The 56965-nt window shown below is 36.9% G+C and carries 51 protein-coding genes and 1 other RNA gene; 46 read left to right on the forward strand and 6 right to left on the reverse strand.

Annotated elements, in window-relative coordinates; genetic code table 11:
* Positions 1–365 precede the first annotated feature (365 nt).
* The 6 genes from BUB56_RS11005 to BUB56_RS11030 all read left to right on the forward strand — a co-directional run bounded on the left by BUB56_RS11005 (position 366) and on the right by BUB56_RS11030 (position 7189).
* On the forward strand, positions 366–809 hold the full coding sequence (locus BUB56_RS11005) for a hypothetical protein (protein WP_110941372.1): 444 nt from the start codon (positions 366–368) through the stop codon (positions 807–809).
* 174 nt (positions 810–983) lie between these two features.
* A complete protein-coding gene (ftsH, locus tag BUB56_RS11010; protein ID WP_110941373.1) occupies positions 984–2759 on the forward strand; it encodes an ATP-dependent zinc metalloprotease FtsH in 1776 nt (591 codons plus the stop codon).
* A gap of 36 nt (positions 2760–2795) precedes the next feature.
* Positions 2796–3572, forward strand: a complete 777-nt coding sequence (locus BUB56_RS11015) for an N-acetylmuramoyl-L-alanine amidase family protein (protein WP_110941374.1) — start codon at positions 2796–2798, stop codon at positions 3570–3572.
* Between the two features lie 165 nt (positions 3573–3737).
* Entirely contained in the window at positions 3738–5297 is a 1560-nt protein-coding gene (locus BUB56_RS11020; RefSeq protein WP_110941375.1) for a phosphoenolpyruvate carboxykinase (ATP), read from the forward strand.
* A gap of 165 nt (positions 5298–5462) precedes the next feature.
* Positions 5463–5640, forward strand: a non-coding RNA gene (gene ssrS, locus BUB56_RS11025) — 6S RNA.
* 328 nt (positions 5641–5968) lie between these two features.
* On the forward strand, positions 5969–7189 hold the full coding sequence (locus tag BUB56_RS11030) for an EAL domain-containing protein (RefSeq protein WP_190014422.1): 1221 nt from the start codon (positions 5969–5971) through the stop codon (positions 7187–7189).
* 15 nt (positions 7190–7204) lie between these two features.
* Here BUB56_RS11030 and BUB56_RS11035 read toward each other — a convergent pair whose 3' ends face one another.
* Positions 7205–8752, reverse strand: coding sequence for a putative polysaccharide biosynthesis protein (locus BUB56_RS11035; RefSeq protein ID WP_110941377.1), 1548 nt, complete (start codon positions 8750–8752; stop codon positions 7205–7207).
* 181 nt (positions 8753–8933) lie between these two features.
* Here BUB56_RS11035 and BUB56_RS11040 point away from each other — a divergent pair, with 181 nt between their 5' ends.
* From BUB56_RS11040 to BUB56_RS11150, 23 genes are all read left to right on the forward strand, one after another.
* Positions 8934–9509: a YkuS family protein gene (locus tag BUB56_RS11040; RefSeq protein WP_190014424.1), complete on the forward strand. Its 576-nt coding sequence runs from the start codon at positions 8934–8936 to the stop codon at positions 9507–9509.
* 73 nt (positions 9510–9582) lie between these two features.
* Complete coding sequence (locus BUB56_RS11045) at positions 9583–10161, forward strand: 2'-5' RNA ligase family protein (protein WP_110941379.1); 579 nt, start codon at positions 9583–9585, stop codon at positions 10159–10161.
* Positions 10162–10227: 66 nt separating this feature from the next.
* Positions 10228–10470 (forward strand): hypothetical protein, encoded by a 243-nt coding sequence (locus BUB56_RS11050; protein ID WP_110941380.1) that lies wholly within the window; start codon positions 10228–10230, stop codon positions 10468–10470.
* 151 nt (positions 10471–10621) lie between these two features.
* Entirely contained in the window at positions 10622–11914 is a 1293-nt protein-coding gene (hisZ, locus tag BUB56_RS11055; protein WP_110941381.1) for an ATP phosphoribosyltransferase regulatory subunit, read from the forward strand.
* Between the two features lie 12 nt (positions 11915–11926).
* Positions 11927–12553, forward strand: coding sequence for an ATP phosphoribosyltransferase (gene hisG / locus BUB56_RS11060; protein WP_110941382.1), 627 nt, complete (start codon positions 11927–11929; stop codon positions 12551–12553).
* 16 nt (positions 12554–12569) lie between these two features.
* Entirely contained in the window at positions 12570–13856 is a 1287-nt protein-coding gene (gene hisD, locus BUB56_RS11065; protein WP_330392624.1) for a histidinol dehydrogenase, read from the forward strand.
* Positions 13853–14911, forward strand: a complete 1059-nt coding sequence (hisC, locus tag BUB56_RS11070; protein ID WP_110941383.1) for a histidinol-phosphate transaminase — start codon at positions 13853–13855, stop codon at positions 14909–14911. Before hisD ends, hisC begins: the two co-directional genes overlap by 4 nt.
* Positions 14908–15495: an imidazoleglycerol-phosphate dehydratase HisB gene (gene hisB, locus BUB56_RS11075; RefSeq protein ID WP_110941384.1), complete on the forward strand. Its 588-nt coding sequence runs from the start codon at positions 14908–14910 to the stop codon at positions 15493–15495. The genes hisC and hisB overlap by 4 nt, the downstream gene beginning before the upstream one ends.
* A 34-nt stretch (positions 15496–15529) precedes the next feature.
* A complete protein-coding gene (gene hisH / locus BUB56_RS11080; RefSeq protein WP_110941385.1) occupies positions 15530–16135 on the forward strand; it encodes an imidazole glycerol phosphate synthase subunit HisH in 606 nt (201 codons plus the stop codon).
* On the forward strand, positions 16132–16830 hold the full coding sequence (gene hisA, locus BUB56_RS11085; protein WP_110941386.1) for a 1-(5-phosphoribosyl)-5-[(5-phosphoribosylamino)methylideneamino]imidazole-4-carboxamide isomerase: 699 nt from the start codon (positions 16132–16134) through the stop codon (positions 16828–16830). Before hisH ends, hisA begins: the two co-directional genes overlap by 4 nt.
* A gap of 11 nt (positions 16831–16841) precedes the next feature.
* Positions 16842–17606 carry an imidazole glycerol phosphate synthase subunit HisF gene (hisF, locus tag BUB56_RS11090; protein ID WP_110941387.1) on the forward strand — a complete coding sequence of 255 codons (765 nt, stop codon included), beginning with the start codon at positions 16842–16844 and terminating at the stop codon, positions 17604–17606.
* Positions 17607–18233, forward strand: coding sequence for a bifunctional phosphoribosyl-AMP cyclohydrolase/phosphoribosyl-ATP diphosphatase HisIE (gene hisIE / locus BUB56_RS11095; RefSeq protein ID WP_110941388.1), 627 nt, complete (start codon positions 17607–17609; stop codon positions 18231–18233). It abuts the gene before it with no gap.
* A gap of 67 nt (positions 18234–18300) precedes the next feature.
* Positions 18301–18396 carry a DUF1858 domain-containing protein gene (locus tag BUB56_RS11100; protein WP_110941389.1) on the forward strand — a complete coding sequence of 32 codons (96 nt, stop codon included), beginning with the start codon at positions 18301–18303 and terminating at the stop codon, positions 18394–18396.
* A gap of 243 nt (positions 18397–18639) precedes the next feature.
* Positions 18640–20361, forward strand: coding sequence for a sensor histidine kinase (locus BUB56_RS11105; protein WP_110941390.1), 1722 nt, complete (start codon positions 18640–18642; stop codon positions 20359–20361).
* Positions 20343–21104, forward strand: a complete 762-nt coding sequence (locus BUB56_RS11110) for a LytR/AlgR family response regulator transcription factor (protein WP_110941391.1) — start codon at positions 20343–20345, stop codon at positions 21102–21104. Before BUB56_RS11105 ends, BUB56_RS11110 begins: the two co-directional genes overlap by 19 nt.
* Positions 21105–21143: 39 nt before the next feature.
* The gene (locus BUB56_RS11115) at positions 21144–23342 is read left to right on the forward strand and encodes an ATP-binding protein (protein ID WP_110941392.1); all 2199 of its coding nucleotides are present in this window, start codon (positions 21144–21146) and stop codon (positions 23340–23342) included.
* Positions 23320–24654, forward strand: coding sequence for a sigma-54-dependent transcriptional regulator (locus tag BUB56_RS11120; RefSeq protein ID WP_110941393.1), 1335 nt, complete (start codon positions 23320–23322; stop codon positions 24652–24654). Before BUB56_RS11115 ends, BUB56_RS11120 begins: the two co-directional genes overlap by 23 nt.
* Positions 24655–24879: 225 nt before the next feature.
* Positions 24880–26166: an ArsB/NhaD family transporter gene (locus tag BUB56_RS11125; protein ID WP_110941394.1), complete on the forward strand. Its 1287-nt coding sequence runs from the start codon at positions 24880–24882 to the stop codon at positions 26164–26166.
* Between the two features lie 123 nt (positions 26167–26289).
* On the forward strand, positions 26290–26718 hold the full coding sequence (locus tag BUB56_RS11130; RefSeq protein WP_110941395.1) for a 4Fe-4S binding protein: 429 nt from the start codon (positions 26290–26292) through the stop codon (positions 26716–26718).
* The gene (locus BUB56_RS11135; protein WP_110941396.1) at positions 26712–28499 is read left to right on the forward strand and encodes an aldehyde ferredoxin oxidoreductase N-terminal domain-containing protein; all 1788 of its coding nucleotides are present in this window, start codon (positions 26712–26714) and stop codon (positions 28497–28499) included. Before BUB56_RS11130 ends, BUB56_RS11135 begins: the two co-directional genes overlap by 7 nt.
* 78 nt (positions 28500–28577) lie before the next feature.
* Entirely contained in the window at positions 28578–28769 is a 192-nt protein-coding gene (locus tag BUB56_RS11140) for a ferritin family protein (protein WP_110941397.1), read from the forward strand.
* Positions 28770–28913: 144 nt separating this feature from the next.
* Positions 28914–30407, forward strand: a complete 1494-nt coding sequence (gene pdxR, locus BUB56_RS11145) for a MocR-like pyridoxine biosynthesis transcription factor PdxR (RefSeq protein ID WP_110941398.1) — start codon at positions 28914–28916, stop codon at positions 30405–30407.
* Positions 30408–30493: 86 nt separating this feature from the next.
* Positions 30494–31609, forward strand: a complete 1116-nt coding sequence (locus tag BUB56_RS11150) for an alanine dehydrogenase (protein ID WP_110941399.1) — start codon at positions 30494–30496, stop codon at positions 31607–31609.
* Positions 31610–31659: 50 nt separating this feature from the next.
* On the opposite strand, the gene BUB56_RS11155 is transcribed toward BUB56_RS11150, so the two are convergent.
* The 3 genes from BUB56_RS11155 to BUB56_RS11165 all read right to left on the reverse strand — a co-directional run bounded on the left by BUB56_RS11155 (position 31660) and on the right by BUB56_RS11165 (position 33745).
* A complete protein-coding gene (locus BUB56_RS11155) occupies positions 31660–32064 on the reverse strand; it encodes a bactofilin family protein (protein ID WP_110941400.1) in 405 nt (134 codons plus the stop codon).
* Between the two features lie 16 nt (positions 32065–32080).
* Positions 32081–33022: a M23 family metallopeptidase gene (locus BUB56_RS11160; RefSeq protein ID WP_190014428.1), complete on the reverse strand. Its 942-nt coding sequence runs from the start codon at positions 33020–33022 to the stop codon at positions 32081–32083.
* Positions 33023–33226: 204 nt separating this feature from the next.
* Entirely contained in the window at positions 33227–33745 is a 519-nt protein-coding gene (locus BUB56_RS11165) for a TDE2712 family protein (protein WP_110941402.1), read from the reverse strand.
* Between the two features lie 123 nt (positions 33746–33868).
* Here BUB56_RS11165 and BUB56_RS11170 point away from each other — a divergent pair, with 123 nt between their 5' ends.
* The 12 genes from BUB56_RS11170 (at position 33869) to BUB56_RS11225 (ending at position 50105) form a co-directional block, all read left to right on the forward strand.
* On the forward strand, positions 33869–34333 hold the full coding sequence (locus BUB56_RS11170; protein ID WP_110941403.1) for a MarR family winged helix-turn-helix transcriptional regulator: 465 nt from the start codon (positions 33869–33871) through the stop codon (positions 34331–34333).
* A gap of 23 nt (positions 34334–34356) precedes the next feature.
* The gene (locus tag BUB56_RS11175) at positions 34357–39750 is read left to right on the forward strand and encodes a diguanylate cyclase (protein ID WP_110941404.1); all 5394 of its coding nucleotides are present in this window, start codon (positions 34357–34359) and stop codon (positions 39748–39750) included.
* 104 nt (positions 39751–39854) lie between these two features.
* The gene (locus BUB56_RS11180) at positions 39855–40853 is read left to right on the forward strand and encodes a LacI family DNA-binding transcriptional regulator (RefSeq protein ID WP_110941405.1); all 999 of its coding nucleotides are present in this window, start codon (positions 39855–39857) and stop codon (positions 40851–40853) included.
* A gap of 75 nt (positions 40854–40928) precedes the next feature.
* On the forward strand, positions 40929–41174 hold the full coding sequence (locus tag BUB56_RS11185) for a YkuS family protein (RefSeq protein ID WP_110941406.1): 246 nt from the start codon (positions 40929–40931) through the stop codon (positions 41172–41174).
* A 144-nt stretch (positions 41175–41318) separates the two neighbouring features.
* On the forward strand, positions 41319–43208 hold the full coding sequence (locus BUB56_RS11190; RefSeq protein ID WP_110941407.1) for a YgiQ family radical SAM protein: 1890 nt from the start codon (positions 41319–41321) through the stop codon (positions 43206–43208).
* Positions 43209–43396: 188 nt separating this feature from the next.
* Positions 43397–44923 (forward strand): histidine ammonia-lyase, encoded by a 1527-nt coding sequence (hutH, locus tag BUB56_RS11195; RefSeq protein ID WP_110941408.1) that lies wholly within the window; start codon positions 43397–43399, stop codon positions 44921–44923.
* 114 nt (positions 44924–45037) lie between these two features.
* On the forward strand, positions 45038–45217 hold the full coding sequence (locus BUB56_RS11200) for a DUF896 domain-containing protein (protein ID WP_110941409.1): 180 nt from the start codon (positions 45038–45040) through the stop codon (positions 45215–45217).
* 127 nt (positions 45218–45344) lie between these two features.
* Positions 45345–45794 carry a chemotaxis protein CheW gene (locus BUB56_RS11205; RefSeq protein WP_110941410.1) on the forward strand — a complete coding sequence of 150 codons (450 nt, stop codon included), beginning with the start codon at positions 45345–45347 and terminating at the stop codon, positions 45792–45794.
* 179 nt (positions 45795–45973) lie between these two features.
* Positions 45974–46468, forward strand: a complete 495-nt coding sequence (locus tag BUB56_RS11210) for a hypothetical protein (RefSeq protein WP_110941411.1) — start codon at positions 45974–45976, stop codon at positions 46466–46468.
* A 256-nt stretch (positions 46469–46724) separates the two neighbouring features.
* Entirely contained in the window at positions 46725–47900 is a 1176-nt protein-coding gene (locus tag BUB56_RS11215; RefSeq protein ID WP_110941412.1) for a sensor histidine kinase, read from the forward strand.
* On the forward strand, positions 47887–48543 hold the full coding sequence (locus BUB56_RS11220) for a response regulator (protein ID WP_110941413.1): 657 nt from the start codon (positions 47887–47889) through the stop codon (positions 48541–48543). Before BUB56_RS11215 ends, BUB56_RS11220 begins: the two co-directional genes overlap by 14 nt.
* A gap of 128 nt (positions 48544–48671) precedes the next feature.
* Entirely contained in the window at positions 48672–50105 is a 1434-nt protein-coding gene (locus BUB56_RS11225) for an aminopeptidase (protein ID WP_110941414.1), read from the forward strand.
* A 19-nt stretch (positions 50106–50124) separates the two neighbouring features.
* On the opposite strand, the gene BUB56_RS11230 is transcribed toward BUB56_RS11225, so the two are convergent.
* Positions 50125–51039 (reverse strand): selenium metabolism-associated LysR family transcriptional regulator, encoded by a 915-nt coding sequence (locus BUB56_RS11230; protein WP_110941415.1) that lies wholly within the window; start codon positions 51037–51039, stop codon positions 50125–50127.
* A gap of 198 nt (positions 51040–51237) precedes the next feature.
* Between BUB56_RS11230 and BUB56_RS11235 the strand changes: the two genes are divergently transcribed.
* Positions 51238–52407: an RNA-binding domain-containing protein gene (locus BUB56_RS11235; protein WP_110941416.1), complete on the forward strand. Its 1170-nt coding sequence runs from the start codon at positions 51238–51240 to the stop codon at positions 52405–52407.
* 1 nt (position 52408) lies between these two features.
* On the opposite strand, the gene BUB56_RS11240 is transcribed toward BUB56_RS11235, so the two are convergent.
* Positions 52409–53329, reverse strand: a complete 921-nt coding sequence (locus BUB56_RS11240; protein WP_110941417.1) for a cation diffusion facilitator family transporter — start codon at positions 53327–53329, stop codon at positions 52409–52411.
* A 185-nt stretch (positions 53330–53514) separates the two neighbouring features.
* Here BUB56_RS11240 and BUB56_RS11245 point away from each other — a divergent pair, with 185 nt between their 5' ends.
* The 4 genes from BUB56_RS11245 to pduB form a co-directional block, all read left to right on the forward strand.
* Positions 53515–54741 carry a sensor histidine kinase gene (locus BUB56_RS11245; RefSeq protein ID WP_110941418.1) on the forward strand — a complete coding sequence of 409 codons (1227 nt, stop codon included), beginning with the start codon at positions 53515–53517 and terminating at the stop codon, positions 54739–54741.
* A gap of 16 nt (positions 54742–54757) precedes the next feature.
* Positions 54758–55795, forward strand: a complete 1038-nt coding sequence (locus tag BUB56_RS11250) for a response regulator transcription factor (RefSeq protein WP_110941419.1) — start codon at positions 54758–54760, stop codon at positions 55793–55795.
* A 402-nt stretch (positions 55796–56197) separates the two neighbouring features.
* Positions 56198–56470, forward strand: coding sequence for an ethanolamine utilization microcompartment protein EutM (gene eutM / locus BUB56_RS11255; RefSeq protein WP_110941420.1), 273 nt, complete (start codon positions 56198–56200; stop codon positions 56468–56470).
* A 32-nt stretch (positions 56471–56502) separates the two neighbouring features.
* Positions 56503–56965, forward strand: a 463-nt coding sequence (pduB, locus tag BUB56_RS11260; protein ID WP_110941421.1) for a propanediol utilization microcompartment protein PduB, incomplete at its 3' end; no start/stop codon positions are given.

A 56965-nucleotide genomic window follows, 5' to 3' on the forward strand; every position in this document is an offset into this window, starting at 1 on the left:
ATCATTAATAAATTTAGACATAAGAGCACAACCTTTCAAACAGAATGAATCAGAGCATCCACTAAAAGAAGAACGTCAAACAACCTTGCATTTGAAACGGGTAACACCAAATGGTGGCCCAACCAGCTAAACATCGAATCGTCCTTGTGGAGTGACACGCTTTTTCACGGATAAGCCTCTACTATGGAAGGGATCCAGGAGGAATGCACATCTATCTCTCTGACAAAGAGATTATAGCACGATGTTTAAAAAATTCAATGTCTGGTGTCACTGATTCATCTGAACAATAGATTTAAAGTTGTCAAAGAACATTCGGGTGGGTTTTTGAGCCCTAACCCTATATTTATCTTACAAGGAGGAAAAAAATGATTCGTTTTTTAGCGATTGGCAAACAAAGCATTACAAAAATGAAAGACACAATCCTATGTATGAATGCACATTTTCTGACAGATACATCGCAGTCATGGATTTTCAGCAACCCCAGGGCTCAGGAAGGAGTCTGCGAGGTACATATCCATTACATTTCCGCTGAGAACAATAGGAAGATGTTAATGGAGCAGCCCCTATGGAAGGGATATATTCAAAGCGAGGTTCCGGATGAAAAAGCCAGACAGCAGTTGCTGAACCATATTGATCAGGGGATTATCCACGTTATTTTAAATATTCACCAAAGCTATAAATATATGACGAAAGAACTGATTTCCATGGTATATGGAATTCTAAGCAAGAACCACTCTGAAGTTGAAGAAATACAGATAGATACGTTCATATATACAGAGATCGTAGAATTCGAAGGAAGCAGTATGTAGCTGGCAGCCCAACGGGCTCCCATAGGCGGCTTAGTAAATATATAATAAAGGTATACAAAAAAGCCATTTATAGGCATCTATAAGTGGCTTTTTTATTTTAGAATTTTATGTTATAATGATTGACATTATGTAAACCAACCTTGACCTGCGAAATATATAAATGGAGGTATTGTCATGAAGATAAAAATGGATAAAAAGTTAATCATTGCTGTACTTCTGATTGTAATAGCAGGTGCTATTGGATTTGTATTATATGTTCAAACAAATGCAAATAGTGATGTTAAAGAAGTAAGCTATAATGAATTCTTAGAAGCAGTGGAGGCTCGTCAGGTAAGCACTGTATATTTAGTGGATGAAGCGAAAATTAAAGGTATATTCAGTGATGGGACGGTATTTGTAACCGATAATCCGAGAACTGAAAATTTTAAGGAAATGCTGCTAAAAAATCAGATAAAGGTTGAAGAACATAAGGCCAACGCTACGCTGACAAATGCACTGAGCACACTTGGTGTGATCTTGGTTATAGGCGGAATGGGACTGTATCTATCGAAACAAGCTTCAAAGCAGACTTCGAGAGAATTTTCTAGAATGTCCAATTTTGAGGCCATTCCTCAAGAGGAAGTTAAGGTTACTTTTGCCCAGGTGGCAGGAAACGCAGAAGCTAAGGAAAGCATATTGGACTTAGTGGATTTTCTTAGATACCCTGAAAAGTATGGTAAATATGGTGCTAGGATACCGCGAGGGGTAATTCTTTATGGTCCGCCGGGAACAGGCAAAACCTTGCTTGCAAAAGCCCTGGCTGGAGAAGCGGGGGTTCCATTCTATGCGGTATCTGGCTCTGATTTTATTCAGATCTATGCAGGTCTAGGTGCTGGTAGAATTCGAAGTTTATTTAAAAAAGCTAGAGAAAAAGGAAAATGTGTAATTTTTATCGACGAAATTGATGCTTTAGGAAAGAAGAGAGATGGCATCAATGGAAACGATGAATCAGACCGAACCTTAAACGCGCTGCTAACAGAAATGTCAGGCTTTAATGAAAACGAGGGAATTATCGTAATTGCAGCAACCAACCGGTTGGATACATTAGACGATGCATTGCTTCGACCCGGCAGATTTGATCGACAAGTAGAAGTTGGATTGCCTGATGTAAAAGCTAGACATCAAATTTTACAAGTACACAGCCGGCAAAAACCTCTTTCTCAAAATATTGATTTAGGAAAATTAGCCCATCAAACTGTTTATTTCAGCGGAGCAGAACTGGAAAGCCTGTTGAATGAAGCGGCAATTTTAGCAGCGAAGCAAGGCGCTCAGCATATTGACCTAAGTCATATTGATAAGGCTTATTATACTGTGATCGCAGGTGAAGAGAAAAAGGATAGAAGCATGATTTCCAAAAAGGACAGGGAAATCACAGCATACCATGAAGCTGGTCATGCTTTGGTTACAAAGCTTATAGCACCTGAAAACAGGGTCACGAAGGTTACGATTATTCCAAGTACGAAAGGTGCAGGGGGTTTTAGCATGAATATACCGCCTGACAGAATGTACAGAAGCAAACAGGAAATGGTTCATAATATACAAATTGCATTAGCAGGCAGAATCGCAGAGGAAATTGTTTATGGGGAAGAAAATATTACAACAGGAGCCAGCAATGATATTGAAAAAGCCACAGAGATTGTAACGGCAATGGTTAAGCATTTCGGTATGAATAAAAAAGCGGGAATGATCAACTATGATGTGCTATATGGCGGTAGAAGTGTAGGGATGGATAGTGAAGTAATATCAGAGTGCAGAAGAATCATGGAAGAATTGTATCAAGAAACGAAGCAGTTGATGGAAGAGCATATGAACATTCTTAAGGAAATAACAGCACTGCTTTTAGATAAAGAGACCCTTAATGAAGAAGATTTAAATGAAATAATATTTAGTCGGGAAAAAGCAGCTATATAGCTGCTTTTGCACTTATAATCTGAAGGAGGTGATGACATGAGAAGATATTTTGTATGGTTGGCTTTTGCGATGATTGCTTTGTTTGCAGTTGTGTCTGGAGCTTATTTGAAGCCTTTTGAATATGTACCTGACAAACTAGAAGAAAAAGTTATTCAACAGAAAAAACTTTTGGAACCTTTACAAGGAAAAAAAATCTTAATCGACTCAGGTCATCAGGGTAGAGGAAATCTGCAAAAAGAACCGATTGCTCCAGGATCTGCAGTTATGAAGACCAAAGTTTCCCATGGCACCACGGGTGTGGCTACAGGTGTTCCTGAATATGTCTTTACATTGGATCTGGGATTAAAGCTGAGAAAGTCCTTGGCAGATATGGGGGCAGAGGTATTTATGATCAGAGAAGATCATAATGTTGATATATCTAATAGAGAGCGGGCAATCATAGGTAATGAATTAGGGGTTGATTTGGTAATCAAGCTTCATGCAGATGGCGCTGAGGATGAGAAGATTAGAGGAATATCTATACTCTACCCCTCTATGGATAATGAACACACAGAAAAAATAGCCAGTGAAAGCCGAAAAGCAGCTGCCTATATTCTGGAAGGAATGGTTAGAAATACGAAAGCTATAAATAGAGGATCGAAAGAAAGAAATGATATAACGGGATTTAACTGGTCTGAGGTTCCTGTGATTTTAATTGAAGCAGGTTATATGTCAAATCCACAGGATGATCTGTTACTAAATGATCCTATATATCAAGAGCTGCTGGTAAAAGGTATAGTTGAAGGTACCAGAGAGTATTTTCTGCATCCCTAGATCCCCCGAAAGGGGGATCTATTTATATGACATAAATAGATTATTATGGAATTAAAATAAAGAGAATAGGTCATATTAATTGTCATTAATAAATAAATATGCTATACTAAATCAGTGGGAAAATGGAATAAATCATACAATTTTCTAAGTGGAGGTTTATATAGCATGAATATTAGACAAACTATTTTGGCAAAAAAACTGATTGTTAATCCAAGCAATCGTCAGATGAGAACAATGGCTGCAGATATGGAAACTACAACGGAGTTTGGCAGTCCAAGCTATATATCTAAGATCAAGAATAGAAGTGCAAAGTTTACTTATATTGTTGACAATGTACCCCTTGGCGTTGCACAAAAACCAATCAGTGAGGAAAAGGCCTCAATGATTGAGAAGCAAATACTAACCTATTTGGAAGGACAAGAGGTCATCCAAATTGACCGGTTAATGGGTATGGGAAGTGCCGCTATAAAGTGCAGATTGTATATAACCAAACAATGGGCAAGAATTGCTATGAAATGGGCAAATACACTTTTTCCTCCCATGGAGGGACAATCAGCAATGGAAGCTGACATAGTGTCTATTTATGTACCAGAATTAAATGAGGGGAATATTACCATTTTCGCAGATATGAAAAAAAGAGTAACCTATATTACAGGTACCGATTATTTTGGAGAATCTAAAAAATCATTTCTTCGTCAAGCCATGTATATGATGAAAGAAAAAGGTGGACTGGGCCTGCATGCAGGCAGTAAAGTGCTTCGAATAAAAAAAGGGGAAGGACAGCTTCAGGATGTTGGTTTTATTCTATTTGGATTATCCGGAACAGGTAAAACTACATTAACGGTTCACGATCATCATTTAACTGGTGAGGAGGGTGTAGTTATACGCCAGGATGATGTGGTTTTGATGCACGAGAACGGCTATTGCTTCGGGACAGAGAATGGTTTCTATATCAAAACGGAGGGGCTGGAGCCATCGCAGAAAGTATTGTACCAAGCTGCTGTCAGTGAAAATGCAGTATTTGACAATATATGGGTTGGGGAGCAAGGAAAAGTGGATTTCTGTAACATTGATATCACTTCTAACGGTCGAGGTGTTGTCTTGAGGGAAGAAATTGCCATGACGGACGAAGAAGTTGATTTAAGTAAAGCCGATAAAGTAATATTCATTACCAGAAGAAACGATATTATGCCAGTAGTAGCAAAGCTTACACCGGAGCAGGGTGCTGCATTCTTTATGCTGGGAGAATCTATTGAAACATCGGCTGGAGACCCTACGAAGGCTGGCCAGTCAAAACGGGAAGTGGGTACAAATCCATTTATTGTAGGACCTGAAGGACTGGAAGGAAATCGTCTGCTAAAAATCCTAAAAGCGAATCCTGATATGGAATGCTATATACTAAATACTGGAAGCGTAGGAGCAGGAAAGGATTTCTCAGGAGAGAAAATAACGATCAAGATTTCAACTGAGATCATGAAACAAATCGCTAAAGAAGGTATAACCTGGGAACTGGATAAGGATTGGGGTTATTTGGTACCTAAGGAGATTGAAGGAATAGACATTAGCAAATACAGACCACAGCAATATTATTCTGTTGAAGCATATCAGGGTTTGGTTGAGAAGCTTAGAAAGGAGAGAATTAACTGGTTAAAACAGTTCAAAGAGCTGGACCGTGAAATTCTAGAGGTGATTGCCCATTCTGTACCTGAAAGGGCTGCAATATAACTTTATAAAAGGGAATGTTAAAATTTTGAAAAAACGATTTCCTAACCATAATTGCGTAATGTAGAATTATAATACAGAAATATTGAATAATTGCATTTAAATCCTATTCTCGACCTATAACAAAGCTTTTAAAATAAACGGGAATGGTGTATAATAATCATATATTATTACCTGGGATGTACGTTAAGACCTTGAAATTCAACCTACAGAAAACATCCGGGAGTTCGCGTTCCCTTGTGTATGAAAAGCCTCCGTAGAGTGGACTTCAAAAGTAAGGGATAGGGCACCCACCTAGGTGAGCCGCGGGTGTGAATTTACAGGTAGACGGCATTCTGGGAAGATGATTGCCCTCAAGTAGATGCTAGTTTAGTATTTGCTTGAGGGCAATCAATGTATTGATCATCAAAATGTAAGGACTATCCTGGCGGGAGTCAGGGTAGTCTTTTTATGTAAAAAAAATGGTCTTAAAAAGACCATGAAGGGAAAATATCTGTGATGCAACTCCATTGTTGCTCGGCTAACCTGATTATAACATAAGTCCTTGTAAAGGTTGTTATAATTATGTAAAAAAGCAGGTCTGGGTTTTTACTTTGATTTAACAAAAATATAATGGAAAAATTTGTCGAAAATATTATATACTTAAGTCATCACAACAATAAAGGATGGAGTCTATGGAATTAGTATATAAAAGAGATTCTGTATATGAGGTTTTAAATGATATTTTGGACAAGCAGGCGATTCGAACGGTATACCAACCGATCATTGACTTAACGAACGGAAGTATACTAGGATATGAAGCCCTGAGCAGAGGGCCTAGAGGTTCTGTTCTTGAATCTCCGGGGTTTTTATTTGAAACAGCCGATAAATATAACCGCCTTTGGGAACTTGAGTTGTTATGCCGAACAAAAGCTTTAGAAAATGCATATAATCTTCCAAAGGCAAAGTTAATATTTATTAATGTTAACCCTGAAGTGATCAAGGATCCTCGATATAAAAAAGGTATGACGAAGGAATATATAGAGAGGTATGGTATTAACCCTACTAAGATCATCTTTGAGATTACAGAAAAAACAGCTGTAAGTGATTATAAGAGTTTCAGAAAGGCCTTAGATAATTATATTAGCCAGGGTTATAAAATTGCCTTAGACGATACCGGTGCCGGCTATTCCGGACTACGGCTTTTAGCAGAAACACATCCGCAGTATATCAAAATCGACATGGAACTGGTTAGAGATATAGATAAGGATATCATTAAACAAGAATTAATGAAAACTTTTTGTGAGTTTGCAAAAATAGCAAATATGAAATTGATTGCTGAGGGAATAGAAACTACGAATGAATTAAATACACTTATCGATATTGGTGTTGCCTATGGACAAGGTTATCTGATCCATAAGCCGGCAGAGGGTTTCGTAGAGCCTGCTGCGGGTATTATATGCTCCATACAGCAGCGGTATCATCAAAAAAAATTGTTCTTGGAGAAACAATCTTTTGAAATCAACATCGGGCAAATTACTCGATTTGATGATAGTCTACCTGTTAATTCCACTCTGTTTGATGTTTACGAAAAATTTAAGGCAGAAGAACATTTACAGGGGATTGTAATTACGGATCATGAGGTTCCAATCGGCTTAGTGATGAGACAAAAACTAGATATATACATAGCCTCAAATCAGGCTGTTCAACAGTGGCAGGGAGTGCCTATCGACAGAATAATGGAGCAAAATCCCTTAATATTAGAACGATCGATTGATATAAAAGCCACTTGTAGAAAAGCCATTGCAAGGAGAGAAGAAAATATATATGACTATATTATTGTTGTAGAAAATGGGAAATTTTATGGTGTAGTGCCTATAGGAATATTATTAAATACAATCAATGAATTAAAATAAAACCTTGTATAGGTTTTATTTTTTTTTGAGAATATATTGTAGGGTTCTTCGATTAATGGACCCGGTAGAGAATATTGCAGCTGCATAGGCTAAGATGGCAGACAGAATGCTTATAAGTATAGAAATATTCGATGCAACATCAAATTTTAAAAGAAGTTGATAAAGATTGAGTAGCATCAAGACCATGATCAAGGTAGAAAAAATTGGCTTTCCTATATCATTGATGATGTTAGGCTTTAGCTTAATATAATGGTTAAGTGCAACATAATTTAATAGAGATATTGTAAATGTAGATAAAATGAAGCCTAAGATAAAGCCTTTTACACCGAAAAGCGGATGGGGAACAAGATAGTAGGTGCAAAATATCTGCAGCAGCATACCAATAAGATAATTGATTGTAGTGATAACTTGTTTTCCCATGCCGTGCAAAATACCTGAGAGTACATGCTGAAGACTTAAGAAAACCGTTGCATATCCAAGTAAGGATAAGTATTCACCTACATTCCCCTGATGGTATAAGAAATTGCAGATCGGGTTTGCAAAGAAAATCAACAAAGCTGTAATTGGAATGGATACCAGCAGTGTCATTCGGATAGCAAGATTTGATTTTAAACTAAGCTGATGCCAATTCTTTAATGCAACCTCCTCTGCTATCGAGGGTATAATATTAACTACTAAAGCTGAGGTTACAATAAAGGGAAGAAAAAGCAAAGGCATGGCCATACCTGCCAGTTTACCAAATATAGAAACGGCTTCTTGCAAAGAAAAGCCTGCATGCATAAGTCTCTGTGGAATAAGTGCTGCGTTGATAGACTGCATAATCACACCGATCATTCTAGTGATTGTGATAGGTATAGATATGTATAGAATCTTGGATAAGATTTCTATATTAGGATGCTTGAAATGTTGATAGGTTTTGGTTATATAGGAAGTCTTAAAATCTCCAAATTGAATCACCAGCCATAATAAACCAGTAAGCTCTCCTACCGAGACACCTAATATAGCAATAACAGAAGCATATTTGGGTATTAGGGGAGGAAGGAATAATAAAAAACCGATAACAAAGGTGATGCGAAAAACCTGCTCCAATATCTGTGAAGTGCCCGGAGGGCCTACATTTTTCATGCCATAATAATACCCTCTCATGATGGAGGAGAGCGTTATGAGTGTAATGGCAGGGATCATAGCGATAAGACTAGGATAGACATCTGTATTTTTAATTAATCTTTCTGAAATGATGTGAGCATTGAAATACAACATAACAGATAATAAGACACTTGTGAAGAGTCCGATAAACATAGATATTCCTAGTACCTTCTTACAGCCGGTTTTGTTGTTTAGAGAAGAAAAATGGGCAATAAGCTTGGAAACCGCAACCGGAATGCCCGCAGAAGTAAAGGTAATAAATACCATAAGAACAGGGAATGCCAAATGAAATATGCCTATAGCCTCAGGGCCGATCATTCTGGATAAAATAATCCGATAGGCGAAACCTAAAAATCGCACGATAAAATTTACTAAGATTAGAATCATTGTACCATAAAGAAAGGAATTTTTATTCAAAACAACACCCTCTTCGTAGGAATTTACTATATAATTAATATTCAATCAAGACAAATTCTATTACCGCTGAGGACTTATCCAATATATCATAAAAAATGTGATTTATTGTTTTTTATGGGTATATATATGTAATAAGCAAAATCATAAAGTCATAGTAATGCAAATAAAGGAGGGGTTGTTAATGAGTAAAAGGTTAAAAATATCTGTGCAGAGTGACCTCAAAGAATTAATAGAAGATATCAGAGCTTTAGGGCATGAGGTAATTACATCCCATGAAGTAAATCCTGATATTTCTATTTTTATCATTTCAAATATTGACGAAGACTGGGAGCAGCTGCGTTCTTTGGAATGGATGCATTACGATGACAATAAATTCTTCCTGACAATTAATGCATCTAAATTGAAAAAGGATGAGATTTTAGAGGTAATTGGAAAAGTAGGAGAAAAGAAAGAATCCTCAGAGCAAATTGCAGGCAATGTATTGCAGAAAACTGTGAAAAAGCTTAAGGTGTCTGTTGAAGAGGGACTTACAGAAGTAAAAAAATTGTTGCTAGAGAGTGGATATGACGTCATTCCCGCCCATAAGGTTGATGGTGAAGTGGTAGCAATCGTTTTCACAGGAGTTGATGAGACTTGGGAGACGATTTTTACATATGAGATGAGACAATATGGTGCAAAATACGTTCTGACACTGAATGCATCTAATATGAAACCGCAAGAAGTTGTGGAAGTAATTAACCGATTGTGCATAAAATAAAGCTAGGGAAACCTAGCTTTTATTATAGGATTTTCAGACAACCACAAGCAATTCAGATCAAGGGGAGGATTATATGGAAAAGCTAGTATACTTAGTTGCAGTACCTAAAGGAGCAATCTACCATCATGGGAGTGCAATCCAGCAAACCATATGGGAAAAGTATAATTTACTGGAAAATTATATGCCTCAACTACATCTAACCCTTGATGCTTTTTACTATGAGGATAAAGAGGATGTAGATCATATTCATAAAGTGCTGAAGGAAATTCGAAAAGAATTACATCCCTTTGAAATTGTAACCAACGGCTTTAGTTATATACCGGAGCCTTATAACAATATTACGATTCATGTCATAAAGACAAGGGAGTTAAAGGAGATTTACACCGTTATTCACGATGGGATGATGAAAAGAGGCATTCAGGTTAGAGCATTTCATCCGGATGAAATGGTATTCCATATGAGTATCACTGGCATATTTGGAAGAAGCTGGAGTACTGAAGAAAGTCAAAAAGCTTGGTTGGAAGTTAAGGAACTTCCTTTTCAGTACCATGAGCGGATAGAAGAGCTGGAACTTTGGTATCCAGAAATTGAACCGGGAAAAAAGATTATATCAAAATTTAATCTTCTGGACAGCTCTATTACCAAATTTTAAGTGGATTGTTTTTAAGATATCCACTCAAAATAATAGGGAGCAAAGAAGCGGATGGAGGAATTGGATATGGAACTGGTATGTCCTTTATGCAATGCCATGGCAAGCTATCTTATTAAGTGTCCCAAATGTAATCATTCAATGGAGAATACTGGAGCAATCCAAGACTATTTCGATGATTATAGTACCTATTTGCCTATGGAAATAACTCAACGCATTGATGGTGTGCCCTATGACCAATGCTTGCACCTTTTTTATTGTGGTCACTGCCATACAGATAAAAGAATATCTGTTGATAGAATTTATATATAGAGAGTGTTCAAAAGAACATTCTCTTTTATTTTAAATTTAAAAATTTCTAATTCTTTATTTTCTTTATTGACGAATGAGGGAAAAAATATTAAACTAGTATTAGTTTAATGTGATAAAGCGATAAATTAATAAAGGGGAGGTTGTAGAGATCATGCTGCAGTATAAAAATTATGTTCCTGAGGGGGTGGCAGATACCCATTGGGACGAATATGAAACAAAAGATAAGATCATTGGACAGATCAAAAAGCAATTCAAGAGCTTTGGATACCGTCAGATTATGACTCCTACCTTTGAATATTATGACTTGTTTGTGGGGATAGAGGGGACGATTCATCGGGATGAGATGTTTAAGTTTATAGATGGAAATGGAAAGATCATGGTGCTAAGACCGGATGTAACTATACCTATTGCTCGAATGGCTGCCAACAGTCATGGCAGATATCAAGGATATTTTAAGTTTGCATATATTGCCAATGTTTTTCGCGTAAGTGAAGATCAAAGTGGAAATAAACGTGAGTTTATGCAAGCGGGTATAGAATATCTTGGGAATGAAAAAAGCGATGCAGACGCAGAGGTAGTGGCAGTAGGAGTCAAGATTCTTAAGGAATGCGGAATAAAAAATTTCCAATTTGATCTGGGGCAAGCAGCATATTTCAAAGGTTTGATGATGGAGGTGGCATTGGAAAAAAACATTAAGGATCATATCAGAAAGCTGGTTGAAGAAAAGAATGCATCTGAACTATTTCATTTTTTAAGGCCATTAAATATTCCCAGTCGGGTGAAAGATACGATACAAAAGCTCCCTTATTTGTATGGTAAGCCTAATGATGTAATTAGAACTGCAAAAGAAATCGCCCTAAATATAGAAATGGAAAAGGCTGTAGATTATTTATCTGAGGTATATGAGATCCTTAAGGATTATGGTTATGAAGAGTATATAACCATCGATTTAGGTTTGGTCAATCATATGGATTATTATACGGGAGTTATATTTAAAGGATACGCTCGGAACTATGGAAAACCACTGCTAAGCGGAGGGAGATACGATCATCTTACGAAGCAGTACGGGTTAGCGCTGCCTGCTACAGGATTTGGGTTGAATATTGATGAAATGATGGAGGTTATGGAAATGAACAATATGTTAAAAGAATCAATATGCTTTACAGATTTTTTAATTCTCTATACGCAAAAGACAAGGGAAAGAGCTTTTTTGTTGGCTGAAACACTGAGAAGCAAAGGCTTCATCGTAGAATCTGATCTATATGGACGGGATTTAAAAGGGCAAATACAAAATGCTGAATTTCGCAACATAAAAGAAATCATTGAATTAGCAGGGGAAAATTTAAAGATTGTAAGCATCAAAAATAATGAAATTAAGAAAAAAACTATGGTTCAGTTCCTGAAAAATCTAGAGAGCAATGGAGCCGTGTTTTCTATTCACTAGGGAGGACAAAAAGTGGATTTCGTGAATATTGCGCTAGCCAAAGGAAGACTAGCAGAGAATACATTAAAAATGTTGACACTTCAAGGAATTACGTTTCCTGATTATCATCCGGGGAGCAGAAAACTAATTTATGAAAATGAACTTCAAAAAATTCGTATTATTTTTGTTAAACCTAGTGATGTAGCCATATACGTAGAAAAAGGAGCTGCGGATTTGGGTGTGCTTGGAAAGGATATATTAATGGAGAATGAAGCCAATTTATATGAAGTGATGGATTTGGGATTTGGACAGTGTAAATTTGTAGTAGCTGCATTGAGGGATTATGTAGATCAGCCTGGGAAAAAGATTAGGGTTGCTACAAAATTTCCTAACGTATCCAGAAAATATTTTCACCAACTGGGTAGGCCTATAGAAGTGATCAAATTGAATGGGTCTGTAGAATTGGCACCGATTATTGGTTTGTCTGATGTAATTGTAGATATTGTAGAAACGGGAAAAACCCTACAAGAAAATGGATTGATTATTATCAGCCCAATTTGTCGGGTAAGTGCAAGGTTGGTAGCAAATAAGGTGAGCTTTAAAACCAAAATGAGTCATATTTCCCGTATTATTGAAGGCTTAAGGCAGAATGCCGATTAAAAGGGGGACAAAAGTTTTGCGTATTATATCTGTCAGATTAGATGACTATAAAAAGAAGCTAAGTGAGTTGCTTCAACACCGGGTTGAGGAAAGCATGGCAGAAATTGATGAAGTGGTCGAAAACGTCATCTTGAATATACAGAAGGATGGGGATAAAGCATTAATTGAATATACACAGAAATTTGATGGAGTCTTATTAGATAAGATTCAGGTAGAAGAAGGAGAAATAAATGCAGCATGGGAAGCAGTATCGGATGAATTCAAGGAGATCCTGGATAAGGCCAGAAAGAATATCTGGTCATATCATGAGAAACAGCGTCAAAACTCATGGATGGATTTTGATGGGGAAATTATTCTGGGTCAGAAAGTCACGCCGATCGAAAGTGTAGGAATGTACGTTCCTGGGGGGAAGGCAGCCTATCCGTCGACGGTATTAATGAATGGGATCCCGGCCAAAATTGCAGGAGTGGAGCGCTTGGTAATGGTAACACCCCCGGGAAAGGATGGTAAGGTGAATCCTTATATACTGGCTGCAGCAAAATTGACAGGAGTGGATGAAATATACAAGGTTGGAGGGGCGCAATCAATAGCTGCCTTAGCTTTCGGAACAGAAACAATTCTACCTGTGAATAAAATCGTGGGACCCGGAAATATCTATGTAGCCCGGGCAAAAAAGAAGGTTTTTGGGGTTGTAGATATTGATATGATTGCAGGACCTAGTGAAATATGTATTCTGGCAGATGAGAGTGCCAGACCCGCTTATATCGCGGCAGATCTTTTGTCACAGGCAGAACATGATGAGATGGCGTCCTCTATTCTAATTACACAGTCCTATAGTCTTGCAGAAAAGGTAAAGCTTGCTTTAGAAGATCAAATAGCTTCATTAGATCGGGTTCAGATCATCCGGAAGGCTATTGAGAAGAATAGTGCTGTCTATGTACCGGAAGATGTGGAGACGGCAGTAGCAATGATAAATGATATTGCACCGGAGCATTTAGAGGTTATGACGGTGAATCCTTTTGAAATACTGCCGAAGATAAAGAATGCGGGGGCTATTTTTCTAGGACATTTTTCACCAGAGCCCTTGGGAGATTATTTTGCCGGACCCAATCACACCTTGCCGACAAATGGAACTGCTAAGTTTTCCTCCCCCTTAGGGGTAGAGGATTTTGTTAAAAAAAGCAGTGTGATTTATTATAGTAAAACCGCCTTAAGTCAGGTTAAGGATGAAATAGAGAGTTTTGCTTTGCATGAAGGCTTAACCGCCCATGCAAATTCTATAAAAGTGAGGTTTTTACCATGATGGGATTAGTTAGAAAAAGTGTCCTTGAGATGGAAGCTTATCGGGTCCCAAAGGATAAGATTTCAATCAAGCTGGATGCAAATGAAAGCCCCTACAATCTAGGAGATAGGTTATATTCATTATTATTACAAAGACTTCAAAGCATTGATCTGAATCGCTATCCTGATACCGACAGCATTATGCTGAGAAAGGCTATCGGAAAATATGTGGGCTTTCCAATAGAAAGCATTCTATGCGGAAATGGTTCCGATGAGATGATCCAGAATATTATTCAAACCTTTGTTGAAGCGGGAGATGCAGTAGTAAGCCATGAGCCCAGCTTTTCAATGTACAAAGTGTTTACAACTATTGCCGGTGGGAAGTTTATTGAAATCGAAAGTGATGCAGACTTTGCTATAAACATAGGCGGAATCATTGAAGCAGCAAATGCAAATCATGCCAAGCTCATTTTTATTTGTAATCCAAATAATCCAACGGGCACAGTCATCACACCAATGGAAATCATAGGTTTGTTAGAAGCGACTAAAGCAATGATCGTGGTGGATGAGGCTTATTTTGAATTTTATGGGGAATCCATGATTGATTGGATTAAAGAAAAAGAGCGATTGATCGTACTGCGTACCCTGTCGAAGGGAATATCTTTAGCAGGTGCACGAATCGGGTATATGGTAGCACAGAGGCAAGTGATCGATTATGTTTACCGTGTTAAGCCCCCCTATAATCTAAATGCCTACTCCCAAGCCCTTGGGGAGCTGTTTCTAGAAAACATTCAGATGGTCCAAGACTATATACGGCAGATTGTAGATGCAAGGGATCATTTGATAGCCCAGTTGGAAACATTGGAAGAAGTAAAGATATATCCATCAAAATCCAACTTTATTCTGATAAAAACAAGTAAAGCAAGTGAAATACAGGAAAAATGTAAAAATATGAAAATTGGCATTCGCTTCTATGGAAAAGAGGGAGTGCTGAAAGATTGTTTGCGTATTACGGTGGGAACAAAAGAGGAAAATGATATGATCAAGAATATATTTCAGGAAGTGATAGCCTTATGAATCGCAGTGCCCAAGTAAAAAGAACCACAGCAGAAACAGATATTGATCTTACCTTCACCTTAGATGGAAAAGGAGAAACGGATATTAAAACTGGGATAGGCTTTATGGATCATATGTTAACCCTAATGTGCAAACATGGTTTTTTGAATATGATACTAAACTGCAAAGGAGATATCGAAGTAGACGGTCATCATACGGTAGAAGACATTGGAATAGCCCTAGGAAAAGCATTTAAAACGGCATTGGGGAATAGAAGCAAGATTAGCAGATATGGGACAGTACTTACCCCCATGGATGAATCATTGGCCCTCATAGCCTTAGATATCAGCGGAAGAGCTTTTCTGCATTTTGATGCGGTCTTTGATACGCCCAGATTAGGGGATTTTGACACGGAACTTGTGGAAGAATTCATGCGTGCTTTTACAAATCATGCAGAAGTAACACTTCATATAAAACTGCTTTATGGAAAGAACAACCATCATAAGATAGAAGCTATTTTTAAAGGCTTTGGCAGGGCAATAGATCAGGCCACTGCAGTTCAAAATCGAATAGATGGTGTGTTATCTACAAAAGGGATACTCTAAACTGAGAAGGTTTCCTTGATGGGGAGGGAAGACAATGATTGCAATCATAGATTATGGCGTAGGCAATTTAAAAAGTGTTTATAAAGCATTAAATAGTTTGGGATTTCATACGATAATAGCTAAAAAAAACGAAGAGATTCTAAACAGCAATGCGTTGATTTTGCCAGGTGTGGGAGCTTTTAGAGATGCAATGTCCCAATTGTCCAGCAGCGGACTTAAGGAGGGTCTATTAAAGTCGGTAGAAGTTGGAAAACCTGTGCTGGGTATTTGCCTTGGAATGCAGCTGCTCTTCGATAAAAGCTTCGAGGACGGAGAGTTTGACGGTCTGGGGCTGATGGAAGGGGAAATTCATCGGTTTGATAAAGGATTAAAGGTACCCCATATGGGATGGAATCATTTAAAGAAACACATAGATGACCCTATTGGAAAAGAGCTGAAAGACAATGAATATGTATACTTTGTGCACTCATATTATTTAAAGACCAAGGAGCATCAAAATGTAATCTATTGGTGTAATTACGGCATGGAATTTCCTGCTTTGATAAGAAAAAATAATATCATCGGAATGCAGTTTCACCCTGAAAAAAGCGGCAAAACTGGAATCCAGCTATTGAAAAACTTTGGGGAGTTGGTAGGGTGATTATTTTTCCGGCTATAGATATTAGAAAAGGGAAATGTGTAAGATTGCAGCAAGGTGAATTCAGTAGGGAGCAGATATTTGGTGAAAATCCGGTGGAGACAGCACTCCAATGGTTGAATAGAGGCGCACAGTTCCTGCATGTGGTAGATTTGGATGGTGCGTTAGAAGGAAGAACCGTTCACACCAGATTAATCAGAGAAATTATTAATAGGGTTCCAATTCCGGTTCAAGTGGGTGGGGGCATCCGGACCTTGGAAGATATCCATAGACTTCTAGGAATAGGAACTGCCAGAATCATTTTGGGCACTTCAGCAGTACTTAAAACTGACCTTGTCAAGCAAGCGATTGCGTTATACGGAGAAAAAATTGCCGTATCGTTAGATGCAAAAAATGGGTATATCGCAGTGGATGGATGGAAGACTGTCACTAATTTGCGTGCTATTGATTTTGCTAAGGAATTACAGAATATAGGTTTACAGACGATTGTTTATACAGATATTGCAAAGGATGGAATGCTAGCCGGGCCCAACTACACGGAATTGGAAGAAATGAAGAAAAATCTAACTTTGGATCTCATTGCGTCAGGAGGAGTCAGCAGCAAAGCCGATATTGAAAAGCTTCAGCAAATGGGATTCTATGGTGCAATTATCGGTAAAGCACTTTATACGGGAGATATCCGATTAGAGGAACTATAGGGGGTGTATTCATGCTTACAAAAAGAATTATTCCTTGCTTGGATGTTAATAATGGACGGGTTGTGAAAGGGAAGAAATTTCAGAATCTGATCGATGTAGATGATCCTGTAAAGCTAGCTAAATACTATAGTGCAGAAGGAGCCGATGAGTTGGTTTTCTATGATATAACTGCTTCTAATGAAGGCAGAAATATCTTCCTGCATCTAGTGGAGCAAACAGCAGAGGAGGTCAATATTCCTTTTACGGTTGGAGGAGGTATACGTGGGATACAGGATTTTCATGATGTCCTAAGGGCCGGGGCGGACAAGGTTTCTGTTAACTCAGCAGCTGTAATGAATCCTGAAATTATCACAGAAGCGGCACTTAAATACGGTCGTCAGTGTGTCGTGTTATCTATCGATGCAAAGAAAAATCTTCAAGGGCAGTGGAACGTTTATATTAACGGGGGAAGAGTAGATACAAAATTAGATGCACTAGAATGGGCAGTAAAAGGAGAAATGCTTGGAGCGGGAGAAATCGTAATTAACAGCATTGATACAGACGGTATTAAAGACGGATATGAAATAGAACTGACAAAATCTATTTCAGAAGTGGTTTCAATCCCTGTGGTAGCCTCTGGCGGTGCTGGAAAGAGAGAAGATTTTTATAAGGTGCTTACAGAGGGAAAAGCGGACGCCGCTCTTGCAGCATCGGTTTTTCACTATGGAGAAATTAAAATCTATGATCTGAAGGATTATTTATATTCCAGTAGGGTTCCCATCAGGAGGACAGAATAAATGAAGCGGATAGAACAGCTTAAGTTTAATGATGCCGGATTGGTTCCGGCGATCATACAGGATTATTCCAATAAAGAAGTATTGATGATGGCTTATATGAATCAAGAATCTTTAGAAAAAACGCTGGAAACTAAAAAAACCTGGTTTTTCAGCAGGAGTAGAAATAAGCTTTGGAACAAAGGGGAAACCTCTGGAAATTACCAATCGGTAAAAAGAATCCGTTACGATTGTGATATGGATACACTGCTGATAGAAGTTATACCGGCAGGTAATGCATGTCATACCGGCAAAAAAAGCTGTTTTTATCAAGAACTATTTAGAGATGAAGAAGAAGCTGTGGTTAAAAAAGACATTATCAAACATCTGGATCAAAGAATCAGAGAGCGAAAAGCTAAAACGAAAGAAGGGAGCTATACCAATTACCTTTTTGAAAAAGGTATCGATAAAATTTTAAAGAAAATTGCAGAAGAATCAGGAGAGGTAATCATTAGCGCGAAAAATCCGGACAAAAGGGAATGTATTTACGAGATTTCTGATCTGATTTATCATACCTTAGTATTAATGGCTGAAAAAAATATTACAATTGATGAACTTCATGAAGAACTTTTAAATAGGTATAATAAGTAAAAAAATATAATTTTTAAATTGAATGAAAACAATATAGTTACCTATGCTATAAATAGGAGGTGTCTATATGATTAATCGTGATACAATTATTCGCGAACTTATATCAAAGCATCCGGAGACAGAAGCCGTACTAAATGAGTTTGGTATACGATGCTTCGGATGAGGGGGTGTGCTGCATAAAAGCGTAGGCTACGCTGCTCGGCGCTACGGTATTGAAGAACGCAAGTTAATCGAAGAGCTTGAAAAAAATATAAAGCATTAATAAATGAGTGAAAAAGCAGATGAAAGAAAGTTTCTCATCTGTTTTTTTTCTGATTCGGCTGTATTTGAGATTTCACAAACATTTCTGTATAATAATAGTAAGAAAACTATTTCGTGAAATATCAAAAAGTGAGGTAGATCCCTTATGGTATTAGGTTTGTTTAGCAGCTTGCTCAATCGTGCAGGTATCATTATTATTCTAGCCTTTTTACTATCCAGAAGCTCTCTTTACAAAAAACTAGTACTAAAACGGGAGACAACGCTGCTGGAGAAAATTCTTATGTCCATAGTATTTGGCGTTTTTGGAATCATTGGCACTTATTCAGGAATTCCAGTAAATGGAGCTATCGCTAATTCAAGGGTTATTGGTGTATTTGTAGGCGGGTGGCTGGGTGGTCCTCTTGTAGGTTTGTTAAGCGGCATTATTGCAGGCGGACACCGATGGGCAATTGATATCGGGGGTTTTACTGCGGCAGCTTGTGCTGTATCTACGGTGGTAGAGGGAATGATCGGAGGTTTTGGAAGTAAATTAGTAAAGGATATTAAGATAAGCTGGTTAGGGGCCTTAGTAACAGGAGCTGTAAGTGAAATCGTGCAGATGATTATCATCTTAGGTTTAGCACAACCTTTTCAAGCAGCATTAGGATTGGTGAGAATCATTTGGTTCCCGATGGTTTTTGTAAATTCCATTGGTATTGCCATTTTTGTAGCCTTAACGCAAAGCATTTTCATAGAGCAGGAAAGAATTGGTGCAGCCCAAGCTCAGCTAGCACTCAATATTGCAAATAAAACTTTGCCCTACCTGAGAACTGGTTTTAATGCAGAGTCTGTGGAAAAAACTGCTAAAATCATATATGAAATGTCTAATCTTGCAGCTGTTGCGATCACAGATAACGAAAAGATTCTTGCCCATGTGGGAGAGGGAATAGATCATCATTTTCCGGGAAAGGGATTGATGACCAGCCTGACAAGGGAAGTGGTGCAGACAGGAGAATATAGGATTGCACATACTTCAGAGGAGATTGGATGTCACCACAGGAATTGTAATCTAAAGTCTGCAGTCATAGTACCCCTATTAGAAGGAAAAAAGGTAGTAGGAACTTTAAAACTGTATAAGTCAGATAAAATGGGCATAACCAGTATGGATATCCAGTTGGCTCTAGGATTAGTACAGCTTTTTTCAACACAAATAGAATTAAGCAAGCTGGAATACCAGCAAAAGCTGTTAGCCAACGCAGAGTTAAAGGCACTGCAAGCACAGATTAATCCCCACTTTCTTTTTAATGCATTAAATACAATTGTGTCGTTCATTCGTACAAAACCAGAGAATGCAAGAGAATTAATTATTCATCTGGCAGATTATTTTAGAAAAAATCTGCAATATAACAGTGAGGATGTTGACCTCATGGACGAGATTAAGAATATTGAATCTTATTTAGCAATAGAACTGGCACGTTTTGGGGATAAGCTCCAAATACAGTATGATATCCCGCAAAATATAAACTGTGTAATGCCTTCGTTAATTTTGCAGCCTATCGTAGAAAACGCTGTAAAACACGGAATATTTAATAAGGAAGAGGGCGGCACTGTAAAGATTTCAGCAAAGGAAATGGATCACTGGATCGAACTGGCCGTAGAGGACGATGGTGTGGGGATAGATCCGATAAAATTGTGCAATTTGTTAAATGAAGATGATAAACATGATCATATAGGACTTGTTAACGTTGACAAACGATTGAAGGTTAAATATGGTTTGGATTATGGACTAAATATAGAAAGTATACTTGGGAAAGGAACTACAGTAAGGGCAAGGGTTCCAAAAAAAGAAAAGGATAGGGAGGAACTACCGTGCGTTGTATCATTGTAGATGATGAAGCCCCTGCAAGAGAAGAAATCAAATATTTGTTAGACAATCTTAAAGGATATGATATTGAAATTGTAGGAGAAGCGGGAGATGGCAGAACCGCCTTTGAAATGATAAAAAACCAAAAGCCGGATTTAGTTCTTTTAGATATCCAGATGAGAGGAATCAGCGGGTTTGATCTTGCCAATGAAGTGTTGCAGCTTGAAAATAGTCCTTTCATCGTGTTTATTACAGCTTTTGATCAATATGCAATAAAGGCTTTTGAAATCAATGCAGTAGATTATATATTGAAGCCCATATCTGCAAATAGATTATCCAATACCATATCAAGGGTATACGGATTATTAAAGCAGTATCAAAAAACGGAGGGGAACATTGAACAGCTGCTCCGGTATTTAGCCCAACCTAAAACAGCTTCTAAGATTTGCGTATATAGTAATGGAAAGCATATCCCTCTGGATCCTGAAGATATTATTTTTATTGGTGTAGATGGACGGAATTCCTGTATTAAATCTAAAAAAGGAGTGTTTTCTTCAAATCTTACCCTTGTTGAGTTTGAGGAAAAGCTTAAGTCAAGTCAATTTTTTAGATGTCACCGCAGTTATTTGATTAATATTAATGAAATACAGGAAATTGATAATTGGTTTAATGGAACTTATCAGATTACCATGAATGGTTATACAAAAGATAAAATACCTGTAAGCAGGAGTAATGCCAATAAATTCAGAGCGATGATGAATATATAATAGACTTTGACAAGTACAGTTACTACCTATGGAGGAATCATGATAAATACGAAAAGCTTAAAGGTTAGAATCCCTACACTAATTATCATATTGGTGATGATTACAATCGCCGGTACCAGTTATATGTCTTATAAGATTTTTACTGATGATATTAAAGATCAGATATTGAATAAAAATCTAATCATAACTGATATGATCTCTGATCAAGTAAGCTTATACCTCTCTTCTGCGCAAGATACCGTTGAATATGTAGCAAAATACGCTTCTCATAATGACATGGATGAAATCAAAAGAAGCATTGATCGCTTATACAGCAATTATAGCTGGATGGATCTCATGTTCTATATGACACCGGATGGCAGAATTACCTATAGCAATCCTCATAATGACATTATCAACAAAAGAGATTATGTTGAACGGGAATACTATCAATACATGATAACACATAAGAAAACGTATATCAGTAAGGTTTTTATCAGCAGTATACTAAACCTGCCCCATATTATTATTGTTTCGCCGATTTTAGATCAGAATACTGGTGAATTGAAAGGTATTATCGGTGGGGGGGTACCCTTGGAGAAAATTAAGGAAATTGTTGAAAAAACGCAAGAGTCCTTTACCGGAAAGATCTATGTGGTAGATATTGACGGAACAATATTGGTAAGTCCTAATGAAGAACATGGTGAAGAGGGAATGCCGCTGGCTAGAAATCTGATAGTAAATGGAAAAAAAACGGACTTACAAGAGATATTGCAAAACTATGATCATGGGGTAGGAGAATATAACGAAAACCTCGAAAATATTTATGTATCTTTTAAGAAAATCCCTAACTATAGGGGAATGGTAATCATTGAACAAAATGAAAAATATATTACCGGACAGATTGGACCTCTGAAGTCAAGGTTTCTTTCTGGTGTATTGTTTGTAATGATCGCGGTTTTGATTTTAAGTATGTATTTTGCTTATACAATAACCAGACCTATTGAAAAACTGGTCGAGTTTGTAAGAAGCTTAAGCAGTAACTTTGATAGCGGAACCCATGAAGTTGAAATATCCAATAAGGATGAAATAGGCGAACTAGAGCTTGCTTTTAATAATATGAGCAAAGAATTGAGACAAAAAATGGTGGCCCTCAGAAATCTCCATAAACGGGAATATGATATAAAAAAGTATCTGAATAATATTCTAAAAAGCGCAGCCAGTGGAATCATTGTTATTGATTTCGAAAACAGAATTTCAATATTTAATACGGCTGCTGAGGAAATTACTGGTTTTAGAAGCCAGTTCTTTATTAATAAAAATCTTGATTTACTTTCTTCCCATACTGGTTTATCTATGGATATATTTAAAAATTATGTAAATGGTGAAGATAATTCAGTGACTGAGAGGGAAAGCAGCATTAAAAGAAGCGACGGCACAACAGTACCTATTAGTATAGCCTTATCACCCGTGTATAATGATGAAGGTCAAGTAATCAGCACAGTATGCCTCATAAAGGATTTAACCAGAATAAAGGCGTTAGAGGAGCAGCTTCGACGCGAAGATCGATTAAAAACTATAGGAGAACTGTCTTCCTCGATTATTCATGAAATAGGGAATCCATTGGCGGGCATGACAAATTTATTGGAGGTTCTAAAGGATAATTTTGAAGAAAAGGAATTGCGGGAAGAACTGTTATCGGCTCTCCGTGAAGAAGTGAATATGCTAAATAATATTGTGATTAATTTCCTGGATTTCACAAGAACACATAAAAATAAGCCAGTGGCCACAAATATTCTGGGTATAATTAATAGTGCATTAAATATTTTAAACTCTGAAATTGCCAATAAAAATATACATGTAGAGAAAAAATTCCCCAACAAAGTGCCTCTGGTAACAATTGATCCATCTGCTGTACGCCAGGCCTTTGTAAATATTTTTAAGAATAGCATACAGGCAATGGGGGATAATGGAAGAATGATTATAGAAGTTAAGAATATGGTAGAGGACTCAAAAAAAATACTGTCTATTTCTGTTCTAGATACGGGGGTAGGAATACTGCCAGAGAAAATTGAACAGATCTTTAATCCTTTCTTTACAACAAAGGAAGATGGTACAGGATTAGGACTATCCATCGTTCACAAGATTATTCGTGATAATCATGGAACGATTTCTGTTCGTAGTGAATCTGGAGAATATACAGAGTTTATAATTTGCTTCGAGGGAGAGATATTAGATGAAACTATTAATTATAGATGATGAAAAAAGTATTCGATTATCTCTTCAAGTAGGGCTAAAAAAACTAGGTGTGGAGATCTTTACCGCTGCATCTGGGGAAGAAGGACTTGACCTATTTGAAAAAACAAAACCGGACATTGCCATCATTGATATTAAACTGCCTGGTATTGATGGAATTGAGGTTTTAAGACGAATTCGAAAGGACAATAAATCCTGTATTATACTCATGATCACCTATATCAGCGAAGTAAGACTTGCGGTAGAAGCGATGAAGCTAGGAGCTCATGATTATTTTACAAAGCCTTTCAACATTGAAGAAATCAAAGAATCAATCGAAAATCATGTACACTATATAAAGAAAAAACAGGAATTAGGAAAGGAAAAAGATGATAATTTTACAGAAATTATAGGCATAAGTAAACAAATAGACGGTGTTAGAGACATTGTAAATAAGGTGAGTCAAATGCCCTACAATACTTTCATTCTAATCCAGGGGGAAAGCGGTACAGGTAAAGAAATTATCGCCAAGGCAATTCATTACAATGGGGTGAGAAAATCAAAGCCCTACGTCGCTCTGAATTGCGCCGCTATTCCACAAAATCTTCAAGAAAGTGAGTTGTTTGGCTATGAGAAGGGTGCCTTTTCAGATGCCAAAACATCCAAAAAAGGACTCATCGAAGAGGCACATGGAGGGACCTTATTCTTAGACGAAATTGGAGATATGGATATTCTTTTACAAGCTAAGCTGCTGCGTGTACTGCAGGAAAAAAGATTTAGGCGGCTTGGCGGAGTGAAAGAAATTGCTTTTGATGCAACCATTATTGCTGCAACGAATAAAAATTTATTGGAAGAAATCAAAGCAGGTAATTTTCGGGAGGATTTATATTATAGACTAAATGTTGTTCCTGTGTATACAACTCCCCTAAGGGAAAGAAGCGAAGATATTTCCTTTTTAATCGAATCCTTTATAGATTATTATAACCATGAGTTGAATAAAAGCATTCGGGGCTTCACAGATAAAGCATTAGAAGTATGTAAAGCCTATGAGTGGAAAGGAAATGTACGGGAATTAAAAAATGTAATAGAACGTATTATGATCTTTCAAGAAAACGAATGGGTCGATGTAGAGGACCTGCCCCCTAACATTATTGCAGATAAAAGCATTCCTGATACTGTGGTGCTGGCGAACGCCAACCTTGAGGCGGTGGAGATGGAGACTGTAAGCAGGGCCTTGAAGCAAAACGATTGGAATATTACAAAGACGGCTCTGGAATTAGGCATATCCAGACTGACTCTGAGGAGAAAGATCGAAAAGTACAGCATTACCAAATAAAGGAAAACTGGTAACTTTTGAAAATTAGTGGTAACATTGTTACCACTAATTTATTTTTTGACAGACATTTTTTTCAAAATTATTTAGAAAACGGGGAATTTTAGGCGAATGGAAAGTTGGCATGGTATTTGCTATATATATGTGCAACCCAAGTTTATTGAAGTGGAAAGAGAAAACGTTTTTCCAATGCTCAATAAGCAAAAAAATTAAAGGAGGAAAGAAACAATGAACATGGGACTTATATCTTTATTAGTCTTGGTAGTAGCAATTTTCATTGGTTTTAAGAGAGGCGTTAACACAGGTCTGGTAAGTATCGCATTTGCTTTCTTACTTGGATTCTTTGTAATGATCAACATCTCTAAAGACCCAGCAGTAGCAAAGATGGTATCAATGTCTTCAGCAGACGCAAAAGGTACGGCATTAGTTGCTGGTTGGAATACATCCCTATTCTTCACGCTTGTAGGTATGACTTTCCTATTTAGTATTGCAAAAGTAAATGGAACACTTGAATTAATGGCTAGAAAAGCAGCATATATGGCTGGTGGAAACAAAAAATTAATTCCGATCTTATTCTTTATCTTTGCAACAGTTCTAGCAGCCATCGGACCGGGAAATATCGCTGTTTGTGCACTTGTATTACCAATAGCTATGGCAGTTGCTCATGAAGAAAAAATTAATTCATTATTAATGGCTGCGATGGTTATCGCCGGTTCAAATGCAGGCGGTTTATCTCCAATAGCACCAACAGGAATTATCGGTACACAGTTAGCTGAAAAAATTGGATTCAACACTTCAATGCATGTATTTATCAACATGATAATTGCACAGGTTGTAATTGCTGCAGTTTGCTATGTGGTATTAGGTGGATTAAAGCTAAAATCTGATATTTCAGGGACAAAAGAAAAACCAGCTGCATTTGCAGGTGTACAGATTCAAACACTTGTTGTAATTGCATTAGTAGTTGCTGCAATTATCCTTCTGAAATTACACATCGGAATGGTAGCATTCCTTGGTGGAGCTGTGTTACTTCTTATGAATGCAGCAGATGAAAAGAAAACAATCGCTGCAATGCCTTGGGGAACATTACTGCTTGTTTGCGGGGTTGGTGTATTAGTAAACGTAGTTGACAAAGCAGGCGGAATCACTTATTTAACAGATACGCTATCAGCTTTCATGGGAACAAAGACTGCAGCGCCAATTCTTACAATCGTTGGAGGTTTAATGTCTTCTGTTTCTTCAGCATCTGGAGTAGTTATGCCAACATTAATCCCAACAGTACCTGGTATTGTTGAAACAATGGGTGGTGCAGTAAAAGGAGAAACTTTAATTTCTGCAATTATCCTAGGAGCACACTTTGTAACAAACTCACCATTATCAACACTTGGTGCATTAGCAATGGCTTCTGCTCATGAAACAGAAGATACTGACAAGCTTTTCAGAGGCTTATTGGTATTAGGATTTGGTGGAGTATTATTTGGGGCATTACTAGTGTTTGTAGGAATTGTAAGATAGTTTTAGAAGGGGTGGGATTCCACCCCTTTTTATTTTTTTTGTCTTTTTCTGAACCAAAATGACTTTAGCATAAAAAATGAATGAGCGGTAATACTGGATATAGATAAAAAAGCAGGTGAGTATATGAGTGAAGTAAAAACTCCAAAAAAACTAAAGGCTAAAAAAATGAATCGGTGCATTGGCTGTATCTCATGTATGCTCGCCTGTGCAAGACTGGTTCACCATGATTATTCTCCAGTTATGAGTGCCATAAAAATAAGAAGCAGTGGCGGCTTGCAAGGAAAATTTGTTGCAGATATTTGTAGAGGCTGTCAGATGCCCTCCTGTGCTTTAGCCTGTCAAACTCAGGCACTGATCCCTAGAGCAGGCGGGGGTATAAAATATGATGAAGAGAAATGCAGCGGTTGTGAGAAATGTGTAGAAGCATGCGAAGTTAAAGCCATTAGCTTTGATGTTGTTAACAGAAAGCCAATTGTGTGTATTCAGTGTGGGGTATGTACAGGTAATTGCCCTCATCAGGTTTTATCGATGGAGGATTGTAATCAATGCTGATAAGAAATGGGATTCGAATTTTACATATAGACTTGTCTAAAGAAGAAGTAAAAGAAACGGAGCGCAAGGATTTAACAGATTATTTAGGTGGAATAGGTGTGGCCATCCAGTTGTTTAAAGAGTACATGCAGCCGGATATTGATATTTTTCATGAAAAACAGCCGATTATTCTCTCTGTGGGGCCGTTAGAAACCATTTATCCAGTAGCAACAAAAACAGTAGCCGTTTTTAGATCGCCTTTAACCGGGGAGCTTGGAGAGAGCTATGCAGGGTTAAGACTAGGCCTAGCCATTCGTTTCACAGGCTATGATACTATTTTAATAACCGGTAAAGCGAAGAGACCGGTGTATCTTAATATAAGCAGCAAGGGAGTAGTATTTAGAAAGGCGGAACCTTTATGGGGACTGGATACGGAAGAAAGCGGCAGAATAATGAGAGAAATGGAATCTGGAAGCGGCTTACGTTCAATCATTCGCATTGGTCAGGGAGGAGAAAAGCTGATCAAATATGCAGGGGTGAATGTGGATACCTATAGACATTTTGGGAGATTGGGCCTTGGTGCTTTATTTGGAAGTAAATATTTAAAGGGAATCGTCATCATCGGTGATGGAACAGAGAGCATAGGCAGTCAAAAAGAGTATCAAAAAACCTATTCCGAAATATATAAAAGGGTTACCGAAACCGATGCCATGGAAAAGTATCATGACTTAGGAACCACAGTGAATGTACTGCCCTTGAACGATATGAATGGACTGCCTACGAAAAATCTGAAACAAAGTTACTTTGAAGATGCGGATAAAGTAAGCGGTGAAGCATTTGCCGAAGAAAAACTCATCAGAAAAATAGCCTGTTCAGGATGTCCTATTGGCTGTATTCATATTGCCTTATATCGAAATCAATTTCAGCAATTAGAGTATGAATATATTCCCGTTGCTTATGATCATGAATTGGTTTTTGCTGTGGGAACCTTTATTGGTGTAAAGGATAAGAATACCATTTTATCAATCATTGATTGCATTGAAAAATTTGGTCTGGACTGTATAACTACAGGTGTGATGATGGGCTGGATTACAGAGGCGTATGAGAAAGGGATTATAGGGCAGGAACATCTGGAGCTGGACATTCGTTTCGGTGATGGAGGCACCTATCTAGAGATTATTCACAACATTATAAACGAAAAAAATAATTTTTACAAAGATCTATCATTTGGAACATTATATGCGGCTAAAAAGTATGGTGGAGAGGATTTCGCTGCTGTATTAGGAGGTCACGAGATTGCAGGATATCATACCGGATATGCTAACCTGCTTGGTATGGCTGTGGGTGCCAGACATTCCCATTTGGATAACGGGGGTTACGCTATTGATCAAACAACGGAATTCTCCGATCATGAACAAATTATTCAAAAACTCATTGAAGAGGAAATCGCTAGAAATATTCTAAATTGCTTAGTCATTTGTCTTTTTGCAAGAAATATCTATGATATAGATACGATCATAAAAGCATTGGCAGGCATAGGAATTCATTGGACAGAAACTGAACTGAAAGTCCTAGGCAAGAAAATATTTTATCAAAAGATACAGATAAAAAAAGCATTGGGTTTTGATTATAGGAAAATAGAATTTCCTAAGCGTTTTTTTGAGACAAAAACCCTTCATGGAAAAATGGACTCAGAAACTGCTAAGAAGCTTTTGAAAATTTATAATGAAAAGATTGATGAAATATGTACCGACGCAATAGGCTTATTTGCTGAGACCAAACAGGATAAAAGATTGATATAATTGATTTAATTTTTTTCATACATAATATAAAGAAAGAAGGACAAAAATAAATTTGAGTCTACAAGGAGGTGTTAATGGATGGAAATGAATACACGAGATACCATCGTGAAAAAGCTTTTGGATGCACAGGAAAGTGTACGGGACTATGAAATGTTTTCAAAGCAGGTAGATGATAAGGAAGTAGCAGATTTATTTAAACGATTTGCTGAAGAGTGCGGTATGCAGGCAAGAAAGCTTCAGGCAATGATAGATAAGTATGAAAAGCATTAGCAAGGTGCGGATACCGCACCTTGTTTTTATACCATATGTTTTTATTAGAATAGAAGAGATTTTTATTTGTTCCGTTGGCACAGTATTAGATTATTATGTATAATGATGATAGGATTTTACATTATAAAAAGGCAGGTTTGTTTTATGGGGTACTACGAGGAGATAAAACTTAGCAAAAAAAGTGAACAGCATTTATATGTACAATTATATGACGCTATAAAAAACCACATTATTCAGGGCACCATTAAGGCCGATGAAAAATTGCCACCCATCAGACAATTAGCAGAGATTTTATGTGTGAACAATGCTACCGTAGTAAAAGCTTATGAACTGCTGGAGCAGGAAGGTTATGTTTACAAACGCGTCGGCAGCGGCACTTTTGTATCTTTAAAGCCATATCCTTTATCAGCGGCAATCGAATCCGTCAGACTTCCCGTCGATGAAGATCTGAGTCTAATGAATAGGGGCCAGATACAGATTCAGGAGCATATGGTCAGCTTTGCAAGTGCTACACCTACTCCTGATCTATTTCCTGTGGATGATTTTCAGATATTGCTGAATGAGGTATTGAATCGTGACAAAGGAAATGCCTTTGGATACCAAGAAAGTCAAGGATACTTTCCCCTTAGAGAATCATTGGTAGCCTATATGAGACAATATGGGATCGAGACTAAATCGGAAAATATCCAAGTCATTTCAGGAGCACAGCAAGGCATTGATGTGATTGCTAAGGCATTTATAAATCCAGGAGATGTTGTCATTTTAGAAAAACCTACTTATACAGGGGCCATAGCAACCTTTAAGTCTAGGGGCGCCAAAATTATCGATATACCTATAAGAGAAGATGGTTTAGACATAGAGGCATTAGAAGCAGTTATTGAAAAGTATAGACCGAACCTGATTTACTTGATGCCGAACTTTCAAAACCCAACGGGGTATTCATATAGTAGAGAAAAAAAACAAAGAGTTTTGTCTTTAGCCCAGCAGTATAGTTTTCATATTGTAGAAGACGATTATCTCAGTGATCTGAGCTTCTACCATACAGAAAACACTACATTAAAAAGTATGGATCAGCAGGATCACGTAATCTACATAAAAAGTTTTTCAAAAATATTTATGCCTGGATTGAGGCTGGGATTTCTTGTTTTACCGGAAAAAGCATACCCTCGTATTTTAGCAGCCAAACACGCTTCTGATATTTCTACTTCAGGACTTATACAGAGAGCTTTTGACCTATACTTAAGAAATGGCATTTGGAAAAAGCATATTCACTATATGGAAAATATATATAAAGAACGATATGAAATCATGGATCAAGTAATAAGGAAATATATCCTTCCTCTCGGAATAACATATCATCCACCCTTGGGAGGTCTAAATTTTTGGCTGTGTCTCAACGAGAAGTTCTCTACGAATCAACTGTATAATATGGCGGTAAAAAAAAATATTCTTATTGTTCCGGGCTCCCTCTTTTCTGTTGACCAAAAGGATTCCAACTGTTTTCGCCTGAGCATTGCAGCGGTCTATCCAGAGCAAATTGAACCTGGGATACAAGCTTTATCCGAAGTAATAAAAGAATATATAGAAAGTAAGGATAACAAAAAGCGTAATACGGGCGTATACACGCCATTACTCTAAAAAGTCTAAGCATAGGTAGCGGGTATATTCCCCCCGGTATGTTAATAAAAATATACCAGTTTAAAAGAAATGGGGGAGGAGATTAGATGATCATTGGTATACCAAAAGAGAGTGCTCCAGGTGAAGGTCGAGTAGGAATGACCGATATAGGCATAAGAAAATTGATTCAACACGGTCATAAGGTTTATGTTCAAAAGAATGCAGGTTGGTGCAGCGGGATAACAGATCAGATGTATGAAAATGCTGGTGCGATCTTACTAGATACTGTAGAGGATATATATGGATATTCAGATCTGATTGTTAAGGTAAAACCGCCGGGAATTGAAGAATTTGATTATCTCAAGGATAAGAACATTGTTTTTTCTTATATATTACCCGAGCGACATGAAGGATTGACTAAAAAGTTTATGGAAAAGAAAGTCACGGCAATTGGCTATGAAGGGGTAGAAGATAAATTGGGCAATAAACCTTTATTAATACCAATGAGTGAAATTGCTGGCAAAATGGCGGTATTTATGGGTGCTAAGCTCATGCAGACAGTACATGGCGGTGTAGGTACTTTATTAGCTTTCATGCCCGGGATTTCCCCAGCTGAAGTTGTGATCCTCGGTGCAGGAAGTGCTGCATTGGGTGCAGCAGAAATAGCCATAGGTTTAGGTTGTCGTGTTACCCTTCTTAACAGGAGTATAGAACGGATAAGGTTAATAAAAAAAACCTACAACGATCAAATGACATATCTTTTATTAACAGAAGATACTTTAATGGAAGCGGTGCTTCGTGCAGATTTATTGATTAATACCATAGATTTGATGGGGGATAAGATAAATCACTTGATTACTAGATCCATGGTTCAAAGAATGAAAAAAGGCAGCGTCATTGTCGACGTTGCCTGTGATAAAGGAGGAACCATCGAAACATCCAGTCCCACCACTCATGACTGTCCCTACTATAACTTAGATGGTGTAATTCACTGTGCCATACCGAATTTACCAGGAATCGTTCCTAGAACGTCTACTGCCGCATTAACTAGCGTTACGCTGCCATATATCGTTAAAATAGCAGAAAAAGGACTAAAGAGTGCTTTATTAGGAGATTTAGGACTTAGAAAAGGGTTGGTCTTTTATAAAGGGCTGCTCTTGCATAAGAAGGCATCTGAAAACTATGATTTGCCATATACACCAATTGAAAAGGCTATGGACTAAAAAAGCAGGTTTCTGTGATCAATAAAGATAACAGCCAATGCATAGTATACTTACGCTTTGGCTGTTTTGCTATTTTTTAGGGGTGTTATATTTTTATCCTGTATATTAGAGTCCTTCATTTTACAAGTTCCATCAAATATGGCTTTTTCCTCAACTACAAAGCTGGAAACCTGTATATCCCCGTAAAGCTTACCTGTAGCGTTAATTTTCAATTGATGAGATGCAGTGATATTTCCCTCAATGCTGCCAGAAAGGATAATGTTATATGCATCAATATTGCCTGTTATTTTTCCTTCTTCACCGATAATAACATTTCCCTTGATATGTAGATCTCCTTTAAATGTACCATCAATGCGAATCGTACCTTCAGCATGGAGGGTACCCTCAAAACTGGAGTTCTTACCTATAAATGTATCTACTTTCTCTGATGGAATTGAATCGCTTTTCTTAAACATTCATATGCCTCCCCAACTATGGTTTTAAAATTTTCTCTGGATTAATTTGTTCGCCATTATAATGTATTTCAAAGTGAAGGTGTGATCCAGTACTGCGTCCTGTGCTTCCCATCTTTGCGATAACGTCGCCCTTTTGGACACGCTGTCCAACCTCCACTAAATTCTCTTTATTATGAGCATATACACTGCGATAGCCATGACCATGGGATATAATAACTGTTTTTCCATATCCTGCATTCCACCCTGAAAAAGTGACAATGCCGCTTCCTGCTGCTAGAATCTGTGTTCCTTGTTTATTGGCTATATCTATTCCCGAATGAAATTCTTTACGTCCATTAAAGGGGGATTTCCGATATCCAAAGGTTGAAGTGATACGACCTTCCGTAGGCATTTTATCTGGTTTAGCTGCTAAGACCTTCAATTGATCACTAACATCATCAATAAGAATATTTAAATTTTCCATTTTTTCATCCATCTCAGCTGCAAGGACCTCTAGACTTTCAATATCCAAGGAGTCGTTATTGCTTTCAGATTCTGTTTTAACAACTGCTGCGCCCCGCAGTGCAGAACGGGAAATAGGTTTTTTTAGACTTTGCTGATTCGTAGTTTTTAAACCTACCATATTGCGAACCTGATTTTCCAGTTCATTTAGAATAGACAGTTTTTCATTAACAAAGCTCGTCTTATTTTTTAGCTCTGCAATTTCTAAAGATTGATCTTTATTTATGGATTCAAGCTTTTCTAAGTCATTCAATTTTACATCCAGCTGATGATTTAGTTGGATAAGAGAAACTGTTAAAACTACTGTTAAAGCACATAATACTCCTGAAATCCAAAGAAACAGGTAATAGAATATCTTCTTGAGGCGAAACTGCCTGACATTGCTGCCACTATGGGGAACAATCATAAAGGTCATATGTTCTTTATGTAAATCTTTAAGCTTTTTATACAAATTCATATGGCCAATACCTCCGGTAAAACAGTTCATTAGTAATTTTCTACATTTCTTCCAAAAATCCTTTAGAAATACGGAAGAAATATTTTTAATAAAGAGCAATTGGAGAACAGTGCAGCAGGAAAAACGAGTTTTATGTAGAAACTTTAAAAGACTAAAGTATAAAAGATCAAGATTGAAAAAAATGGAAACCCCGGTTTCCATTTTTTATAAGTTAAGACCCTCAATGATCCATTGTTCAATACTTTTACCTTCTGCAGACAGAGCGCTGTCAGCGATATGGAACTTAAAAAAGTTAATCATTAGTTTGTTACCGGCTTTATGAACAGTATCGAAGGGGTTTGGAACAACGAAAATCTCCAAATGATCAATATTCAGCTTATCAAGCAGCTCGTTTGTGCTTTTGGAAAGTTCATTAAGCCGAAAAGATTTAAAATGATTAATTTTGTCTTCAAGGGTATCAAAATATTCCAAGATCATTAAATTTCTGCTGTAAAACCTGCTTTCAGCAGGATTGCCAGAAAAGGGCTCCCGGTTAGAAATAGCACTAAGGCATCTTCTAACAGATTCTTTTGTAAAATCTTCGTTAAATGTTAATTGAAAAGGCTCTGATGATGCAATATCATCGATAAATTTTTCATTTAACTTTTCCCGAGATGCTACAGAAATCCAATAATAATGCATAATCTCCATAGCATTTAAATTAAAAGATACTTTTTTTGACATAGGTTTACCTCCCATAGAAATCATTATATAATTAGTATAAATAACCACAAGAAAATTATATATGGCATCTTTTCTATTATAGCATACTAATCAGAAATGAAGAAAAACAATCAGGAGGCTTTTATGAAAAAAGAGAATTTTTCAGTAGAGATAGTGGAATTAGAGAGATTGCTACGGTGGGTTAGCACTTCAATAAAGCGTAAGGGAAGAGAGATATTATCGGACTTTGAGATTACGCCTCCTCAATTTGAAGCACTATTATACATGATTAAAGAAGGTGAGTTAACCATCAGTGAGTTAAGCAACAAAATGTTTCTTGCGTGCAGCACCATTACAGATCTAGTGGATCGAATGGAAAAAAATCAGTTGGTAGAGAGAGTTCGGGACAGTAGAGACAGACGGGTTGTCAGAATTAGGGTATTAGAAAAAGGAGATAAGTTAATTGACGAGGTTCTTGATGCCAGGAGAGCTTATTTACAGGAGGCTTTGTCTGATATAAATACAGAACATAAACAAATGATCATAGAAGCACTAAATGCTATTCATCAAAGAACAGGTGCTGAATGCGAATTTCTTATTAAAGAATAACTATTGACAAGGATGAATCAAATATGAAATTAATCAATGGTAGATATAAAGTTTTAAAAGACTTACAGCGGGATTTTTGTTCAAGCTACTATATCGTAACGGATATTGTTAAAAACAATACTAATTTGTGCTTACGCTTATTTGAACCGGAATATGCTGAAAGTATGTGGATCAGACATTATGTAGAGCAGTATATATTTCTGTCTACTATAGAACACGATAATATTCTAAAAAACTATTCTTTTGATCTTATGCATACCATTGATAATAAAGAGGTTTCTTTACGCCAATATTTCTATACAACCGAATACATTCCATACGATCCAATTTCCTACACTGAGCTTACTAGAGAAGACAGATTAACCTGTATACTCAAGATTTGTAAAGCTTTAAAGTTTTTGCACTTTCGAGGCATTATTTACAAACATCTGAATCCTGAGAATATAAAGATATATTCTACAGAAGAGGGATTGATCGTAAAGCTTGCTGATTTAGCACAGATAACGCAGATCGAGTATACCAGGACAAGAATAGATGCCATTTACCATAAGTTTTTATCCCCAGAATATCAATTAGGGGCAAGTATAGATGCAACTAGTGATATCTATTCATTAGGTGTACTTGCTTACTATTTTTATAGTGGAATAGATTATAGAGAGATAGATTTTATACGCAGTGTTGTAACTGCAAATATTCAAACAGAACCTTCGGATCATATTTTTCAGAGTATCAAAAAAATGACCGCATATGAAAAAATAGACAGACCCCAAAATATTACTGAGGTTATGCTTGAAATCAGTAAGGATGCTAGGGTATTGGACAAGACGAGAAGTGATAAACACAGCTATGAGAGACTAAATTTTAAAACCACAATGGTAAACCGTGAAAATGAGCTTAAGAAAGTGCTTAATATTGTATCCACATTACAAAAGAATTCTCTAAAAAAAGAATGTATATTCATTCAGGGGGAATATGGAATCGGAAAGAGCCGATTTCTCAAGGAAGTTATATATCGTCTAAGATTAAAGAACATTACGACCTATTCCTCAGTATTCGTAGAATCCTGTAAAACGCCCTACAAGCCTTTTATAGATATTATCAAGCAGATGCTTAAATATGCTAACAAAGAGCTTATACAGAAATATGGAGCTGAGTTAGTAAAAATTATTCCTAGTATGAGTAATGTTTGGGATATAAAGCCCTCTATTCCTTTAGCGGGTGAAAAAGAAAAATTACGGCTTTACGATCGAATATGTAATTTTATCAATGATTGCGCATCTGTGCGGCCTGCTGTGATTGTGATTGATAATTTTCATTACGCTGATACGAATACTATAGAGTTGGTTGATTTTTTTATAAAGCAAAAAAAGTCAACCCCTTTGTTATTTCTATTAGCTTATAGAAACGAAGATATTGGGGATGTACTGCACCAGATTGGTCAATGGCGTTCTGTAAGTAAGACCGATGAAATTCAACTGACTAAATTCAATTTGCAAGAAACCGCATCCCTAATTCAAAACATCTTGGGTATGGCATGGAAGCCTATTCAGCTGGCAACTAGAATAATGCACGTTACTGACGGGAATCCCAGATACATTGAAGAAGTAGTGAAGAATTTGTTTATTCAAAGACTTATTTCTGTCAATTCAAAAGATCTATGGGTAGCCAATGTAGATGATTTATATGACCTACAGCTTCCTGCGAACATTGATGAAGCATTGATTCACCAGATGAATGCCTTTGATCAAGATATGATAGAAGTATTAAAATGCATTTCAATTTTTAACACTTCCATATCTTCTTCTATCCTATCAGACATGCTTCCCAAATATCAGAATTCACTACAGGAGCTTTTGACAGATCTGGTAGAAATGAAAATACTAAGCGAAAAGCTAGAAGATTGGGGTTTTACCTATGATTATTATAATCGTCAGTTAAAGAACTATGTATATAATAGAATTCCAGAGGAAGAGAAAGTACTCTTTCATCGTTCAGCAGCGAAGATTCTAGAAGATAACTATATTAAAGAGAGTAGAAAAAATAAGGATGAATTGATTCATCATCTTACCAAGTGTGGCAATATGGAGAAGGCCATAGATTATTGCATTGAATCTGCACAGAAAATGGTTGATTTAAGCATTCATTCCCAAGCTTTAGAATTTTACAATAAAGCATTGGCCTTGTATTATATGTGCACTGATGATCAAAGAAAAACAAAAATATTATTATCTATGGGTGATATTTATCTGCACATTGGGGAAAGTGAAAAAGCCCTGAAATGTTATGAGCAAACAATTGAATCAGCAATAGCATTCCAATTGATGGAATATGTTGTTGATGCGAAAAATAAGATCTCAGAAATTTACTTGAATAAAAAAAAGCTTTATGAAAGTAAGCTAATAATAAATAAGGGGATTCAGATTGCTAAGGAAATACAATACCATGAAGGGCTGCTGGAAGCATCCTATATCCTAAGTAATATTTATTTTATCGAACAGAATATTACTGATTTTAATAATCTTGTAGAATCCTCTTTAGCAAAGAGCTATGAATGCCAGAATGATCATTATATAGGGCATTTTCTGAATCAAAAAGGCAAGCTCCATCGCCTTCACGGTAGTTATGATGAAGCAATGATGTATTTTATACATAGCTTTGAGCACTTCCAAAGATCAGGTAATATTATGGATGAGATTAAGCCTATCAATAATATGGGAGTTTTGATATTTGAAAACATTGGGGATACAAAGCTGGCAAGAAAATATTATAAAAAAGCACTGCAGATTGCACAAAAACACAATTATATTACGGGAACCAATATATACCACTTTAATATAGGAGAAACTTATTTAAAAGAAGGCCAGTTTCAAAAAGCAGAAGATCATTTTATTAAAGCATTGCAAATCGCGGAAGAGACAGAAGATCATGGGGAATTGTTTTGGATATATCTTTATTTGTCAGATACAAATTTAAAAATGTCTGAGTATACGAAGGCCTATAACTATTTATTAAAGGCAGAAAGTGAATATGATGAGAAAAGTAACAGCTATAAGGATTTAGTACAGTTAAAGTTAATTAAAGCCAGCTGGTACTCGGCAGTGGGAGCAGTGGATCTTGCAAGAAAAGAAGTAAGTGAAATAAATGTATCCTCTCAAATTATGGATGAGACAGTGAAATTTCTAGTAATTTCTTTAGATTACCGACTTCATAGAGATGATAAGGTGTTGAAAAACAAACTGGATTCATGGATGCAAGATCTTTCTATCCAGAGCCAAGAGCCAAATCTTAAACAGGAACTAAGATCAGTTTTACTCGAGGAAGCGGAAATTCTCATTGAAGCAGGACAAATGCAAAAAGCTGGTGAATTGCTGAAAAAGGATGAAGCTTGTCTTCAACAGAACAAGTCAAAAACACTAAACTTGAGAAGACAATATTTAGAAGGTCTTTTCCAAGAAGATAAGATTTCCTATTATGAGAACTTACTAAAACAGATTTCCGGTGATGAGTTTTTAGAAATCAAATGGAGAATATATCAAACCTTGGGAGATGAGTATTTTAGATTATATGAGCACTATAATGCTGTAAATTGCTATATTAACGGCCTGGATGTTATACGACGGCTTACTTATAAGGTGCCGGTTCAATTTCAGACTTCTTATTTAAATAAAGACGCCAATAAGGTCATACTAAGAAAGCAAGTAGACATTATCAGAAAAATTATTGAGGAGGATGGGCAGGATAAGCAGCATTTGAAGGATATAAATGAGTGGAAGGAAATGAAGGATTTAAAAGTATTCTTTGATTTTTCAGATTTGCAAAGCCTATTCAGCAACACTGCTTTCCTGCAGTCTGCAATGAAGGAGTATCAAGAACTTTTTTCCAATAGAGTTTCCAATATCCACGAACTCATACAAATGCTTACTTTTAATGATATTGAGAATATACAGATGATTCTAAGTTACTGTGTACAGATTACACTTGCAAAGCGTGGTTTTGTAATCATAGTAGACCAGGACAATGCTGTTAGCAATATCATTAAATTAGATACTGCACAAAAATTACCGGATATTCATCCGTTACTGGATAGGGTCAAGCTGAAGCAGGAGGGTATTCTAATAAAAACCAGATTTGATAATCGTGCATACCAAACCTTTGATTTTCTGCCCCACGATGCTCAGGCTGCTATCTGTATTCCGATTTATAAAAATGAGGAAAATCGATACCCATTAACAAAGGAAAAAAGAAAAACTCATGAGGCTGCCATTGAAAAGATTATCCATGGATATATATATTTAGACACGGATAAAATTTTCAACAAATTCGATTGGAATGCATTTAAGATGTGCAGTATGCTGACCAACCTACTGAATCTTTCAATCGAAAATTATCATTTAAAGATGACTGCTTCGATTGATAAGTTAACAGGTGTATATATGAGAAAACATTTTGAAAAGTTATTTAAGGAAGAAATAGTTCAAGCGAGGTCAAATAAATCAGAATTCTCAATAATTATGTGCGATATCGATAAGTTCAAATCCGTAAATGATTTATACGGTCATAGAAAAGGAGACGAAGTACTGTCGCGCATAGGAAGTATTATTAAAGACAATTTAAGAAGTGTAGATATTGTGGGAAGATATGGTGGTGAAGAATTCATTATCTTCTTACCAAAAACAAATGGGATAAATGCAAAAGCTGCATTAGAAAAGATTAGAAAAATTATTGAAACTACTGATCTTCTAGGTGGAGAACATCCTGTGACCATCAGCTGTGGTATCGCTACTTTTCCTGAGCATGGTTATTTTGAAGATGAATTGGTAGAAAAAGCAGATCAAGCATTATATCATGCTAAGGAAACCGGCAGAAATAAGACTGTCATATGGGATAAAAATATTGCGAACATAAGAAAAAGAGTAGATAAGTTGGCAGGGATCCTTTCAGGCAATATGGCTGAAGACCACAGAAGAGTTCAGGTTGTAGTAGAGATCATTGAACTTCTAAAGTCTGATTGGGATAAAGAAAAGAAAATATTCGAGCTGCTTGGACGCATTATAGAAATAACAGAGGCGGAAAAAGGTGCATTATATAGAATACAGAATGAACAGGTTCAAGAGCGTTATGCAAGACAAAGATTTAAAGATGAATGGCTGGAGGATATAGAGATAAACCATTATAAAATGTCGGAGATTATCCTCTCTAAGTCAGGTGATTTTTTTATAGATTGGGAAACAATACCTAGTATAGATGATTTTACAGGGACTCCCGATTGGCAATCGGTTATGCTTTTTCCAATTCTACATGCAGGAGAAAGCAAAGGAATATTATATTTGAGTGTACCTATTAAAGAAAGGGAATTTGACTCAAATACCTTTAACTTTGTAAATGCTATTACTGGAGCAATTGGTGCCATTTTATAAAAAGATTCACTTAAGTTAGATAGAATGTTGTAGATTCTAATATATTATGCCGATAAAACTAATATCTTAAATCAGAGAGAACTAATAAAAAAGAGGTGGAGTGTGTGAACGTTACGATTAAAGATGTTGCAAAAAAAGCAGGGGTATCTATATCGACTGTTTCTAGGGTAATCAACAACTCTAAGCCTGTAAGCAGTGAGATACGTCAAAAAGTATTACAGATAATTGAGGAAACCGGATATACGCCTAATCCTGTAGCCAGAAGCTTAGTAATGAAAAAAAGTCAGCTTATTGGTGTGATTGTTCCAGACATATCGAATTTTTTTATCAGCGAAATACTAAATGGTATAGAAGAAATTGGAAAAATGTACGGATATGATATTTTATTATGTAATACTTATGGAGATTTAGACCAGGAACTTCGTTACCTGAAGCTTCTCCGGGCAAAGCAAGTAGAGGGAATTGTACTGATGACATGGCGATTAAATGATAAGCTTACTCAATACCTGTCAGAGCAGGATATTCCATTGGTGTTGATCAATCGAAATACCAGCCAGCTTGATATTCCCTCTGTTTCTATAGACAATTACCAAGGTGCCTATGATATGACCAGATATCTTATCGACGGAGGACATCGCTCCATTGCATTCATCAGAAATAACCTGGACAGTGATGCCTTTGGTTTAGATCAATATAAAGGATACAAACAGGCAATGGAAGAGTACGGGATTGCTATTGATGAAAGATTGGTACAATATGGTAATTTTATGCTGGAAAAAGCTTATGATATTGTTAAAGGCTTTATTGAAGAAAAAATACTGCCTTCTGCTATTTTTGCAACAAGCGATGTGATGGCAATCGGTGCCATAAACTGTTTGCTGGATCATGGATACAAGGTGCCTGAGGATGTTTCTGTCGTAGGTTTTAATGATATAAAACTTGCCTCTATCTATCGTCCAAACCTGACTACTATTCGACAGCCGATTTATGATATTGGCGCCGTAGCGATGCGCATGATTATAAAACTGATCAATGGACAAGAAATACATGACAAAGTGGTTATACTCCCCCATGAACTCGTAGTCAGAGATAGCAGCAAATAGATACAATAAGTATATTTTACTCCTGTAGTACGAATAATAAGATTGCATGACTGTACTGATAGGAGGTAGGAAAAAATGAAAAGAGTAGCTGTAGAGAAATCCCTTGGGAATGTAAGAAATTACCTAAAAGAAAAAGGCTTTACTGTAACAGATCTAGACCAAGCAAAAAATTACTTGGACGGATTTGATGCGGTAGTAGTTTCAGGCCAGGATGACAATTTTATGGGTATTCATGACACAAGCACAAAAGCTCCGGTAATTAATGCTAGGGGTATGGACGTAGAAGATGTTTATAAGCAGATTAAAAATAGACTTAGCTAAAAAGATCTCCCTAAGGAGATCTTTTTTGCTGAAGTTTTCGTAGTTTTTATGGAATAGATAGCCTATAATGAAAAAGAGCATAATATGAGTGTGCTCTTAAATGAATCAGGAAAAAATGTTTATCGATGAGAGTGAGTGAAATGAATGAAATACAATGAGTTTTTACCCATTACACTTGAGGAAATGAAAGCAAGAGGATGGGAGCGGGCAGACTTTATCGTGATTACAGGAGATGCATATATTGACCACCCAAGCTTTGGTGCGGCTGTTATTTCTAGAACCCTTGAGTCGGCTGGATATAAAGTTGGGATCATATCTCAACCCAATTGGAGGAATGTAGGAGACTTCAAAAAGTTAGGCAAGCCTAAGTATGGTTTTTTAATTACTGCCGGTAATATTGATTCTATGGTAAATCATTATACAGTGAGCAAACGTAGAAGAGAGAAAGATTACTATTCGCCAGGCGGCAAGATGGGACTAAGACCTGACCGGGCTAGCATCGTATATTGCAATATGGTAAAGCAGGCCTATAAGGGTGTTCCGATTATCATTGGTGGTATTGAAGCAAGCTTGAGAAGATTTGCCCACTATGACTATTGGAGTGATAAAGTAAGAAGGTCCATATTATTTGATAGTGAAGCAGACCTGTTAGTATTTGGAATGGGAGAGCATCAGATTCTTGAGATTGCCGAAAGTCTTAAGAACGGACTGGATATTCAGTATATGCATCATATTGCAGGTACTTGCTATAAGTCAGATACAAAAGAGAATCTCTATCATTTTATAGAACTGCCAAGCTATGAGACCATCGCCACGGATAAAATAGCATATGCAAGGGCTTTTAAAATACAGTATGAGGAACAGGACGCTGTAAGAGGGAAAGTACTTGTTCAGCCCCATGGAAATTCCTATATTGTACAAAATCCTCCAGCTATGCCTTTATCAGAAGTAGAACTGGACAGAATATACAGCTTACCCTATGCCCGCAAAGTACATCCCATTTATGAAAAGGATGGGGGCGTCCCTGCAATTGAAGAGGTTAAACATAGCATTATCAGCTCTAGAGGCTGCTTTGGAAGCTGTTCATTCTGCGCATTAACTTTCCATCAAGGGAGGGTTATTCAAAGTCGAAGTCATACATCCATTCTAGAGGAAGCGGAGAAAATTGTGAAAAGCGAGGATTTCAAGGGGTATATTCATGATGTAGGTGGACCAACCGCTAACTTTAGAAATATTGCCTGTGAAAAACAGAAAAAGGAAGGAACCTGTAAAAACAAACAGTGCCTTTACCCCCATCCTTGTAGAAATCTAAACGTAGATCATGGTGAATATCTTGACCTGCTAAGGAAATTGAGGAAAATTAAAGGCGTCAAGAAAGTGTTTGTAAGGTCTGGTTTGCGGTATGATTATATTATATCAGATCCAAAGGATACCTTTCTAAAAGAGCTGTGTGAACATCATATTAGCGGACAGTTGAAGGTTGCACCTGAGCATATATCGCCTAAGGTATTGGATTTGATGGGAAAACCAAGACGAGAAGTATATGATAAATTTGTTGATAAATATTATAAAATTAATCAATCCCTTGGCAAGGAACAATATCTTGTTCCCTACTTGATGTCCAGCCATCCAGGCAGTGATCTGAAAGCGGCCGTCGAGATGGCGGAATACTTAAGGGATATCCGGTATTACCCTGAGCAAGTTCAAGACTTTTATCCTACACCGGGAACCTTGTCTACCTGTATGTTCTATACTGGTCTTGACCCGAGAAATATGAAACCTGTATATGTACCAAAAGATAGAGATGAAAAAGCAATGCAGAGAGCACTGTTGCAATTTAAAAACCCTAAGAATTATGAGCTTGTAAAAAAAGCTTTGATACTGGCTGGTAGAAAAGACCTGATTGGTTTTGGACCCAAGGCATTAATAAAGCCACTGGGGAAAGAGCGGCAGAATATAAGGGAAGTTAAATACTCTAATAAAAAGCCTGCGACTAAAAATAGAAATTCCAGTAAAAATACAAAAAAAAGGTAACTGTAAGCAGTCTAATATAATATTAGGCTGCTTGTATGTTTATACCTAATTAGCGCTTTATTATAATGCAATTATAAATTGCTAAAATTATTTGAAGTATTAAAATTTTTTTTGAAATTTAGAAGGGAAAAGAAAAATCATAAAGAATAATATAAAAACACAGACTAAATGAAAAAGGAGAGATATTGATGAAAAAGATTTATATTGACGGAAACAGTCTAACCATAGAGGACGTAGTAAATGTAGCACGTAATATGTATCCGGTGGCGCTAAAGGAAGAAGCAGTAGAAAAGGTAAATCAGTCTAGAAAAGTTGTAGATGATTTTATAGAAGAAGAAAAAGTAGTTTATGGTATTACCACAGGTTTTGGGAAGTTTAGTGATGTAGTAATCTCTAAAGAAGAGACTAGAGATTTACAGCGAAATCTGATTATTAGTCATGCCTGCGGCGTAGGAAATCCTCTTTCTGAAGAAATTGTTAGGGGAATCATGTTATTAAGAGCCAATGCTTTATCTAAAGGCTTCTCCGGTATTCGGTTGAGTACTTTGAATACTTTGATTGAAATGCTCAATAAAGGCGTTCATCCGGTAATTCCAGAAAAGGGTTCACTGGGTGCCAGTGGAGATTTAGCTCCTTTATCCCACATGGTTCTAGTCATGCTTGGAGAAGGAGAAGCCTACTTCCAGGGCCAACGTCTGTCAGGAAAAGCAGCTATGGAAGCCGCTGGAATTGAGCCTATCCATTTAACCTCTAAAGAAGGTTTAGCCCTTATCAATGGGACGCAGGTAATGACCGCTATAGGTGCATTGACAGTATATGATGCAGAGATGACCATGAAGCTTTCTGACATTGCATCTGCTATGACATTAGAAGCGCTAAATGGAATAACCGATGCCTTTGACAGAAGAGTTCATCAGGTAAGACCGCATAAGGGGCAGCTAAGTACTGCGGAAAATATTCGATCTCTGACTGCCGGAAGCAAAGCAACAACGCGGCAAGGGGAAGTTCGTGTACAGGATCCCTATACCCTTAGATGTATACCTCAGATTCATGGAGCCAGCAGGGATGCCATAGAGTATGTGAAAGACAAGGTGCTTATTGAAATCAACGCTGCTACCGATAATCCACTTATTTTTGCTGATGACAAAGAAGTAATCTCGGGCGGAAATTTTCATGGACAGCCTATGGCATTGGCATTTGATTTTCTTGGTATCGCTTTGTCGGAACTGGCAAATGTATCGGAACGAAGAATTGAGCGGTTAGTGAATCCTCAACTAAGCGGTCTTCCAGCTTTCCTGATCGAAAAAGGAGGACTACATTCAGGGTTTATGATTGCTCAATATGCAGCAGCTGCACTGGTGTCTGAAAATAAAGTGCTTGCCCATCCAGCCAGTGTTGATTCTATTCCATCTTCAGCCAATCAAGAGGATCATGTTAGTATGGGTACGATTGCGGCAAGAAAGGCAAAAGAAATATTGTTTAATACAATGAATGTTTTAGGCATAGAGCTGATGGCTGCAGCACAGGCGATTGATTTTAAAGAAGCGGATCATCTTGGTAAAGGAACAAAGGCAGCCTATGACAAAATTAGGGAAAGAGTAAGCACGCTATACGAGGACCGGGTGATGTACATGGATATTCAGAAATGTGCTGAATTGGTATCGAATCATAGTATCGTAGAAGCAGTGGAAAAAGCAATAGGACAGTTATCATAGAAAAACGGGGGAGAATCTTCCCCCTTTTTTGTTATAATAATATTAGAATTTGACAGGAAAGATGCTATTCGATATAATTTTGTGCGATAAGATAGAAAATAAGGAGAGAGATGAATGGAATTTAATGAAAAAATTGATCGTATTAACTTTCTGGCCAATAAATCAAAAAAAGAAGGGCTTACAGAGGAAGAAAAATTAGAACAAAAACAATTGAGGGAAGAGTATTTACAAAACTTTCGAGAGAATTTTAGAAAGCAGTTAGAGAGTATCAGGATTGTTGATAAGGAAGATTAGGGAAGAATGAATATGTTCTTCCTTTTTATTGTTGAAAATAGAGGAAAAATGTCTAATACCTAGAATATATACATAGAAAATAAGCATCCGTAGGTCAGTGTGCAGATGAATATTGGGAGGGATACATATGGCAGAAAAACAATATGTTATTTTCCGTTTAGGAAAAGAAGAGTATGGTGTTGAAATTGTAAATGTAAAAGAAATATGCGAATATAAAGAAAGTGTGAAGGTACCGAATACACCAAAATTTGTTGATGGAATTATTAATCTAAGAGGGGATATTACACCAATCATCAATCTAAAGAAGCGGTTTCATTTGGCTGAAGGGGATATCAATTCCGATACCAGAATTATTGTAATAAATATTCAGAACCGACAAGTTGGATTTATCGTTGATGAAGCATCACAGGTGCTTAGAATTAGTGAAGAAGATATTGAACCTGCACCAGACCTAGTGGCAGGAGTAGATAGAAAATATATTATCGGCGTAGGTAAACTTGCTGATCGTATTATCCTGTTATTAGATTTAGAATATATCCTTTCAGAGGATGAAAAGGAGAAAATTCAAAGCATATAAGAAATGCTGGTACTCAGCCGTCATTTTTTGTATTTTTACTTCTATTATCATAATAAGGAGATGAAAAAGAGATTATTCTGTAAATAAAAATAATTTATTTGACAACAGGTTAGCCTAAAATTCATCCCTATAGATAGTATATAATTCATATATATATACAACATATGGGGGTGCCGCTAATGAAGAAGGGGTTATTAGTATTTCTAATGCTCATTGCGATATTTGTCCATGGAAAATTAATTTTTGCAAATGAAAGCAAGACAGAAGAGAACATAGAAAAGAATGTAGAAAATATGGGCAGTGAGTTGGTTTTAATTGAGAATTTATTTAGGGAAAGAACGCATATATGGAATGACTTATATGAAAGCAACAGAAAGTTGGAGTTCTATAAGGAAAAGTTAAGTCAGGTGGTAGCTGAGCCTTTGTTAGCTTTTGATCTGGGGGTTTTAGAATCTTTGCTGAATGATCCTACAGATTTAGATAGAGTGCTGGAAGTAAATGTAGTTCAACTTGAGGATTTATACTACGGAAAAACCAATATGATATCAACAGCAACGATTTTATGGAAAATGAAAGGATTAGAAGCACAATATGTTGAAGAAATAAGATATAAGGTTATCCTGGTAAAGGACAAAGGAGTTTGGAAGCTGAGTGATTATAGCGTTATTCAATAAAAGACTGCAATTAAAGCAGTCTTTTGATTTTTGTCACGATAAAACTGGTTCAACGCAAAAAGTAAAAGATGGAAGCTATATAATTTCAAGAAATGACAGATATAGATAATTAGTACTATTTTCTTGAAATTGTAAATAAATTATGATAGAAAACAGGAGGATTATGCACTATAAATGCAGAATTTAGATACACGGATCAGTATAATAAGATGTATTATGTCGAAACAATAATATCCAGTAGGTTAGAGGTGCAGGTATGTATAAACCTTCTTTAGACGTAAAGAAATTAAATGATATTGTGAAAAACACCATTGATTCTCTCGAAAAGGGGAAAAAAGAGATATTTGACATTGCAGAAAGCGCCAGAAATGAGTGTAGAAGTGCTGAACAGGATTTGGAATCCATAAAAAGGGCTGCATCTCAGTTGATAGAAGAAGTAGACATGTTGGTCATGTTGGAAAAGAAAAGCAGGCAAAAGCTTGTGTTGGTAAGTAAGGATTTTAAGAAGTTTACAGAGCAGGATATCAAGGCTGCTTATGAAGAAGCCAAGGACTTGCAAATCAAAATGACCCTTAAGCGTCAGGAAGAAAGAGAGCTAATCAAGAGAAGAGGCGAGTTGGAGCGTAGACTGAAAAATGCTTATGAAGTGGTTAAAAAAGCAGAGCGGCTTGTATCACAAGTAGGCGTTGCTATGGGATATTTAAGCGGCAACTTGAGAGATGTATTTGAACAACTAGAGGATATCCAGCAAAAGCAAGTAATGGGGATAAAAATCATTAAAGCTCAAGAAGAAGAACGACAAAGGGTTGCCAGAGACATTCATGACGGACCGGCTCAATCTATGGCCAATGTAGTTATTAAGGCTGAGATTTGTGAGAAGCTCATAGACCGAGACATAGAGAAAACAAAGTATGAACTAAATCAGTTAAAAAACTTTGTAAGAGATGCACTGAAGGATCTGAGAAAAATCATATATGATTTACGACCTATGTCGCTGGACGATTTGGGATTGGTCCCGACAATACAAAGGTTTATTATTAACTTTGAGGACGAAACAAAAATTAATGTCAATTTTTCAGTAATGGCTAAGGGGCTCTCCATTGATTCAATTATTCAGCTTTCCGTTTTTCGTATTGTACAGGAAGCTTTGCACAATATTAATAAGCATGCTAAAGCCAGTACTGTTGTGATAAAACTTGAAGTAATGCATAAAAACATAAACATGATTATAATTGATGATGGTGTTGGATTCAATGTAGAGGAAGCTTTTAGGGCGACGAAAGAAGAAAGTAGTTATGGACTATTCATTATGCGGGAGAGAGTAGAATTATTGAAAGGGACTATTGAAATTAGCAGTGATATCGGTAAAGGAACAAGAATTCGAGTAAGTATTCCTTTAGGTGAAGAGGAGGAATTATATGATAAAAAGTAAAATTAAAGTTTTAATTGCGGATGATCATGCGCTTATGAGACAGGGACTAAAGCAAATTCTAGAACTTGAAGAAGATATTGAGGTAGTTGGATTAGCAGTAAATGGTGAGGATACGATAAAAAAGGCGCAGCAGCTAAAACCACATATTATTTTACTGGATATCAATATGCCTCAAATGAATGGCATACAAGCCCTACGGAGATTAAAAGATATGGGCGTCGATGCCCGCATCATTATGTTAACGATTCATGAGGATAAGGAATATCTTTTTGAGACGATTAATTTAGGTGCCTCAGGATATGTCTTAAAAGATGCAGAATCTTCAAGCTTAACAAAGGCCATTCGAGACGTATATGCCGGTGATTCCTACATACATCCTTCTCTGGCTTCTTCCCTGGTACGTGAATTTAATAAAAGAGGGGTAAATGACGAAGACTTTAAACGAGAGCGATTGACCAGAAGAGAATATGAAGTACTTATTCTTATTGCTGAAGGACAGAACAACAAAGAAATTGCTGAAAGCCTATTCATTAGCGAAAAAACTGTAAAAAATCACGTTTCCAATATATTTAAAAAGATAGATGTAAATGATAGAACTCAAGCTGCAATTTATGCCTACAAGCATAATATCAAAAAGATCTAAATTAGATCTTTTTTTATTGTAAAAATATTGATTATCCATGGTAAAAGTGGAAAAATTATAATAAAATGAAATTGTACATAAACACAAAAAAATAATCATATATATAGTAAAATTTGTACGGGGAGGCGATGAAAGTGTCAGATAATTTAATTGGCAAGGAATTGAAGCGTAGAATATTCCGAGCGTTTAAAAACGGGTGGGATCTACTGGATGATAAGGAAAGTGAGGCCCTATTCAAATTAAATGAAGAATATAAGACTTTTTTAGACAAAGGAAAGACCGAAAGAGAATGTATACATGAAATCATACAAACCGCAAGAGACAATGGATATATTTCTCTAGAAGAATTAATTATAGGAAACCAAAGGCTGGAGCCAGGAACAAAAATCTATGTGAATAATCGGGATAAAGCTGCTGTGATGATCGTTATCGGCAGTGAACCAATCGAAGCAGGTATGCATATCATTGGAGCCCATGTAGATGTGCCAAGATTAGATTTAAAACCAAATCCACTATACGAGGATGGCGGCTTGGCCTTTTTTAAAACCCATTATTACGGAGGAATCAAAAAGTATCAATGGACAGCTATACCATTAGCACTCCACGGCGTTGTGATAAAGAAAAACGGCGAGAAAATAAATATCGTTATTGGAGAGGATGAAAAGGATCCTGTTTTTTTCATAACAGATTTATTGCCCCACCTTGCGAAGGATCAACTGGAAAAAAAGTTGAATGAAGGTGTTACAGGAGAGGGACTCAATATTTTAGTTGGGAGTATCCCATTTAGAGACTATGAAATAAAGGAACGCGTTAAGCTAAACATTATGAGACTTTTATATGAAAAATACGGGATTGATGAAGAGGATTTCTTTATAGCAGAAATCGAGGCAGTGCCAGCGGGAAAGGCTAAAGATGTTGGTTTTGACAGCAGTATGGTAGGTGCCCATGGCCATGATGATCGGGTATGTGCATTTACTGCACTCAAAGCAATACTCGGGATCGAAGTGCCCAATAAAACTGCTGTAGCGTTATTTGTTGACAAAGAGGAAGTTGGAAGTATGGGCAATACAGGAATGGAATCCAGATTTTTTGAAAACACAGTGGCAGAGCTTCTAATGTTGCAAAATCAAGGCCCTGTTGAAATTTTGATAAGACGGGCAATGGCAAATTCAAAGGTGCTTTCAGGAGATGTAGGCGCTGCCTTTGACCCTAATTATCCGGATGTATTAGATAAGAGAAATGCGGCATATGCAGGCAAGGGTGTTATTTTGATGAAATATACCGGCGTACGTGGAAAAAGTGGTTCTAATGATGCGAATGCAGAGTTTTTAGCGGAGGTTCGGAATATATTTAATCGTAATGGGGTGCTGTGGCAGGTAGGAGAATTAGGTAAAGTTGACCAGGGTGGCGGAGGCACGATAGCCTACATACTGGCCAACTATGGTGCGGATGTAGTTGATTGCGGGGTTCCGGTATTGAGCATGCATGCGCCTATGGAGATCGTCAGCAAGGCAGACGTATACATGACTTATAAGGCTTATCAAGCCTTTTACAAAGCATAATAACCGGTTGAACCGGTTATTATATTTTTTTGATAATATTTGGATCCCTGTGTTCAATGACGTAGTTTTTAAAAGTTTCCGCCAAAGGAGACAAAGTACGGTGCCGATGATAGGTAAAATAGAAACTGCGATGCAAATCCAGATCTTCTATTTGTATTTTCTTTAAAAGCTTAAATTTAACTTCATCTACGATGGAAAGCTCTGATACCACAGATAATCCCAGCCCCAATCGGACACATTCTTTAATCGTTTCTGTATTTTCTACATAAGCAACCACATCTAGATTCTCGATGGTGACATCTTGTAACTGAAGGGCGCGTTCAAATATTTTTCTCGTGCCGGACCCTTCTTCGCGAAGGATTAATTTACTGTTTTTCAAGGTTTTGATGGAGATGGAATCCATAGTTGTATAAGGTTCTGTGTATGGTGCGATAACTACCAACCGATCTTCCATAAGGTTTATATAGTTAAGCTGTTTTTTGTCTTCCCGAGCACCTACGATGCCGAAGTCAATTTCACCGCTAATAATAGAATCTACTACTTGAAGTGAATCGAAATGGAGCAAATGATATTTTACATCAGGATAAATTTTATGAAAGGAATTTAACAGTTGGGGAAGAATATATTGTTCAGGAGTAGTACTCGTAGCAATTTCAAGGGTGCCTTCTATTTTGCCTTTAAATTGCTCTAGATTAAAGAGTGCCAATTCCCGCTTATTCAGTATGTCCAAAGCGTGAGCATATAGGATCTCACCGGCTTTTGTTAATGTAACCTTTTTGTTGGTGCGATTAATTAATATTGTACCTAACTGATTTTCTAAATTTTGTATGTGGTTGCTGATCGTAGGCTGTGTTAAAAATAAATAATCCGCTGCTTTCGAAAAGCTTTTGAATTTTGCAATAGCCACAAATGTTTCCAGCTGGCGAAAGTCCATAAAATCACTCCAATATCTTTTTTCATAAATTTATCTTATCATGTAGCAGTATTTATATCAAACTGAAAATTAGAATCCAAATGAGACGGTTTTGACCGGAGAAGGTTTTTGTTCGTATAATGCTTGATAAAGCTTAAAATATTTTAGAGTAAATTTGCATAATAATAACTAGATCAATCTGTGCGAAGGGATGATTCCATGGATCTTCAAAGACTAAAGTTTCTGATAAAGCAGAGAGAAGGTACAAAGCTGGATTTTAAAGAAAGTCTAAACCTGGATACAGAATCCGGGAAGAAGGAATTCGCTAAAGATATTATTGCTATTGCCAACAGTCTAGGAGGACGAGGTTATATTATTGTTGGTATTAAAGACAAGAGTAAAAAGATAATCGGAATCAACCCTGACGAATTTGTGGAAGAGAGAATTCAACAGATCATTAGTTATCGCTGTGATCCTCCTATAAATGTAAGAGTTGAGCACGTTCTGTATGAACACTGTCACATCGGAGTTATCACCATATTTAAAAGTGGGCAAAAGCCTCATCAAATGAGACAGACCGGTGCATTCTATATACGACGGGGATCTACAACCGATTTTGCCAGGAGAGATGAGATTGCAAGCATGTTTCAAGAGGCAGGTCTTATTAACAATGAATTAATACCTGTCTACCATAGTGATATTGGAGATTTAGATAAGAACAATATCAATCACTATCTCAGCAAGATTGGAATGGTCGTAGAGGAATCTTTAGAAAAAGAGGTATGGCATAATATGGGCATTTTACATATGGATGCAGAGACAGGAAAGGCATATCCTACAGTGGGGGGGCTGCTTCTGTTTAGCAATTATCCTCAGAATTATCTGCCCCATGCTGCAATAAGATTTGTTCTTTTCAAAGATGGAGATAAGACTACCCATAGGATCACAGGAAATTTGATTCATTTGCTGGAGGAATGCAATCAGCGGATTCGGAATTTCTTTTCAGGGCAGGATTACCCGACAGAGAGTGTTTATGAGTGTATTATAAATGCGGTAATACACCGGGATTATTTTGATATTACGAGGGATATCGTTGTGGCAGTCAGTGATTACAAAATTGAAATCAGCAATCCTGGCGCGTTGGCGAAGGGTAATACGATGGAATCTGTATTTAGGGATCATAACCACTCCGTAAGAAATAAGTGGCTGTATGAACGGCTGATGATATTGGATGATAATCATAGGATTTTACGAAAAGGAATGAATTTGAACAGAATCAATAAGTTGTTTGCAAAAACCGGTGGTGTGCGGATCATCAATCTGGAAAAAAGAAATCTATTTAAAGTCATATTACCTGGAATGAACCAAATTAAAAAAAAGGATAAGTAAATTATCCATTTTTATAATGTTTGCAGGAATTGCATTTTTCATAATCTTTTTCAGAGCAGGGATTCACATGAATGAGCACATCTTTTACATCAGGGATTTTTTCCAGTACAGAGTGTTTAGCCTGACCAGCTAAATGATGCCCTTGTTCCACGGTTATTAAGGGGTCAACACATATTTTCATATCTACTAAAATCTGAACCCCATATTTTCTGGCCTTTACATCATGTACCGAGCGAACACCCTCTACAGACATAGAAATCTGCCTAATCTCATCCATAACCTCTTTTGGAGGTGCAGTATCCATCAATTGATGGAGTGCTTCCAAGTAAATGGAAATAGCAGCTTTGATAATCATTGCCGAAACGACGATACCTGCTATTGGGTCTAATATAGGATAACCGTAAATTGCACCTGTTATGCCGATAAGGGCTGCAATTGAGGAAAAGGCATCGGTTCGATGATGCCAAGCGTCAGCAATCAAAGCCTGACTTTTTATTTTTTTGCCTATACCTACAGTATAACGATACATCCATTCCTTAAAGATAATCGAAATAAGTGCTGTCCATACAGCGATAGTATTTGGAGGTTCTAGAGCAGGGTCTTTTAAAGTATTGTATGCTGATAGGCCAATTCCCAGCGCAGTAACCACCAGCAGAATAGCAATAAGTTTTGAAACGATGGACTCCGCTTTGCCGTGACCATAGTGGTGTTCTTCATCAGGAGGGCGATGTGAGATCTTTAGGCCATGCAGGACAATGGTGGTTGCTAATATATCAGATCCAGAGTGAAAGGCATCGGCAACCATGGCGGTACTGCCTGCTATATAGCCTACCGTTGCTTTAAGGGCAGTCAATAGGACATTTCCAATAATATTCATCAAAGAGGTTCTTCTGCCGATCTGAAATCTTTGATTGTCATCCATATATACATTTCCTTCCTAATTTGTGAATCATTTTGAATATAGCTTTCTATTAAAATATTATACCCAGCAATGCTGATTTCATTAAGAATATTTTTTAGGATTATAAAAAATAAGTGAAGGAATTTAAGAAATTGAATCGAATTATGAAAATAAAGAAAATTACAATATCTCTAGGAGGAAAAGGTATGCAGGGCATATTTCATCTAAGAGATGTTATTGATGTGGAAATATTACAGGAGATACAGGACAAGTTTGCTGAAGCCACTGGCTTTGCAGCGGTAACAGTAGACTACCAAGGAAAGCCGGTTACGAACTATAGTAACTTTTCTAGATTCTGTAAACTAATTCGCTTGAATAATCGTTGTAGAGAAGTATGTGAACAATCTGATGCACACGGCGGTTTAGAAGCTGCAAGGACAGGTAAAACCTATATTTATCGATGCCATACAGGTTTAGTGGATTTTGCAGCGCCGATCATTGTACAAGGACAATTTCTAGGCTCTATTATGGCCGGACAAGTACTGGTAGAGGAAAGTAAATTGCTTACATTAGATAACATCGTTAAGAAAGTAGCAGGTTGGGATCAAAATCAGGAGATTTTAGATGCATATAATGAGATTGCTGTGATTCCCTTTGACAAAATTGTTGCAGCTGCAGAAATGATGTTTCTCGTTTCAAATTATATTGTAGAAAAGGGAATTATCAACATTGTTCAGCAAGAGCTGCACAACAAGAATATCAAGCTAATGGAAGAAATGAAGGCAAGAATAGAACTGGAAAAGGCATTGAAAGATTCAGAACTAAAGACCCTGCAGTCTCAGATCAACCCTCATTTTTTATTTAATGCACTAAACACCATAGGCAGATTGGCACTGATTGAAAAAGCAGATAGAACCCAGGAAACCGTTTTTTTATTGGCAGAGATGCTTCGTTATACACTGAAGAAGGTCAATCAAATAGTGACGTTAGAGGATGAAGTATTACATATTGAAAGATATTTAAAGATTCAAAGCATCCGTTTTGGAAGCAGGATTAAATTTCATATTCATATTCCCGATGAACTAAAGGATATAAAAATACCCTTTATGACCTTACAGCCCATCATCGAGAATGCAATTAATCATGGGTTAGAAACGAAGGAGTCTGGCGGAACAATAAAAGTAGAGGGACTATTTTCGGGCAAGGATGTGATCATCATTATTTGTGATGATGGTATAGGAATACCCCCCAGTAAACTTTCATTGATTTTGAAGGAAAACAATAAGAATATCTCGGGAAAGAGCACTACCGGGATTGGAATTAGTAATGTACATCAAAGATTAATTCATTATTACGGGCCTGAGTATGGAGTATATATAGAGAGCCAGCCCAGTGAAGGGACAAAGGTACAGCTAAGAATACCAAGGCAATGAATGAGGAGATTAATTTATGTGTACAAAGATACTTTTAGCAGATGATGAGTATTTAGAAAGAGAAGCCCTAAAAATTATCATTCATGAGGGAATGAAGGATGTCATCATTGCAGGAGAAGCATCTTCGGGTAGAGAAGTGATTGCTTTGCATGAAGAGCATAAGCCTCATATCATTCTTATGGATATTAAAATGCCTGGGATCGATGGGATAAGAGCAACAGAACTCATCAAAAGAGAAAACCCTTATATAGTGATTATTATTATAACTGCTTATGATGAATTTGCACTTGCTCAGAAAGCTATTAAAGCCGGTGCTGATGATTATATTCTAAAGCCGGCAAGGCCTGAAGAAATATTGGCTGCGGTTGATAAATATAGAAATAAATCAAAACAAGGGATATTCAGTAAAGGTGTTGAAGAAGAAACTGCCGCCTTTGAATTATTAAGAAGAGGCGACTATCATGGGTTTAAAAAGGCTTTGAATGAAATATTGGCCCATTCGGCAGGAGAAGTAGAAAGTATAGATGCACAGAGGACCAAAATTATCCAAATGGTTACGGAGGTTTTTAAAGTAGCCCATGAATTTTGCAATAAACCGGAAAAGTTAATTAACTTGCAGTTTCATTCTACGTACGAACTTGGACATCAGAAAAATATAGGTACTATGATTCAATGGTTCAATAATTTGCTAGAAAAGATATATGACACTGTCTTTAGAGAAAATGAAACGAACTTAAATAGAGAATTAGAAATTATACTGCATTATATTGAAAAAAACTTTCATAAGGGTATCACCCTGGAGGATGTTGCTAAGCATGTTGGATTGAGTCCCTTTTATTTGAGCAAATTATTCAAAAAGCAGGTTGGTATTAATTTCATCGAGTATGTCACCAAGAAGAAGATAGATAAAGCCAAGGACTTACTGGTCCAAACCAACCTGCCGGTCATTAATATAGCCCTGGAATTAGGGTTTCACGAGCCAAATTATTTCAGCAAGGTTTTTAAGAAGGTGGAGGGTATAACCCCTTCTCAATATCGGGATAGAATAAGTTGAACATAAAAACAACCAAGTCATCATTTAGACTTGGTTGTTTTTATGTTCAACTTATTCTACAGATGCCAAAAAAGTACAGGTGAGGAACAAAAAAATATCACTACGACAAAATAATACGATACGAAAAATATTTTACAAAATATTCTGAACAATATTTTATACTTATAGACCAATTTTATTTCAAGGTTTATAGATGTGGATTGAGAATTAGTTACACAAATACAAATCGAATATTTGGATGGAGATATAGAAGGGAGGCTGAAAAGTACACAGTAATCTATGGCTTGTGAAAACATTTTCACAAGCCGGTTTCAGCAGAAAATGAGGAAGCGGATAGGAATGATAGCTGAAAAGATTTTTGCAAGAAACAAAATATAAAACAAATTGAAGGAGGAATTCAGTATGACCAAAGAAGCATTAGGAATGGTTGAGACAAAAGGTTTGGTAGGCGCAATAGAAGCCGCTGATGCAATGGTAAAAGCTGCAAACGTATCGCTTGTGGGTTATGAAAAAATAGGATCAGGACTAGTAACAGTAATGGTAAGAGGGGATGTAGGGGCTGTGAAGGCTGCTACAGATGCTGGTGCAGCTGCTGCTGAAAAGGTTGGAGAAGTAGTATCTGTGCACGTCATCCCAAGACCCCACACTGATGTAGAAAAAATACTCCCAAGATAAGTAAAACATATATTTAGAGGAGGTGTAGGCTGATGAAAGAGCAATTAATCGAAAAAATCATGGAAGAAGTAATGAAAAAGGTAGATAGTGCTAAAGTAGAAGAGAAAAAAGAGGTGAAGTGTGAAATGAAAACTTGTTCATTAACTGAATTTGTAGGTACAGCTATTGGCGATACAATTGGATTGGTAATTGCAAACGTGGATAATCAAGTACATGAAGCCATGGGTTTAGATAAGAAATATCGTTCTATCGGAATTATTGGTGCCCGTACAGGAGCAGGTCCTCATATCATGGCTGCTGATGAGGCAGTAAAAGCTACAAACACAGAGATCATCAAAATTGAATTGGCAAGAGATACAAAGGGCGGCGCAGGCCATGGCTGCTTAATCCTATTTGGAGCAGAAGACGTATCCGATGCAAGAAGAGCAGTAGAAGTAGCATTAAAAGAATTAGACAGAACCTTCGGTGATGTATATGCCAACGATGCAGGTCACT

It is taken from the genome of Geosporobacter subterraneus DSM 17957 (assembly GCF_900142145.1).
GTDB lineage: Bacteria > Bacillota > Clostridia > Peptostreptococcales > Thermotaleaceae > Geosporobacter > Geosporobacter subterraneus.

Coding starts and splice junctions, on each gene's coding strand:
- BUB56_RS11005 (WP_110941372.1), top strand. CDS start 366: ATGATTCGTTTTTTAGCGATTGGCAAACAAAGCATTACAAAAATGAAA.
- ftsH (WP_110941373.1), top strand. CDS start 984: ATGAAGATAAAAATGGATAAAAAGTTAATCATTGCTGTACTTCTGATT.
- BUB56_RS11015 (WP_110941374.1), top strand. CDS start 2,796: ATGAGAAGATATTTTGTATGGTTGGCTTTTGCGATGATTGCTTTGTTT.
- BUB56_RS11020 (WP_110941375.1), top strand. CDS start 3,738: ATGAATATTAGACAAACTATTTTGGCAAAAAAACTGATTGTTAATCCA.
- BUB56_RS11030 (WP_190014422.1), top strand. CDS start 5,969: ATGGAATTAGTATATAAAAGAGATTCTGTATATGAGGTTTTAAATGAT.
- BUB56_RS11040 (WP_190014424.1), top strand. CDS start 8,934: ATGAGTAAAAGGTTAAAAATATCTGTGCAGAGTGACCTCAAAGAATTA.
- BUB56_RS11045 (WP_110941379.1), top strand. CDS start 9,583: ATGGAAAAGCTAGTATACTTAGTTGCAGTACCTAAAGGAGCAATCTAC.
- BUB56_RS11050 (WP_110941380.1), top strand. CDS start 10,228: ATGGAACTGGTATGTCCTTTATGCAATGCCATGGCAAGCTATCTTATT.
- hisZ (WP_110941381.1), top strand. CDS start 10,622: ATGCTGCAGTATAAAAATTATGTTCCTGAGGGGGTGGCAGATACCCAT.
- hisC (WP_110941383.1), top strand. CDS start 13,853: ATGATGGGATTAGTTAGAAAAAGTGTCCTTGAGATGGAAGCTTATCGG.
- hisB (WP_110941384.1), top strand. CDS start 14,908: ATGAATCGCAGTGCCCAAGTAAAAAGAACCACAGCAGAAACAGATATT.
- hisH (WP_110941385.1), top strand. CDS start 15,530: ATGATTGCAATCATAGATTATGGCGTAGGCAATTTAAAAAGTGTTTAT.
- hisF (WP_110941387.1), top strand. CDS start 16,842: ATGCTTACAAAAAGAATTATTCCTTGCTTGGATGTTAATAATGGACGG.
- hisIE (WP_110941388.1), top strand. CDS start 17,607: ATGAAGCGGATAGAACAGCTTAAGTTTAATGATGCCGGATTGGTTCCG.
- BUB56_RS11100 (WP_110941389.1), top strand. CDS start 18,301: ATGATTAATCGTGATACAATTATTCGCGAACTTATATCAAAGCATCCG.
- BUB56_RS11105 (WP_110941390.1), top strand. CDS start 18,640: ATGGTATTAGGTTTGTTTAGCAGCTTGCTCAATCGTGCAGGTATCATT.
- BUB56_RS11115 (WP_110941392.1), top strand. CDS start 21,144: ATGATAAATACGAAAAGCTTAAAGGTTAGAATCCCTACACTAATTATC.
- BUB56_RS11120 (WP_110941393.1), top strand. CDS start 23,320: ATGAAACTATTAATTATAGATGATGAAAAAAGTATTCGATTATCTCTT.
- BUB56_RS11125 (WP_110941394.1), top strand. CDS start 24,880: ATGAACATGGGACTTATATCTTTATTAGTCTTGGTAGTAGCAATTTTC.
- BUB56_RS11130 (WP_110941395.1), top strand. CDS start 26,290: ATGAGTGAAGTAAAAACTCCAAAAAAACTAAAGGCTAAAAAAATGAAT.
- BUB56_RS11135 (WP_110941396.1), top strand. CDS start 26,712: ATGCTGATAAGAAATGGGATTCGAATTTTACATATAGACTTGTCTAAA.
- BUB56_RS11140 (WP_110941397.1), top strand. CDS start 28,578: ATGGAAATGAATACACGAGATACCATCGTGAAAAAGCTTTTGGATGCA.
- pdxR (WP_110941398.1), top strand. CDS start 28,914: ATGGGGTACTACGAGGAGATAAAACTTAGCAAAAAAAGTGAACAGCAT.
- BUB56_RS11150 (WP_110941399.1), top strand. CDS start 30,494: ATGATCATTGGTATACCAAAAGAGAGTGCTCCAGGTGAAGGTCGAGTA.
- BUB56_RS11155 (WP_110941400.1), bottom strand. CDS start 32,064: ATGTTTAAGAAAAGCGATTCAATTCCATCAGAGAAAGTAGATACATTT.
- BUB56_RS11160 (WP_190014428.1), bottom strand. CDS start 33,022: ATGAATTTGTATAAAAAGCTTAAAGATTTACATAAAGAACATATGACC.
- BUB56_RS11165 (WP_110941402.1), bottom strand. CDS start 33,745: ATGTCAAAAAAAGTATCTTTTAATTTAAATGCTATGGAGATTATGCAT.
- BUB56_RS11170 (WP_110941403.1), top strand. CDS start 33,869: ATGAAAAAAGAGAATTTTTCAGTAGAGATAGTGGAATTAGAGAGATTG.
- BUB56_RS11175 (WP_110941404.1), top strand. CDS start 34,357: ATGAAATTAATCAATGGTAGATATAAAGTTTTAAAAGACTTACAGCGG.
- BUB56_RS11185 (WP_110941406.1), top strand. CDS start 40,929: ATGAAAAGAGTAGCTGTAGAGAAATCCCTTGGGAATGTAAGAAATTAC.
- BUB56_RS11190 (WP_110941407.1), top strand. CDS start 41,319: ATGAAATACAATGAGTTTTTACCCATTACACTTGAGGAAATGAAAGCA.
- hutH (WP_110941408.1), top strand. CDS start 43,397: ATGAAAAAGATTTATATTGACGGAAACAGTCTAACCATAGAGGACGTA.
- BUB56_RS11200 (WP_110941409.1), top strand. CDS start 45,038: ATGGAATTTAATGAAAAAATTGATCGTATTAACTTTCTGGCCAATAAA.
- BUB56_RS11205 (WP_110941410.1), top strand. CDS start 45,345: ATGGCAGAAAAACAATATGTTATTTTCCGTTTAGGAAAAGAAGAGTAT.
- BUB56_RS11210 (WP_110941411.1), top strand. CDS start 45,974: ATGAAGAAGGGGTTATTAGTATTTCTAATGCTCATTGCGATATTTGTC.
- BUB56_RS11215 (WP_110941412.1), top strand. CDS start 46,725: ATGTATAAACCTTCTTTAGACGTAAAGAAATTAAATGATATTGTGAAA.
- BUB56_RS11220 (WP_110941413.1), top strand. CDS start 47,887: ATGATAAAAAGTAAAATTAAAGTTTTAATTGCGGATGATCATGCGCTT.
- BUB56_RS11225 (WP_110941414.1), top strand. CDS start 48,672: ATGAAAGTGTCAGATAATTTAATTGGCAAGGAATTGAAGCGTAGAATA.
- BUB56_RS11230 (WP_110941415.1), bottom strand. CDS start 51,039: ATGGACTTTCGCCAGCTGGAAACATTTGTGGCTATTGCAAAATTCAAA.
- BUB56_RS11235 (WP_110941416.1), top strand. CDS start 51,238: ATGGATCTTCAAAGACTAAAGTTTCTGATAAAGCAGAGAGAAGGTACA.
- BUB56_RS11240 (WP_110941417.1), bottom strand. CDS start 53,329: ATGGATGACAATCAAAGATTTCAGATCGGCAGAAGAACCTCTTTGATG.
- BUB56_RS11245 (WP_110941418.1), top strand. CDS start 53,515: ATGCAGGGCATATTTCATCTAAGAGATGTTATTGATGTGGAAATATTA.
- BUB56_RS11250 (WP_110941419.1), top strand. CDS start 54,758: ATGTGTACAAAGATACTTTTAGCAGATGATGAGTATTTAGAAAGAGAA.
- eutM (WP_110941420.1), top strand. CDS start 56,198: ATGACCAAAGAAGCATTAGGAATGGTTGAGACAAAAGGTTTGGTAGGC.